This window comes from Mesorhizobium sp. M2A.F.Ca.ET.043.02.1.1, assembly GCF_003952405.1.
Taxonomy (GTDB): Bacteria; Pseudomonadota; Alphaproteobacteria; order Rhizobiales; family Rhizobiaceae; genus Mesorhizobium.
This window is the reverse complement of the sequence record NZ_CP034445.1, coordinates 3,438,643-3,494,092: the sequence shown is the minus strand read 5'-3', so window position 1 is coordinate 3,494,092 and position 55,450 is coordinate 3,438,643. Positions and strand designations below refer to the sequence as shown.

56 protein-coding genes and 1 pseudogene (2 of these 57 running past the window's edge) are annotated in these 55,450 nt (G+C 64.2%); 31 read left to right on the top strand and 26 right to left on the bottom strand.

What is annotated here, in order from left to right:
- Positions 1-1,423 carry the 3' portion of an adenylate/guanylate cyclase domain-containing protein gene (locus tag EJ068_RS16680; protein WP_127252342.1) on the top strand. 23 nt of this gene lie to the left of the window's left edge, so 1,423 of the gene's 1,446 nt are visible here — the last part of the coding sequence; its start codon lies beyond the left edge, outside the window; its stop codon occupies positions 1,421-1,423.
- A 422-nt stretch (positions 1,424-1,845) separates the two neighbouring features.
- On the opposite strand, the gene EJ068_RS16675 is transcribed toward EJ068_RS16680, so the two are convergent.
- The 3 genes and pseudogenes from EJ068_RS16675 to EJ068_RS33315 all read right to left on the bottom strand — a co-directional run.
- Entirely contained in the window at positions 1,846-2,763 is a 918-nt protein-coding gene (locus EJ068_RS16675; protein WP_127252344.1) for an NADP-dependent oxidoreductase, read from the bottom strand.
- 268 nt (positions 2,764-3,031) lie between these two features.
- Complete coding sequence (locus tag EJ068_RS16670) at positions 3,032-3,988, bottom strand: AraC family transcriptional regulator (RefSeq protein WP_127252346.1); 957 nt, start codon at positions 3,986-3,988, stop codon at positions 3,032-3,034.
- Between the two features lie 188 nt (positions 3,989-4,176).
- A pseudogene (locus EJ068_RS33315) lies at positions 4,177-4,411 on the bottom strand (Arm DNA-binding domain-containing protein); the annotation flags it as partial.
- Between the two features lie 496 nt (positions 4,412-4,907).
- Here EJ068_RS33315 and EJ068_RS16660 point away from each other — a divergent pair.
- Positions 4,908-5,753 (top strand): methyltransferase domain-containing protein, encoded by an 846-nt coding sequence (locus EJ068_RS16660; RefSeq protein WP_126080054.1) that lies wholly within the window; start codon positions 4,908-4,910, stop codon positions 5,751-5,753.
- An 87-nt stretch (positions 5,754-5,840) separates the two neighbouring features.
- Here the strand turns inward: EJ068_RS16660 and EJ068_RS16655 are convergent, their stop codons facing one another.
- Complete coding sequence (locus EJ068_RS16655) at positions 5,841-6,056, bottom strand: hypothetical protein (protein ID WP_129554622.1); 216 nt, start codon at positions 6,054-6,056, stop codon at positions 5,841-5,843.
- Between the two features lie 197 nt (positions 6,057-6,253).
- The gene (locus EJ068_RS16650; protein ID WP_127252347.1) at positions 6,254-7,726 is read right to left on the bottom strand and encodes a PLP-dependent aminotransferase family protein; all 1,473 of its coding nucleotides are present in this window, start codon (positions 7,724-7,726) and stop codon (positions 6,254-6,256) included.
- A gap of 547 nt (positions 7,727-8,273) precedes the next feature.
- Between EJ068_RS16650 and iolE (EJ068_RS16640) the strand changes: the two genes are divergently transcribed.
- The 6 genes from iolE (EJ068_RS16640) (at position 8,274) to iolG (EJ068_RS16615) (ending at position 14,214) form a co-directional block, all read left to right on the top strand.
- Positions 8,274-9,203, top strand: a complete 930-nt coding sequence (gene iolE / locus EJ068_RS16640; RefSeq protein ID WP_127249773.1) for a myo-inosose-2 dehydratase — start codon at positions 8,274-8,276, stop codon at positions 9,201-9,203.
- Positions 9,193-10,035, top strand: a complete 843-nt coding sequence (locus tag EJ068_RS16635; RefSeq protein WP_245463131.1) for a polysaccharide deacetylase family protein — start codon at positions 9,193-9,195, stop codon at positions 10,033-10,035. Before iolE (EJ068_RS16640) ends, EJ068_RS16635 begins: the two co-directional genes overlap by 11 nt.
- A 172-nt stretch (positions 10,036-10,207) precedes the next feature.
- Positions 10,208-11,197 (top strand): sugar ABC transporter substrate-binding protein, encoded by a 990-nt coding sequence (locus EJ068_RS16630; protein WP_245463130.1) that lies wholly within the window; start codon positions 10,208-10,210, stop codon positions 11,195-11,197.
- Between the two features lie 76 nt (positions 11,198-11,273).
- Positions 11,274-12,383 carry an ABC transporter permease gene (locus EJ068_RS16625; protein ID WP_245463129.1) on the top strand — a complete coding sequence of 370 codons (1,110 nt, stop codon included), beginning with the start codon at positions 11,274-11,276 and terminating at the stop codon, positions 12,381-12,383.
- On the top strand, positions 12,383-13,201 hold the full coding sequence (locus EJ068_RS16620; RefSeq protein WP_127249770.1) for an ATP-binding cassette domain-containing protein: 819 nt from the start codon (positions 12,383-12,385) through the stop codon (positions 13,199-13,201). The genes EJ068_RS16625 and EJ068_RS16620 overlap by 1 nt, the downstream gene beginning before the upstream one ends.
- 20 nt (positions 13,202-13,221) lie before the next feature.
- A complete protein-coding gene (gene iolG, locus EJ068_RS16615) occupies positions 13,222-14,214 on the top strand; it encodes an inositol 2-dehydrogenase (protein ID WP_127249769.1) in 993 nt (330 codons plus the stop codon).
- Positions 14,215-14,228: 14 nt separating this feature from the next.
- On the opposite strand, the gene EJ068_RS16610 is transcribed toward iolG (EJ068_RS16615), so the two are convergent.
- Complete coding sequence (locus tag EJ068_RS16610; RefSeq protein WP_127249768.1) at positions 14,229-15,338, bottom strand: Gfo/Idh/MocA family oxidoreductase; 1,110 nt, start codon at positions 15,336-15,338, stop codon at positions 14,229-14,231.
- A 158-nt stretch (positions 15,339-15,496) separates the two neighbouring features.
- Here EJ068_RS16610 and EJ068_RS16605 point away from each other — a divergent pair, with 158 nt between their 5' ends.
- From EJ068_RS16605 to phnN, 9 genes are all read left to right on the top strand, one after another.
- The gene (locus EJ068_RS16605) at positions 15,497-16,342 is read left to right on the top strand and encodes a MurR/RpiR family transcriptional regulator (protein WP_050070688.1); all 846 of its coding nucleotides are present in this window, start codon (positions 15,497-15,499) and stop codon (positions 16,340-16,342) included.
- A 154-nt stretch (positions 16,343-16,496) separates the two neighbouring features.
- The gene (iolC, locus tag EJ068_RS16600) at positions 16,497-18,431 is read left to right on the top strand and encodes a 5-dehydro-2-deoxygluconokinase (protein ID WP_127249766.1); all 1,935 of its coding nucleotides are present in this window, start codon (positions 16,497-16,499) and stop codon (positions 18,429-18,431) included.
- Between the two features lie 35 nt (positions 18,432-18,466).
- Positions 18,467-20,317: a 3D-(3,5/4)-trihydroxycyclohexane-1,2-dione acylhydrolase (decyclizing) gene (gene iolD / locus EJ068_RS16595; protein WP_127249765.1), complete on the top strand. Its 1,851-nt coding sequence runs from the start codon at positions 18,467-18,469 to the stop codon at positions 20,315-20,317.
- Between the two features lie 149 nt (positions 20,318-20,466).
- Positions 20,467-21,381 carry a myo-inosose-2 dehydratase gene (iolE, locus tag EJ068_RS16590; protein WP_127249764.1) on the top strand — a complete coding sequence of 305 codons (915 nt, stop codon included), beginning with the start codon at positions 20,467-20,469 and terminating at the stop codon, positions 21,379-21,381.
- A gap of 64 nt (positions 21,382-21,445) precedes the next feature.
- Entirely contained in the window at positions 21,446-21,658 is a 213-nt protein-coding gene (locus tag EJ068_RS16585; RefSeq protein ID WP_127249763.1) for a DUF3329 domain-containing protein, read from the top strand.
- A 16-nt stretch (positions 21,659-21,674) separates the two neighbouring features.
- Positions 21,675-22,487 carry a 5-deoxy-glucuronate isomerase gene (iolB, locus tag EJ068_RS16580; protein ID WP_127249762.1) on the top strand — a complete coding sequence of 271 codons (813 nt, stop codon included), beginning with the start codon at positions 21,675-21,677 and terminating at the stop codon, positions 22,485-22,487.
- Positions 22,488-22,720: 233 nt separating this feature from the next.
- Positions 22,721-23,428 (top strand): DUF1045 domain-containing protein, encoded by a 708-nt coding sequence (locus EJ068_RS16575; RefSeq protein WP_126080068.1) that lies wholly within the window; start codon positions 22,721-22,723, stop codon positions 23,426-23,428.
- A gap of 36 nt (positions 23,429-23,464) precedes the next feature.
- Positions 23,465-24,604 (top strand): alpha-D-ribose 1-methylphosphonate 5-triphosphate diphosphatase, encoded by a 1,140-nt coding sequence (locus tag EJ068_RS16570; protein ID WP_127249761.1) that lies wholly within the window; start codon positions 23,465-23,467, stop codon positions 24,602-24,604.
- Positions 24,601-25,227: a phosphonate metabolism protein/1,5-bisphosphokinase (PRPP-forming) PhnN gene (gene phnN / locus EJ068_RS16565; RefSeq protein ID WP_189341982.1), complete on the top strand. Its 627-nt coding sequence runs from the start codon at positions 24,601-24,603 to the stop codon at positions 25,225-25,227. Before EJ068_RS16570 ends, phnN begins: the two co-directional genes overlap by 4 nt.
- Before the next feature lie 200 nt (positions 25,228-25,427).
- Here the strand turns inward: phnN and EJ068_RS16560 are convergent, their stop codons facing one another.
- The 7 genes from EJ068_RS16560 to EJ068_RS16530 all read right to left on the bottom strand — a co-directional run bounded on the left by EJ068_RS16560 (position 25,428) and on the right by EJ068_RS16530 (position 32,458).
- The gene (locus EJ068_RS16560; RefSeq protein ID WP_127249759.1) at positions 25,428-26,243 is read right to left on the bottom strand and encodes an ATP-binding cassette domain-containing protein; all 816 of its coding nucleotides are present in this window, start codon (positions 26,241-26,243) and stop codon (positions 25,428-25,430) included.
- Complete coding sequence (locus EJ068_RS16555; RefSeq protein ID WP_127249758.1) at positions 26,243-26,980, bottom strand: ABC transporter permease; 738 nt, start codon at positions 26,978-26,980, stop codon at positions 26,243-26,245. Before EJ068_RS16555 ends, EJ068_RS16560 begins: the two co-directional genes overlap by 1 nt.
- Positions 26,981-26,983: 3 nt before the next feature.
- A complete protein-coding gene (locus tag EJ068_RS16550) occupies positions 26,984-27,730 on the bottom strand; it encodes an ABC transporter permease subunit (RefSeq protein WP_245463128.1) in 747 nt (248 codons plus the stop codon).
- A 76-nt stretch (positions 27,731-27,806) separates the two neighbouring features.
- Positions 27,807-28,649: a transporter substrate-binding domain-containing protein gene (locus EJ068_RS16545; protein ID WP_245463127.1), complete on the bottom strand. Its 843-nt coding sequence runs from the start codon at positions 28,647-28,649 to the stop codon at positions 27,807-27,809.
- Between the two features lie 182 nt (positions 28,650-28,831).
- Positions 28,832-29,827: an ABC transporter permease gene (locus EJ068_RS16540; RefSeq protein ID WP_126080072.1), complete on the bottom strand. Its 996-nt coding sequence runs from the start codon at positions 29,825-29,827 to the stop codon at positions 28,832-28,834.
- Positions 29,824-31,389, bottom strand: a complete 1,566-nt coding sequence (locus EJ068_RS16535) for a sugar ABC transporter ATP-binding protein (protein ID WP_127249755.1) — start codon at positions 31,387-31,389, stop codon at positions 29,824-29,826. The genes EJ068_RS16540 and EJ068_RS16535 overlap by 4 nt, the downstream gene beginning before the upstream one ends.
- Positions 31,390-31,495: 106 nt before the next feature.
- On the bottom strand, positions 31,496-32,458 hold the full coding sequence (locus tag EJ068_RS16530; protein ID WP_127249754.1) for a sugar-binding protein: 963 nt from the start codon (positions 32,456-32,458) through the stop codon (positions 31,496-31,498).
- 623 nt (positions 32,459-33,081) lie between these two features.
- On the opposite strand from EJ068_RS16530, the gene EJ068_RS16525 reads away from it, so the two are divergent.
- The gene (locus EJ068_RS16525; protein ID WP_189341992.1) at positions 33,082-34,194 is read left to right on the top strand and encodes a LacI family DNA-binding transcriptional regulator; all 1,113 of its coding nucleotides are present in this window, start codon (positions 33,082-33,084) and stop codon (positions 34,192-34,194) included.
- A 103-nt stretch (positions 34,195-34,297) separates the two neighbouring features.
- On the top strand, positions 34,298-35,098 hold the full coding sequence (locus tag EJ068_RS16520; RefSeq protein ID WP_126080075.1) for a class I SAM-dependent methyltransferase: 801 nt from the start codon (positions 34,298-34,300) through the stop codon (positions 35,096-35,098).
- A gap of 14 nt (positions 35,099-35,112) precedes the next feature.
- On the opposite strand, the gene EJ068_RS16515 is transcribed toward EJ068_RS16520, so the two are convergent.
- Complete coding sequence (locus tag EJ068_RS16515) at positions 35,113-35,817, bottom strand: YafY family protein (protein ID WP_126080076.1); 705 nt, start codon at positions 35,815-35,817, stop codon at positions 35,113-35,115.
- Between the two features lie 127 nt (positions 35,818-35,944).
- Here EJ068_RS16515 and EJ068_RS16510 point away from each other — a divergent pair, with 127 nt between their 5' ends.
- Complete coding sequence (locus tag EJ068_RS16510) at positions 35,945-36,580, top strand: LysE family translocator (RefSeq protein WP_127249753.1); 636 nt, start codon at positions 35,945-35,947, stop codon at positions 36,578-36,580.
- A 21-nt stretch (positions 36,581-36,601) separates the two neighbouring features.
- On the opposite strand, the gene EJ068_RS16505 is transcribed toward EJ068_RS16510, so the two are convergent.
- From EJ068_RS16505 to EJ068_RS16480, 6 genes are all read right to left on the bottom strand, one after another.
- Complete coding sequence (locus EJ068_RS16505) at positions 36,602-37,693, bottom strand: 3-deoxy-7-phosphoheptulonate synthase (protein ID WP_127249752.1); 1,092 nt, start codon at positions 37,691-37,693, stop codon at positions 36,602-36,604.
- Positions 37,694-38,144: 451 nt separating this feature from the next.
- Positions 38,145-38,939 carry an SDR family oxidoreductase gene (locus EJ068_RS16500; protein WP_126080079.1) on the bottom strand — a complete coding sequence of 265 codons (795 nt, stop codon included), beginning with the start codon at positions 38,937-38,939 and terminating at the stop codon, positions 38,145-38,147.
- A 31-nt stretch (positions 38,940-38,970) separates the two neighbouring features.
- Complete coding sequence (gene iolG / locus EJ068_RS16495; protein ID WP_127249751.1) at positions 38,971-39,963, bottom strand: inositol 2-dehydrogenase; 993 nt, start codon at positions 39,961-39,963, stop codon at positions 38,971-38,973.
- Between the two features lie 75 nt (positions 39,964-40,038).
- Positions 40,039-40,809 carry an ATP-binding cassette domain-containing protein gene (locus tag EJ068_RS16490; RefSeq protein WP_127249750.1) on the bottom strand — a complete coding sequence of 257 codons (771 nt, stop codon included), beginning with the start codon at positions 40,807-40,809 and terminating at the stop codon, positions 40,039-40,041.
- 2 nt (positions 40,810-40,811) lie between these two features.
- Entirely contained in the window at positions 40,812-41,888 is a 1,077-nt protein-coding gene (locus EJ068_RS16485) for an ABC transporter permease (protein ID WP_127249749.1), read from the bottom strand.
- Positions 41,889-41,996: 108 nt separating this feature from the next.
- Positions 41,997-42,938, bottom strand: a complete 942-nt coding sequence (locus EJ068_RS16480; protein WP_126080081.1) for a sugar ABC transporter substrate-binding protein — start codon at positions 42,936-42,938, stop codon at positions 41,997-41,999.
- Positions 42,939-43,016: 78 nt separating this feature from the next.
- Between EJ068_RS16480 and EJ068_RS16475 the strand changes: the two genes are divergently transcribed.
- A complete protein-coding gene (locus tag EJ068_RS16475) occupies positions 43,017-43,295 on the top strand; it encodes a hypothetical protein (protein ID WP_127249748.1) in 279 nt (92 codons plus the stop codon).
- Here the strand turns inward: EJ068_RS16475 and EJ068_RS16470 are convergent.
- Positions 43,292-44,323: a LacI family DNA-binding transcriptional regulator gene (locus EJ068_RS16470; protein WP_127249747.1), complete on the bottom strand. Its 1,032-nt coding sequence runs from the start codon at positions 44,321-44,323 to the stop codon at positions 43,292-43,294. The genes EJ068_RS16475 and EJ068_RS16470 overlap by 4 nt on opposite strands.
- A gap of 189 nt (positions 44,324-44,512) precedes the next feature.
- Between EJ068_RS16470 and EJ068_RS16465 the strand changes: the two genes are divergently transcribed.
- The 3 genes from EJ068_RS16465 to EJ068_RS16455 are packed head-to-tail and all read left to right on the top strand — an operon-like array spanning position 44,513 to position 47,203.
- On the top strand, positions 44,513-45,619 hold the full coding sequence (locus EJ068_RS16465) for a fatty acid desaturase family protein (RefSeq protein ID WP_127249746.1): 1,107 nt from the start codon (positions 44,513-44,515) through the stop codon (positions 45,617-45,619).
- Between the two features lie 37 nt (positions 45,620-45,656).
- Positions 45,657-45,971, top strand: a complete 315-nt coding sequence (locus EJ068_RS16460; protein WP_126063309.1) for a MocE family 2Fe-2S type ferredoxin — start codon at positions 45,657-45,659, stop codon at positions 45,969-45,971.
- Positions 45,968-47,203 (top strand): FAD-dependent oxidoreductase, encoded by a 1,236-nt coding sequence (locus EJ068_RS16455; RefSeq protein WP_127249745.1) that lies wholly within the window; start codon positions 45,968-45,970, stop codon positions 47,201-47,203. The genes EJ068_RS16460 and EJ068_RS16455 overlap by 4 nt, the downstream gene beginning before the upstream one ends.
- A gap of 7 nt (positions 47,204-47,210) precedes the next feature.
- Here the strand turns inward: EJ068_RS16455 and EJ068_RS16450 are convergent, their stop codons facing one another.
- The 5 genes from EJ068_RS16450 to hslV all read right to left on the bottom strand — a co-directional run bounded on the left by EJ068_RS16450 (position 47,211) and on the right by hslV (position 51,483).
- The gene (locus tag EJ068_RS16450) at positions 47,211-48,170 is read right to left on the bottom strand and encodes a DUF1402 family protein (protein WP_127249744.1); all 960 of its coding nucleotides are present in this window, start codon (positions 48,168-48,170) and stop codon (positions 47,211-47,213) included.
- Positions 48,171-48,433: 263 nt separating this feature from the next.
- Positions 48,434-49,744, bottom strand: a complete 1,311-nt coding sequence (hslU, locus tag EJ068_RS16445) for an ATP-dependent protease ATPase subunit HslU (RefSeq protein ID WP_127249743.1) — start codon at positions 49,742-49,744, stop codon at positions 48,434-48,436.
- A 5-nt stretch (positions 49,745-49,749) separates the two neighbouring features.
- Positions 49,750-50,349 carry a DUF2585 domain-containing protein gene (locus EJ068_RS16440; RefSeq protein ID WP_127249742.1) on the bottom strand — a complete coding sequence of 200 codons (600 nt, stop codon included), beginning with the start codon at positions 50,347-50,349 and terminating at the stop codon, positions 49,750-49,752.
- Positions 50,350-50,353: 4 nt separating this feature from the next.
- On the bottom strand, positions 50,354-50,881 hold the full coding sequence (locus EJ068_RS16435) for a GNAT family N-acetyltransferase (protein WP_127249741.1): 528 nt from the start codon (positions 50,879-50,881) through the stop codon (positions 50,354-50,356).
- A 50-nt stretch (positions 50,882-50,931) separates the two neighbouring features.
- Entirely contained in the window at positions 50,932-51,483 is a 552-nt protein-coding gene (hslV, locus tag EJ068_RS16430) for an ATP-dependent protease subunit HslV (protein ID WP_040986886.1), read from the bottom strand.
- 215 nt (positions 51,484-51,698) lie between these two features.
- Between hslV and hisB the strand changes: the two genes are divergently transcribed.
- The 7 genes in view from hisB to hisF are tightly spaced (at most 3 nt apart) and all read left to right on the top strand, a layout consistent with a single transcriptional unit that may run on beyond the window.
- Complete coding sequence (gene hisB, locus EJ068_RS16425; protein WP_127249740.1) at positions 51,699-52,295, top strand: imidazoleglycerol-phosphate dehydratase HisB; 597 nt, start codon at positions 51,699-51,701, stop codon at positions 52,293-52,295.
- 3 nt (positions 52,296-52,298) lie between these two features.
- Positions 52,299-52,772 (top strand): DUF2628 domain-containing protein, encoded by a 474-nt coding sequence (locus EJ068_RS16420; RefSeq protein ID WP_127249739.1) that lies wholly within the window; start codon positions 52,299-52,301, stop codon positions 52,770-52,772.
- A gap of 1 nt (position 52,773) precedes the next feature.
- Entirely contained in the window at positions 52,774-53,424 is a 651-nt protein-coding gene (hisH, locus tag EJ068_RS16415; protein ID WP_127249738.1) for an imidazole glycerol phosphate synthase subunit HisH, read from the top strand.
- A 2-nt stretch (positions 53,425-53,426) separates the two neighbouring features.
- Positions 53,427-53,717 carry a DUF1330 domain-containing protein gene (locus tag EJ068_RS16410; RefSeq protein WP_126063320.1) on the top strand — a complete coding sequence of 97 codons (291 nt, stop codon included), beginning with the start codon at positions 53,427-53,429 and terminating at the stop codon, positions 53,715-53,717.
- Positions 53,718-53,720: 3 nt separating this feature from the next.
- Positions 53,721-54,464, top strand: coding sequence for a 1-(5-phosphoribosyl)-5-[(5-phosphoribosylamino)methylideneamino]imidazole-4-carboxamide isomerase (gene hisA, locus EJ068_RS16405; protein ID WP_127249737.1), 744 nt, complete (start codon positions 53,721-53,723; stop codon positions 54,462-54,464).
- On the top strand, positions 54,464-55,303 hold the full coding sequence (locus tag EJ068_RS16400) for an arginase family protein (protein WP_127249736.1): 840 nt from the start codon (positions 54,464-54,466) through the stop codon (positions 55,301-55,303). The genes hisA and EJ068_RS16400 overlap by 1 nt, the downstream gene beginning before the upstream one ends.
- Positions 55,300-55,450, top strand: partial view of an imidazole glycerol phosphate synthase subunit HisF gene (gene hisF / locus EJ068_RS16395; RefSeq protein ID WP_189341946.1) — the beginning only. 644 nt of this gene lie beyond the right edge of the window; the window shows 151 of its 795 coding nt (coding positions 1-151); it begins with the start codon at positions 55,300-55,302; its stop codon lies beyond the right edge, outside the window. The genes EJ068_RS16400 and hisF overlap by 4 nt, the downstream gene beginning before the upstream one ends.

Below are 55,450 nucleotides of genomic sequence, written 5' to 3'. Positions count from 1 at the left end.
TCTCGAAAGCAAAATGACCAAGGTGGAGCAGGCGCGCGCCTGGAGCCCTCGCGTCATCTCGAAATTCGAGACGCTGATCAGGAGTGCCGACGACCACTCGCTCTATCGTGTCAATCCGCTGGCCTTTGCTCGCGACCGCGCAATCGCCGAGCCTGAAGCAATCGACCTCTTCCTTCACGCCGCCCGCTGTGGTTTGTTCGACATGAGCTGGGATGTGCTCTGTCCCCAGTCCGGCATGGTGCTCGACAGTTTCGGCGCCCTTCGCACGCTCAAGACCCACTACGTCTGCGGCCTGTGCGACGTGTCGGGCGACACCGACCTCGACGACTTCATCGAGGTCACCTTCTCGATATCGCCAAAGCTGCGGCGCCTGCCGCACCACGATCCCGAGACGCTGCCTGTCGAGGATTTTCACTGGAAGCTCCACTTCGGACATGACGGGCGGCTACCCGGGCAACACGTTCGCTTTCTTGACGTTCTGCGCGGCTTCGTTCGGGGTATGACGTTTCTGCCGCCAGGCACCACCACAGTGCTCCGCGCCGACCTGGGACCGGGCGTCCTTGCGGGCGTCAACGTGCAGACGCAGGCCGCATTCGCCGTTCCTATATCAGGCGATCCGGTTTCGGCGCCGACGCTTCTGAAGATCGACTATGACGGCAAACGCTTCTTGCCGGCGTTACCAGCCGTGCCGGCTGGTCCGATTGTCATTGAGGTGGCGAACAGGGGGGCGGTGCGCGGTTCGCTGCTTGCCATCAACTGGCCGCCCGAGCTTGTCGCGCTGACCACCAAGCCGGCGCTCGAGTTCGACCCTTATGTCTCCGGCGGAGCGCTGCTTGCGCGGCAAACCTTCCGCCAGCTCTTCCGGTCCGAACGTGTCGATGAGAAGGAGGGGCTCGGCATCCGCCAGATCACCTTCCTGTTCACCGACCTCAAGGGTTCGACCGCCATGTATGAGCGCCTGGGTGACCTCAACGCCTATGCATTGGTTCGCGAGCATTTCGCTCTGGTCAACGCGGCGGTTCGGCAACATTCCGGAGCGGTGGTCAAGACGATTGGCGATGCAGTGATGGCTGTATTCTCACAGCCGTCGGATGCGATTTCGGCCGCACTCCACATCTTTGAAGAAATCGATCGTTTCAACAGCGACCATGACGGGCCGGGCATCATCCTCAAGATCGGCGCCCACTGTGGACCATCGATCGCCGTGACGCTCAACGACAACCTCGACTATTTCGGCCAGACCGTGAATGTCGCCGCGCGCGTGCAGTCCCTGGCGGAAGCCGGACAGATCTGCATTTCCGAGGCACTCCATTCCGCGCCCGGTGTCAGCGAGATCCTTGCCGGCCATCGTGTGGTGGCTTTCGACGCGCCTCTTCGAGGTGTGGAAGGCGATGCAACTGTCTATCGCATTATGCGGGGATAGAAGCGACAGCGAGCCAACCCTTCGACCTGCCTGGAATCGGGAGCTCATGACGTCCGTCTGGTGAGCGCAGTCAAGTTCGATTGCCCTCCGGCACCGCGTCTCGCGTGAGGAGAATTGAGTCTGCGTCAGACCTCTGAAATCACATTCGGAAGCAGCGCAGCTGTTCAGCCGGCGTCGGTAGGGCACCGCAGAAGGCAGCCGGGACGATCGGAGAGTGCCGAGACCGGGCCGTTACCGTCGGGCCTGGGTCCGGAATGAGCTGCAAGCTGCCGTATCAGCCGTGCCCTCGGCCATGCCCGGTCTTCTGGTGGATCACGCCGCATCCGATCTTCGAAAGGCCGTCGGAATCGCGTCGTCATATCGCTCAGCGCGGCTTGGCGAAGACCAGGAGGAGAGAGGAACCGCCCTCTCTCTTAACCTTCTTACGGACGAACGCGGATGACCGTCTTCCCGTTGCGTCGCCCGCTCGCGTTGAAGGTTGCAACGGCCTCGTCGAGAGCCGAAACTTTGCCGATGTTAGTCTGCAGTCGTCCGTCCCGCACCCGCTGGACGATCTCCCTCAGTTGGGCGCGATCGGACTCAACAACGAAATCAACCGCCAGGCCGTCTGTGGGCCGCGCCTCGGCCGGGCCGACGACGGTCACCAGCGTTCCTCCGGTCCGGATCAGTGCTGCGGACTGCTTCTGAATATCACCGCCGATGACATCGAACACCAGATCGACGCCGCCGACGTCCTTCAGGGTATCGTTCCCTAGGTCGACGAATTCATTTGCACCGAAGTCGAGCGCCTTCTGGCGGTCGGCGGCGCGTCCGGTGCCGATGACATAGGCGCCGGCTTCCCGCGCAAGCTGCGTCACGACCGAACCGACGGCGCCGGCCGCGCCATGCGCCAGCACGCTCTGTCCTGCCTGAAGGCGGCCATGCTGAAACATGCCCTGCCATGCGGTCAGCCCCGAGATCGGCAGACTCGCGCCCACAGCGAAGTCGACATCGCCGGGCAATGGCGCGAGATTGCGTGCTTCCATCGCGACGTATTCGGCAAGTGTGCCGTCGCGATGCCAGTCCGACAGGCCGAACACCCGCTGACCGATCGACAGCCCCGTGGTGCCGTAGCCCAGCGCGGTGACCACGCCAGCCAATTCATGCCCGAGGATCGATGGCGTCCGGTCACGGAAGGCCCGATCCGCCCAAGTCGAAGGCCACTCTAACTCAGTGTTGACGAATCCCGCCGCATGAACCTGAACGACGACATCGTTTATCGCTGGCTGTGGCTCGGGCCGCTCTGCCAGTGTCATGCCGGCGGTTCCCGCGGTCTGGTCCGTTACAACGATTGCTTTCATGGGAATTGTCTCCTCAGTGATTTGTTGGTTCGAGGTAAGTTGCAGACGTGGAAGGTCTTCGCGACCTCTCGCGCAGTTGGCTATCGGTTCGGCGCCTTCCGCGCCCAACCGTGAGACAGGGTGATGGCAATACTGATACAGTTCATTGGATGGCTCCCTCATCGATGTTTATGGGAACCAATTTACGGGCGGGCCTAATAATTTCGAGACCCAATCAGCTCAATATGATGCGCGAAAGGATCAATTTAGCCTTTCGAGTCTGCGCGTCTTACTCGCCCTTGTGCGCCAGTCGTCGCCACTCTCCCGGCGTCATCCCTATCCTTTCGGCGAAGACATGCCGGAATGCCGAAACGGAATGATACCCAACGGTCTCGGCCACAGCCTCGGTACTGATCGCCGGCTTCTTCAACTCGTTGGCGGCCAGGCTCATGCGAAGGTCAGTCAAAAAGTCGAGTGCAGAGCGACCCAACTTGTCCTGAAACTGGCGCATGAACGTGGCGCGTGACATGCGGCACAAATCGGCCAGTTCGGGCAGTTTCCAAGGCCGTGCCGGATTGGCGAACATCGCGGCTATGGCCGGAGCAAGGCGCGGATGGCCGGCCAAGGCCAACAGACCCTCTGGGGCTTTCCCCGATTGGCTCGCGGCGCGCAGTACCAATGTGAACAGGGCCGACGAAAGCGCGTTAAGAATGGCACGTCCTCCGGCTCGGTCGGTCGCTGACTCCATTCGCATCAGCCCGACAAGACCGGCAAGTTCGTTGGAAGCGGACCCGATGCCTTCTTCCGCCTGGCCGTTCAAGGCCCGTGCCACCAGATTTGCCGGCATGTAGTTGCGGATCAGCCGGTCATGCGGCGGCGCGATGAAAAAGCGACCGCACAACAGATCCGTTTGCTCGCCTTGGCTGTCGTTCTCGCTCAGCGTCCATCCGGCAGAGCCGAGGCTTTCGTGCGTCCGGATGGGCCTTTGCCCGCTACCATCGTGCAGCACATGCGCCGCACCGTGAGGCAGCAGCACGATATCTCCGCTCACCAGTTCCCGCGCCGTTTTCGACTCTGGATCCTCGAGAATGGCGCGACCCTTGACTATGACGTGAAAGGGGATCTCGTTCGCCGCCGCTTGGCCCCAGGCGACACGCCATGGCGCACCGTAAGCGCAGCGGACCTCGAGTTGGCCGCTAACGGTGATGATTTGCAAGAGATGGCTAAGCCAGTCCATTTCAGACATTGGTTCTCGAAACCGGAAATGGTGAAATCTTACCGCAATGGTGCATTGGTTCTACTAGTCGCACTCATTCCAAAACCTAGCTCCGAAGCGTGCCTGGATTGTGAGCGAGCCACGATCCGAACAAGTGGCTTGGATCAGACGCCGCCACAACGTCCGGCGCTCGACTTAACAAGCGCGCCTTAACCTCATGCGACCTGGCCAGGCAGGACCTTGGCCTCGCGCCTGGCTTCCTCGGGAGCCCAAACGCCATGCAGTCCGATCGTGTAGCGGCGCGACCGGCCTGCGGCACGGTATTGCACGACGTAGCTTGGCTTCCCCGAGGCGAAGACGCAACCCGAAACCGGGCAACTCCTCGTCCCAAATGACATAGTCCGCGAAACGAATTTCAGTGGTATCAACAGTTCGTTTGGTCAGCTTCGCCATGCCCGGGCGCCTCCGTCAAAGATCCGCGCGTAAGCAAAGCGTAGGCACGGCAGGGCAGGGTTTCGGCCGCCCTGTCGTAGCCCTGATGCTATCGAATTCAAATTTGTTTTGTGACTCCGTGGCATAGCGCGCAATCGGATAGAAGCGGATAGGTTCGGCGAAACCGACTATCCATTCTCCGAAGGCAGAGGTCACAAGTTCGAATCTTGTCGGGTGCGCCATTCCTCCCTGTCCTAGCTTATGATGTGATGGCTTTTCAGTCCTGGTCAGGGATTAGTCATTTTGGTGCTGGGTTTGATACACAGTTGGACGAGCGCCCAATTTTTGTTGAATCATTGCTTTGGGTTGCGTCGGTGGCGCGTTCTCGAGGGATCAAGAGCTAAGGAATTCTAGGAGCTTATTCCAGGGTAAATTGATGTACCTCGCGGTAGGTGTCATCATTGATGCCGCATTCGGGGAAACTGTCGCTATCCGGAGCTAGGGCTCGATTGGCAAAATGAGGAACGTCTCGAATTCCGAGCAAATCACATCGGCTGGGCACAAGCTCAGCGGTAGTGGACATCTTGATGTTCATTACCTTGCACTGAAGGACGAGTATGATGCCACCCTCCGCGCCACCGGTATCCAACCCGGTTGGTCAGTGCTGGACGCAGGCGCAGGGAATGGGGTCTTCCTGCCTTTAATGGCGGACTTGCTGGGTGCCGAGGGGCGCGTCGAGGCTCTCGATCTGGCGCCAGAAAATGTTGAGGCAATCGAAGATTTGATCGCAAGCCGGCAGTTCGCCTGTCCGATAAGCGCGCGAACCGGTGACATGACCGATCTGCCGTATGGGACGGGCGCGTTCGACGCGCTTTGGAGCGCAAACGCTACCCAATATCTAAGCGACGAAGAACTTACCAAGGCAATCGAGGAGTTCCGCCGCGTCGTGAAACCGGGTGGGCTTGTTGCTGTGAAGGAAGTCGATATCTCGGTTTGGCAGTTTCAGCCGCACGATCCCAAACTGACTTGGCGTCTGCTCGACGCGTTGTCCGATGATGTACAGCTTTCCGGCGCCATGAGGGGAACTCGCTTGGCGGCCTGGTTTCGGTCGACGGGGCTCGAGAACGTCTCCGCCATCACAACGCTGGCAGAGCGCCGCCAGCCGCTCAGGCCAGTAGAGCGTGACTACATTCGGAACAATCTCAAGTTCCTATCTGGGCTCGCCCGGACGTGCGATTTGCCAGAAGCGGATCATCTTCAATGGAAGGCAATAGGCGACGAGCCGGAGCGCCTGATTGCCGACCCCAACTTCTGCTATCGTGAAATGTGGGTGCTCAACTTAGGCATCGTGCCGCAGAGCTAAACCAACTTTCGCTGCTCACCGCTATTGCGCAAGCTCTGGCACACGCCGCTTCTTGTCGGGTGCGCCAATAAAGCCGGGCATCCCACCTTATTGCCTGCGACGCCTGCCCGATGAAGCAAGATAACGCAGCGCAAGCATCATAGCGGCCACCGCGATTCCGGCGCTGATCACGCCTGCGGGCGTTATCCTGGCACTGCCTTGCAAGGTCACATGCTTACCCAAACGCAGGTCAAAAACCGACTTGATTTCCTCAGGATGTGAGTGAGCGGCGGCCGAAGGTTCTTCTTCCTGGACAACTGGCATTTGAGCCTCCGGTTCGAATGTTCCGCCGCTGCACAATGCCCGGCGGCGACGGTGACATTTGTGCCCGACCGAACGTGCGGTCAGTGGTGAGCGTTTAGAATTGATAGTCACCAAAGTAACATAGCAACGCCCAGTTTCATCTCCTCCTGCGTGCCCAATGTCAGGCGGTTCAATATAGTTTTCTGGACTGCCAAGCCTCACCCCAGCACCTCCCCTATCGCCTGTGCCAGTCTCTCCACCCCCTCCCTCATCTGCGTCGCGTCGCACGCGGCATAGCCCAGCACCAGGCCTTGGGTCGGCGCGGTGTTCTGGAAATATTTCGACAGCGGCGAGACGTTGATGGCCCTTTTGGCCGCGGCCTGGCTGACCTTGATGTCGTCGATGCCGTCCCTCAGATAGCCCACCACCTGGATACCGGCCTCGGCGGGGGAGAGCGTGATCTCGTCGCGCAGGCGCTCGGTGACGATGTCGCGGAAAAGCTGGCGGCGCTGGGCGTAGATGCGGCGCATGCGCTTCAGGTGCCGGCTCATATGGCCTTCGGTGATGAAATCGGCGAGCGCGGCCTGCAACAGCAGCGGCGCGAACTGGCCGGTGGTGGAGAGCGCGTTGACGATGCGGCCGGCAAGCTCTTGCGGCAGCACCATGAAGCCCAGGCGCAGCGCCGGGAACAGCAGCTTGGCGAAGGTGCCGACATAGATGACGCGGCCGGAGCGGTCCATGCTCTGGATCGCCGGCACGGGGCGGCCCTGAAAACGGTATTCGCCGTCGAAATCGTCCTCGATCACCCATGAATTGGCGGTCTCGGCGATATCGAGCAGGCGCAGCCGCTCCTCCATGCGCATGGTGATGCCGAGCGGATGCTGGCAGGCCGGCGTCACATAGATGAGGCGGGGCAACGGGTCCGGCGGCTCGAGATACCAGCCGCGCTCCTGGTCGACCGGGATCGGCAAGACCCTTGCGCCGGCCACGGTGAAGGCGGCCTTGGCGCCGTAATAGCCGGGCTCCTCCATCCACACCGTGTCGTCGGGGTCGAGCAGCAGGCGCGCCAGAAGATCGAAGGCGGCCTGCGCGCCGGTGGTGACGACGATCTGCTCGGGCCGGCAGCGCACGCCGCGCGCGGAATAAAGATAGCCGGCGATCGCCTCCTTCAGCGCCGGGTGGCCGGTGACGTCATAGGTGCCGAACAGCGTCTCGCCGCCATGGCTGGCGCGGCGCGCCACCAGCCGGCCCCAGACGCCGAAGGGAAAGCTCCCCGCATCCGGCATGCCGGGGTGGAAGGCGACATGCCCTGGCCTGCCGTGATGGTAGGGCTGGCTGAGCAGCTGCTGGCCGCGCAGCGAGGGCGATCGCAGCGGCACCGGCGGCTCCTCGCGCGGCGACTCGCGCGGGCCTTCGGGCAGGTCGACGATGACGGGCCGCGCGCCCTGGCGGTTGGCGAGATAGCCTTCGGTGACGAGCTGGTCGTAGGCGGCGACGATCGTGTTGCGGCCAAGGCCGAGCTCGGCGGCCAAGGCGCGGGTGGAAGGCAGCTCCGAGCCGGGGGGAAGCGCGCGGCTGCGGATGGTGGCAACGAGGCCGTGATAGAGCTGGCGCGACAGATGCTCGGGGCCGGCGCGGTTCACGGTGAGCGTGTCGAGGGGGAAGGGTTGGGGTTTGGGGTGCGGGCGCATGGGTTACGCCCGCCCATAGGTGCATTGGTGTGCCGCGGCGGGCTTGGCTTCCGACGTCGAGTTCCTTCGCCCCCCTCTCTGTCCTGCCGGACATCTCCCCCTCAAGGGGGGAGATTGGATGTCGCGCCGGCTTTCGCCAATCGCCAACGTTGCAAGGGGAACGCCAGGGCTGAAGCTGCCAATCTCCCCCCTTGAGGGGGAGATGTCCGGCAGGGCAGAGAGGGGGGCCTCGCGCCGACGCTCGATCATTTCCAGATTTCCCATCCCCCATCCTGCCACAGCGACCCTGCCGTCACAAACTGGTTCCTTCATTTTCCGGAAAACTGGCCCTCGCGATGGAGACAGAGCGGCGTAGACTTCACTCATAGACGTTGGGGATAAGACGTCGGCGCAAAACGGGGAACACAAGTCCGGGCAAGGCAACTGGGAGGCTGCCGGCCGGACGGGCAAGGCAGGGCGATGCATCGCCCGCCGCAGGCATGAAGCCATTTCCCTCCCGAGACCATGAACCCCGCAGCCATCCTGGCCGCGGGGCGGAAAGCGAGCAATGACGACAGTTCGACTTGGCATCAACCCGATCACCTGGACCAATGACGATGTGCCGGAACTGGGCGGCGACACGCCGCTCGAGACCTGCCTCGCCGAGACCGCCGAGGCCGGCTATGCCGGCACCGAGCTTGGCGGCAAGTTCCCGCGCGACAGCCGCGCGCTTCGGCCAATCCTCGACCATTACGGGCTGGCGCTGGTCTCCGGCTGGTATGACGGGCGCATCTGCGAGAAGGAGGTCGACGAGGAGTTCGAGGCGATCCGGCCGCATCTGACTTTATTGCGCGATCTCGGCGCCAGGCGCGTCGTCTATGCCGACACCTCGCGCGGCCGGCATGGCGCGATCCATGACCCGATCTCGCAGCGGCCGAAGCTGATGGACGGCGAATGGAAGGCCTATGGCGCCAAGATCACCAGGCTCGCCGAGCGGTTCTCCGATTTCGGCGTCGGCATGGCCTTCCACCATCACATGGGCACGATCGTCGAGACCGACACGGAGATCGACCGGCTGATGCACAGCACCGGCGAGGCGGTCGGCCTTCTCTACGACACCGGGCACTGCGCCTTTTCGGGCGGCGACCCGGAGCAATTGCTGCGCCGGCATGTCGAGCGCGTCGTGCATGTCCATTGCAAGGATGTGCGCCCGGCGATGCTGAAGAAGGCGCGCGAGGCCGACATGAGCTTCATGGGCGCGGTGATGGAAGGCATCTTCACCGTGCCGGGCGACGGCGCGATCGACTATGCGACGCTGCTCAAGATCCTCGCCGGCCAGGGCTATTCCGGCTGGCTGGTGGTGGAGGCCGAGCAGGACCCGGCCAAGGCGCACCCCTTGACCTATGCCACGATGGGGTATCGCAATTTGAAGAAGCTGGCGCAGGGCGCGGGCTTCTATGTCCACGAGCGCGCAAAGGAGGTCCGCCATGCCGGCTGAACGCAAGGTCGTCATCAACATCGACGATGTCGGCATGTGCCATGGCGCCAATGTCGCGTACCTGAAGCTGAAGCGCGCCGGCGCGGTCGACAGCGGCTCGGTGATGGTGCCCTGCCCGTGGTTCCTCGAGATCGCCGAGGAAGGCGCGAAAGACGCCTCGCTCAATCTCGGCGTCCACATCACGCTCACCTCGGAGAAGAAGTACTACCGCTGGCGGCCGCTGACCAAGGCGAGCCAGGCCTCCGGCATCGTCGATGGCGACGGCTACCTGTTCCGCTCGGTGCCGGAATTGCGCGCCAAGGGCGAGCCGGAAGCGGTGGAGGCCGAGATGCGGGCGCAGATCGACGCGGCCAAGGCCGCGGGGCTGTCGCTCACCCATATGGACGGGCATATGGGCGCGGTGTTCTCGCCGGAATTCGTCGACCGCTACGCGGCTGTCGGCATCGACTACGGCCTGCCGACGCTGTTCCCGAAAAGCATCTCGGTCTATGGGCCGATCCACAATCTGGGTCCGCTGGACGACAGCGTCTTCTCCGCGCCGGGCAAGCGGCTGGAGCAAGCCGGCGAGACGCTGGTAAGCGCGGTGCTGGAGACGCCATGGCACCGCAACCAGCCAGCCCGGGCGCGCTACGAGGCGCTGTTTGGCCAGATCGGCGACGGGCTCAACTTCCTTTGCCTGCATGCCAACGCGCCGGGCGAGATCGAGGTGATCGAGCCCAGCTCGGCACAGATCCGCATCGACGAATTCGACCTGCTTCCAGACCCGGATTTCATGGCCTTCGTGGAGGGACTGTCCATCCGCCGCGGCACGCTCCGGGACTTTCGAGCATGACGAAAGCGGCCTGACCGGGAGGGTCGAGGCCGAGACTAATGCATGTCGCCCAAAAGTGCGAAGCGGTTTTGGGAGAACGACATGCATCAAATCAAAGACTTAAAGTGTCGCCTGAATCCGTTTCAGCGCGAAACGCTTTAAGGACGACAACGATAACTTGAGGAGAACCACTATGAGTGCCTTATTCTCGATGTCCGGACTGCGAAATGCGCTGAGCGCGGCGGCGCTCTCGCTCGCCTTTGCCGGCGCCGGCATTCTGCCCGCGCCGGCCCAGGTGAAGAAGGAAAGCGATGTGCGCATCGTCTTCGTCACCCACGGCCAGGCCAACGACGTCTATTGGAGCGTGGTGAAGAACGGCATGCAGGCCGCCGCTCAGCAGCTCGGCGTCAAGGTCGAGTACCAGGCGCCGGAAACCTTCGACGTGGTGCGCATGGCGCGCATGATCGAGGCCGCCACGGCCTCGAAGCCGGACGGGCTGGTCGTCTCCATTCCCGACATGGACGCGCTGAAGGCGCCGGTGGAAGCGGCCAAGGCCGCCGGCATTCCGGTGGTGGTCATCGACAGCGGCGAGGAAGCGGTGGAGCCCTGGGGCCTCGACCTCTTCGTCGGCGGCGGCTCGGAATATGACAACGGCGTCAAGGCCGGCGAGATCATGGCCAAGGCCGGCGTCAAGAAGGGCGTCTGCATCAATCACGAGGTCGGCAATGTCAGCCTCGACAAGCGCTGCGAAGGCTACAATGACGGGCTGAAGAAGAGCGGCGGCTCCTCCGACGTGGTGGCGGCCACGATGGACCCGACCGACGTGACGCGCCGCGTCGAGGGCTATCTCACCGCGCATCCGGACGTCACCGGCGTGCTGACGCTGGGCCCGACGGTCGCCGCGCCGCTGCTCAAGATGTTCGAGGACGCCGGCACGATCGGCAATTACAAGATCGGCACGTTCGACCTGTCGCCCGAGATCCTCGATGCCGTCGCCAAGGGCACGATGATGTTCGGCATCGACAACCAGCAATATATGATGGGCTACTATCCTGTCGTCTTCCTCACCAACAAGGCGATGTACAAGACCTTCCCGACATCGGCCGTGCGCACCGGTCCGTCCTTCATCATGAAGGACGACGCGGCCGCCGTGCGCGATCTCAGCAAGGCCGGCATCCGCTGATGCTATAATGGCCCGCCGGCGAAAGGCGCTGGCGGGCCCTTGTTGGATGCCCTGGACGCTTATTGGGAAGACGATCGTGACCGAAGCTCTGAACCCGGCTCACCCGCCCGAGCCGAAGCCCGTTTCGCGACGCCTGGTCCGCCTGATGCGGCGGCCGGAGCTCGGCGCCATCACCGGCACCATCATCGTGTTCCTCGCCTTCGGCATCACCGCCGGCAACAGCGGCCTGTTCTCGATGGCCGGCATCGCCAATTTCCTGCAGGTGTCGGCGCAGCTCGGCATCCTCGCCGCAGCGGTGGCGCTGCTGATGATCGGCGGCGAGTTCGATCTTTCCCTCGGCTCGATGATCGGCTTTGCCAGCGTCACCATCGGGCTCTGCGTCACCCAGTTCGGGCTTTCCATCCCCGCGGCGGTGGCGATCGCCTTCGTCATCGCCATCATCGTCGGCGCCTTGAACGGCATCCTTGTCGTGCGCACCAGGCTGCCCTCCTTCATCGTGACGCTGGCCGGCCTGTTCATCCTGCGCGGGCTGACGCTGGCTATCACCCGCACCGTCACCGGGCGCACGCAGATCCCCTATATCACCGACGGCCAGGAAGGCAGCTTCGTGGTCTGGCTGTTCGGCGGCAAGTTCGGCGGGCCGGTCTTCGCCTGGCTCGCCGCGCATGGCGTGATCGCGGCGCGGCCCGACGGCTCGGCGATGGTGCAGGGCCTGTCGATGTCGATCCTGTGGTGGGTGGCGGTGACCGCCTTCGCCACCTGGCTGCTCATCAAGACGCGCTTCGGCAACTGGGTGTTCGCCGTCGGCGGCGACGACCGCGCGGCGCGCAATGTCGGCGTGCCGGTCGACCGGGTGAAGATCCTGCTGTTCATCGGCACGGCGCTGTCGGCGACGCTGTTCGCCGTCATCCAGGTGCTGGAAGCCGGCTCGGCCGATACGCTGCGCGGCACGCAGAAGGAATTCCAGGCGATCATCGCGGCGGTGATCGGCGGCTGCCTGCTCACCGGCGGCTACGGCTCGGCGATCGGCGCCATGTTCGGCGCGCTGATCTTCGGCACGGTGGAGATGGGCATCTTCTACACAGGCATCGACACCGACTGGTTCCAGGTCTTCCTCGGCTCGATGCTTTTGATCGCGGTGCTGGTCAACAATTACGTACGCCGCAAGGCGACGGAGGCGCGCTGATGACTGACGCCGTTCCGCTCATCGAACTGCGCAACGTCACCCGCCGCTTCGGCTCGGTGACGGCGCTGCGCGACATGTCGTTCGCCGCGCATGCCAGCGAGGTGCACTGCCTGCTCGGCGACAATGGCGCCGGCAAGTCGACGCTGATCAAGACGCTGTCGGGCGTGCACACGCCGAGCGAAGGCCAGATGTATGTCGACGGCAAGCCGGTGACCTTCACCTCGCCGCGCCAGGCGCTCGACGCCGGCATCGCCACGGTCTTCCAAGACCTGTCGATGATCCCGCTGATGAGCATCACGCGCAATTTCTTCCTTGGCCGCGAGCCGGTGAAGGGCTGGGGGCCGGCCAGGCGTATCGACATGAAGACGGCCGACGCGATCGTCTATGACCAGCTCGGCAAGATCGGCATCAATGTGCGCGACCCGCAGCAGGCTGTCGGCACGCTTTCCGGCGGCGAGCGGCAATGCGTGGCGATCGCGCGCGCCGTCTATCACGGCGCCAGGGTGCTGATCCTCGACGAGCCGACCTCGGCGCTCGGGGTGCACCAGGCCTCGATCGTGCTGCGCTATGTGGCGCAGGCGCGCCAGCGCGGGCTCGCCGTCATCTTCATCACCCACAACATCCATCACGCCTATCCGATCGGCGATGTCTTCACCATGCTCAACCGCGGCCGCTCGCTCGGCACGTTCCGCAAGGGCGACATCAGCGAGAAGGAGGTGCTGGACATGATGGCCGGCGGCCGCGAGATCCGCGAATTGCAGCAGGAGCTGGAGCGCTTCACCAAGCCGGGATCCGGCGCGGAAGCGGTCACCTCCTGAAAGACTGAAAAGAGAGAAAAATGATCGACGCCGCATTGTTCGGCGCCGGGCTGATCGGCTCGGTGCATGCGAAAAATCTTGCCCGCCATCCGGATGTGCGCCTGCGCACCATCGTGGACCCGCGCCGCGACGCGGCCGAGCGGATCGCGGCCGGCACAGGCGCCGAGATCGCCGATACCGCGACGGTGATGAACGACCCGTCGATCAAGGCTGTGGTGATCGCGTCGGCCACCCGCACGCATGCCGAGCTGATCATCGAAGCCGCCGCCAAGGGCAAGGCGATCTTCTGCGAGAAGCCGATCGACCTCGACATCGCCAGCACGGACCAGTGCCTGGCTGCCGTGGAGAAGGCCGGCGTGCCGCTGCAGATCGGTTTCAACCGGCGCTTCGATCCGTCCTTCGCCGCTGTCAAGAAAAGGATCGACGCCGGCGAGATTGGCGCGGTCGAGCAGGTGATCATCACCAGCCGCGACCCTGAGCCGGAAACCGAGGAAGCGCTGGCCGGCGGCGGCGGCGTGTTCCGCGAGATGACCATCCATGATTTCGACATGGCGCGCTTTCTGCTCGGCGAGGAGCCGGTGGAGCTCTTCGCCACCGGCTCCTCGCTGGTCGAGTCCTACTACGCCAGGCTCGGCGACTACGACACGGCGATGTTCATCCTGCGCACGGCGTCCGGCCGGCAGTGCCACATCAACAACAGCGTGCGCGCCGTCTATGGCTACGACCAGCGCATCGAGGTGCATGGCGCGAAGGGCATGCTGCAGGCCGGCAACCGCACGCCGACCTCGGTCAGCCTCAGCGGCGAGAGCGGGATCGCGGCCGACCGGCCGCTCTATTTCTTCGTCGAGCGCTATGCCGAATCCTACGAGGCCGAGCTCGACCATTTCATCCAGTCGGTCGCCGCGGGCCGGACGCCGGCGGTCGGCGCGGCGGACGGACGCAAGGCGATGATCCTATGCGAAGCCGCCCTTGCCTCGGCGAAATCCGGCCGATTCGAGCCTGTCCGGTTCTGACGCGTTTGCCTGGCCTACCTCACATCGACCCAGCGCTGCTCCTGGAAGGAGCGCGCCATGGCATGCACGGAGCGCTCGATCTCCAGCCCCTCGTCGAAGTCGATGATGCGGGCCGGCCTGCCGGCGATGCGCATCAAAAGCTCGCGGCATTCGATCATCTTGAGGTCGTTGAAGCCGAGGCCGTGGCCGGGCGCGGGCAGGAAAGAATCATAGGGCTTGTGATGCGGCGCGACCAGGATGGTGCGATAGCCCTGCTCGGTCGGCCGGTCGGCGGTGAGATAGAGCTGGAATTCGTTCATCCGCTCCTGGTCATAGAGGATCGAACCCTTGGAGCCGAAGATCTGGATGGCGATGCGGCCCTTGCGGCCCCAGGCCGAGCGGTTGACCAGCAGCGTGCCGGCGACACCGTTTTCGAGATGCATGAGCACGCTGGCGATGTCATAGGTCTCGACCGCGCGGCGGGCGCCCGAAGCGGTCTTGCGGTCGGCATAGGGTTTGGCCATGTCGCACATGACGCGCGAAACGCGGCCGAACAGCACCTTGATCAGCGACAGCGGATGGACGGCGAAATCGTCGAGCGCGCCGTAACCGGACGAAGCCTCGTGCTTCCAGAAGAACAGCGCTTCCGGGTCGGCCATGAAGTCCTCGTCCATCTCGATGCGCAGGAGGTTGACGTCGCCGATTATCTTCTCCTCGAGCAGCGCGCCGATATGGCGGATGGCGGGGTTCTGGATGTAGTTGTAGCCGAGCCCGGCGACCTTGCCGGATTTCCTGGCCGCGGCCGCCATGGTCTCGGCCTCGGTGAAACTCGGCGCCATCGGCTTCTCGCACCACAGATGCTTGCCGGCTTCGAGGATGGCAATTGCCATCTCGGGATGGAACTGGTTGGGCGTGGTCAGCGAGACGACATCGACCTCCGGATCGTTGACCACGGCGCGCCAGTCGCCGGAACCCTTGGCGAAGCCGAACTCGCTGGCCTTGCGCCGGGCCAGCTCGTCATTCACCTCGCCCAGATGCACCAGCTTGGGCTTCTCGACATCGGGAAAGACGGTGCCCACCGCGTTCCAGGCGATGGCGTGGCACTTGCCCATGAAGCCCGTGCCGATGAGGCCCACTCCGACCATGTCGATTGTCTCCGAGATGAAGGAAATACTGGTGTGGACTGATTAGTCCATTTTGCCTTCGAATGGAACATCCAAATCATTTTTTATGGTGTTCTTGCGCGAACTCGCTATGATGAGGCAGGAGAGGGACAACCATTATGGGCGCGGACGGAGCGACGATGGACGAACGGGTGCCTCGCGATTTCGAAACGCTGCGCGCGACGATCCTGGACAGGCGCGCGAGCCTGCCCAAGCGCATCGCGCAGATCGCCGCCTATGCGCTCGACAACCCCGACGATATCGCCTTCGGCACGGCGGCGAGCATCGCCGCCTCGGCCGGCGTCCAGCCCTCGACGCTGATCCGTTTTGCCCAGCAGCTCGGCTTCGACGGCTTCACCAGCCTGCAGCAGGTTTTCCGCGAGCGGCTGCGCGAGCGCAACTCCTCCTATGACGAAAGGCTGGCGGCGCTGCGTGCCAAGGCGGAGGAAGGCGCCGGCCACCGGGCAATCTTCGACGGCTTCGTCGCCGCCGCCAGCACCTCACTCAGCGACATTTCGCGTGCGTTGAACGACGCGCATTTCGAAGAGGCGATCGCACTCCTGGCGAAAGCCGAGACCATCTATGTGCTGGCCAAGCGCCGCTCCTATCCGGTCGCCTCCTACATCGCCTATGCGCTCGGCAAGCTCAAGATCCGCAACCAGCTGGTGGAATCGGCCGCCGGGCTGAACGCCGAGATGATCGGCTTCGCCACGCCGCGCGACGCCGTCATCGCCATCAGCTTCTCGCCTTACGCCCCCGCGACCATCGAGGAGACGCGCGCGATCGCGGAACAGGGCGTGCCGATCGTGGCCATCACCGACTCGTCCTTCTCGCCGCTGGCGCAGTTCGCCAAGGTCTGGTTCGAGGTCGCCGAGGCCGATTTCGGCGGCTTCCGCTCGATCTCGGCGACGATGGCTTTAGCGATGGCGCTGACAGTCGCCGTCGGCGAAAAGCGCCGCGAAACCGGGCGCCGGCGCAAGGGCTGAGCCTCGCGGAGGCGCGCTTTTCGGCTCGGGAACACTCATTCCATATTGACTAAGGATTGGAATTAATATTTCATATTGGCAACATCGCGCCGTCGCCGGCGCGTGCTGTCCAAAACGACGCTGCTCTGCATAACAAGGCCGATGGGAGGTTCGAATGGGCGAAGCCGTGGAAGGGAAATACCCGCCGCTCGACGTCATCACCATCGGCCGCGCATCGGTCGATCTCTATGGCCAGCAGATCGGCTCGCGGCTGGAGGACATCACCTCCTTCGCCAAGTCGGTCGGCGGCTGCCCGGCCAACATTTCCGTCGGCACGGCAAGGCTCGGCCTGCGCTCGGCGCTGCTGACGCGCGTCGGCGACGAGCAGATGGGCCGCTTCATCCGCGAGCAGCTCCGGCGCGAGGGCGTCTCCGTCGATGGCCTGAAGACCGACAAGGAGCGGCTGACGGCGCTGGTGCTGCTCTCGGTCGAGAGCGAAGGCGTCTCGCCGATGATTTTCTACCGCTCCGACTGCGCCGACATGGCGCTGGCCGAAGAGGATATCGACGAGGCCTTCATCGCCTCGGCGCGCTCAGTGGTCGTCACCGGCACGCATTTTTCGCGGCCGAATTCCGATGCCGCGCAGCGCAAGGCGATCCGGCTGATGAAGGCCCGAGGCGGCAAGGTAGTCTTCGACATCGACTATCGCCCGAACCTCTGGGGCCTTGCCGGCCATGCCGAAGGTTTCGAGCGTTATGTCAAATCCGACCGTGTCTCAGCGCAGCTGAAGACGGTGCTTCCGGACTGCGATCTCATTGTCGGCACCGAGGAGGAGATCATGATCGCTTCCGGAGCCGACGACTGTCTGAGCGCGCTGAAGACGATCCGTGCGCTTTCCTCGGCCACCATCGTGCTGAAGCGCGGCGCCAAGGGCTGCATCGTCTATGACGGCCCGATCAGCGACGACCTCGAGGACGGCATCGTCGGCAAGGGTTTCCCGATCGAGATCTACAATGTGCTGGGCGCCGGCGACGCCTTCATGTCCGGCTTCCTGCGCGGCTGGCTGGGCGGCGAAAGCTTTGCCACCGCAGCCACCTGGGCCAATGCCTGCGGCGCCTTTGCGGTGTCGCGCCTGCTCTGCGCGCCGGAATATCCGACCTTCGAGGAGCTGCAGTTCTTCCTGAAGAACGGCAGCAAGCACCTGGCGCTGCGCAAGGACGAGGCGATCAACCATATCCATTGGGCGACGACGCGCAGGCGCGACATTCCCTCGCTGATGGCTTTGGCCTGCGACCATCGCGTGCAGCTGGAGGATGTCGCGGCCAGGGTCGGCGCCGACGTTTCGCGTATCCCCGATTTCAAGGTCCTGACCGTCAAGGCGGCGGCAAAAGTCGTAGCCGGTCGCGACGGGTACGGCATGCTGATCGACGAGAAATACGGCCGCGACGCCATGTTCGAATTCGCCCGCCATTCCTTCTCCTGGCTCGGACGTCCGGTCGAGTTGCCGGGATCGCGGCCGCTGCGCTTCGAATTCTCGCAGGATATCGGCTCGCAGCTCACCGAATGGCCGGTCGACCATTGCATCAAATGCCTGTGCTTCTACCACCCGGACGACCCGGAAGCGCTGAAAGTCGAGCAGCAGCAGAAGCTGCGCGCTTTGTTCGAGGCGGCGCGGAAAGTCGGCCGCGAACTGCTGGTCGAGATCATCGCCGGCAAGCATGGCAAGCTCGACGACACCACCATTCCGCGTGCGCTGGAGGAACTCTATGCGCTGGGCATCAAGCCCGACTGGTGGAAGCTCGAGCCGCAAGCTTCCGCAGGCGCCTGGGCGAAGATCGAACAGGTGATCGTCAGGAACGACCCATGGTGCCGCGGCGTCGTGCTGCTCGGTCTCGAAGCGCCGCAGGACGAGCTGGTCGCAGCCTTCGCCGCGACGGCCAATGCGCCGATCGTCAAGGGATTCGCGGTCGGTCGCACCATCTTCATCAACGCCGCCGAACAATGGCTGGCCGGCCGGATGTCGGATGACGAGGCCATCGCCGACATGGCGTCCCGCTTCGAACAGTTGACCGAAGCGTGGCTTGCCGCGCGCGGCCGTAAAGCAGCATAAGAAAACGGCGTCAACGAAAGCCGGAGGAAACGACAATGACGAAGACCGTTCGCCTGACGATGGCGCAGGCGCTGACCCGCTTTCTCAGCCGCCAAATGACCGAGATCGACGGCAAGACGGTGCCGATCTTCGGCGGCGTGTGGGCAATCTTCGGCCATGGCAATGTCGCCGGCATCGGCGAGGCGCTCTACCAGGTCCGCGACGAGCTGCCGACCTTCCGCGCCCATAACGAGCAGGCGATGGCGCATGCGGCGATCGCCTATGGCAAGGCGAATTTCCGCCGCCGCTTCATGGCCGCGACCTCTTCGATCGGCCCCGGCGCGCTGAACATGGTGACCGCGGCGGCGCTGGCGCATGTGAACCGGCTGCCCGTCCTGTTCCTGCCCGGCGATGTGTTCGCCAACCGTCTGCCCGACCCGGTGCTGCAGCAGGCGGAGGATTTCTCCGACGGCACCGCGAGCGTCAACGACTGCTTCCGGCCCGTGTCGCGCTATTTCGATCGCATCACGCGGCCGGAGCAGATCATCCCGGCGCTCAACCGCGCGATGCAGGTGCTGACCGATCCCGCCGAATGCGGCCCGGTGACGCTGTCGCTCTGCCAGGACGTGCAGGCCGAGGCCTATGATTATCCCGAAAGCCTGTTCGCCGAGCGCGTCTGGGCGCCGCGCAGGCTGCGCCCGGACCGCAATGAATTGGCGGCGGCCGTCGCAGCGCTGAAAGGAGCGAAGAAGCCGCTGGTGATCGCCGGCGGCGGCGTGCTCTATTCGCAGGCTTCCGGTGAACTGGTGAAGCTGGTGCAGGGCGCGGGCATTCCGGTCTGCGAAACGCAGGGCGGCAAGTCTTCGCTGCCCGACGATCATCCGCTCAACATGGCGGCGGTCGGCGTGACCGGCACATCGGCCGCCAACCGTCTGGCCGAGGAGGCCGATGTCGTGCTCGCCGTCGGCACCAGGCTGCAGGATTTCACCACCGGCTCCTGGGCGTTGTTCAAGAATGCCGGCCGGACCATCATTGGCCTCAATACCCAGGTTTTCGATGCCGGCAAGCATTGGGCGCTGCCGCTGGTTTGCGACGCCGCCGAGGGCCTGGCAGAACTCGGCGCGGCGCTGAATGGCTGGAAGGCCCCTAGCGCCTGGACCGACAATGCGCTGAAGGGCAAGATGGAGTGGCAGGCCGCCGCCGCCAAGGTGACGGCTTCGACCAACGCCGCCTACCCTTCCGATGCGCAGGTGATCGGCGCCGTGCAGCGCGCCATGGGCTCGGGCGTGACGCTGCTGAATGCGTCCGGCGGCCTGCCGGGAGAACTGCACAAACTCTGGCAGGCGGGCGCTCCCGGCTCGTATCATGGGGAATACGGCTTCTCGACCATGGGCTATGAGATTGCCGGGGGGCTCGGCGCCAAGATGGCGAAACCCGATCAGGAGGTCGTCGTCATGGTCGGCGACGGCTCCTATCTGATGATGAATTCCGAGATCGCCACCTCGGTGATGCTTGGCCTGAAGCTCACCATCGTGCTGCTTGACAACCGCGGCTATGGCTGCATCAACCGGCTGCAGATGGCGACCGGCGGCGCCAACTTCAACAATCTCTTGAAGGACGCGCGCCACGAAGTGCTGCCCGAGGTCGATTTCGCCGCGCATGCGGCAAGCATGGGCGCCATCGCCGAGAAGGCGGCGTCGATCGCCGAGCTGGAGACGGCGTTGGCCAAGGCGAAGAAGAACGACAGGACGACGGTTCTGGTCATAGACACCGATCCGCTGATCTCGACCGACGCCGGCGGCCACTGGTGGGACGTCGCCGTGCCGGAAGTCTCGGCGCGACGCGAAGTGAACGCCGCGCGCAAAGTCTACGAAGAAAAGCGTCAGATGCAGAAGATCGGAGATTGAAGCTGACAGCGCAGATCCCCTACCTCCCCTTGTGGGGAGGTCGGACCGAAGGTCCGGGTGGGGTCGGCGCTGCCCCCTCCCCGCTGCTTCGCGGCGACCCTCCCCACAAAGGCTGATGGTAGGAACGAACCGACATTTGGAGTGACGACTTGAAAGCCAAACTGGGCATGTCTCCCATCGCATGGTGGAACGACGATCTCGTGGAACTGAGCGACGACGTGTCGCTGGAGGAGTGCCTGCGCCAGTCGCGCTCGGCCGGCTTCACCGGCATGGAAAAGGGCCGCCGTTTTCCCGATGATCCTTCGGTGATGCTGCCGATCCTGAAAGCTGCCGACGTCACCCTTTGCGGCGGCTGGTTCTCCGGCACGCTGGTCAACGAGGACCTGGCGAAGAACAAGGACCGCATCCAGCCTATGATCGACCTATTCAAGGCGGTCGACGCGCCCTGCATCGTTTATGGCGAGGTCGGCCGTTCGATCCAGGGCGACCGCTCAAAGCCTTTGGCCACCAAGCCGAAACTTTCGGACGACGAGATGAAGGCCTATGGCCGGCGCGTCACCGAATTCGGCGAATGGTGCGCGGAGCAGGGCATGCCGCTTTCCTACCACCATCACATGGCCGCTGTGGTCGAGACCGAGCCGGAGCTCGATGCCTTCATGCGCAACTCCGGCGAAGGCATCCCGCTTTTGCTCGACGCCGGCCATCTCGCCTTTGCCGGCGGCGATGTGCTGCGCGCCATCGACAACCATCACAAGCGCATCAACCATGTCCATGTGAAGGATGTGCGCATGGGTGTGATCGAGGGGCTCGACCGCTCCAAACAGTCCTTCCTCGATGCCGTGGCGCTCGGCGCCTTCACCGTGCCGGGCGACGGCTCGCTCGATTTCGGCGCCATTGTGCAGCGTTTCGCAGATTATGGCTATGAAGGCTGGTTCGTCGTGGAAGCCGAACAGGATCCTAAGAAGAACCCGCCGCTCAAGATGGCCCAGGTCGGCCACAAGGAGCTGATGCGAGTGATGACAGCCGCCGGCTACACGGTGGAGACGCAAGGGTTTCCGGCCTGAACGGTGGATTAGACAGGGCATCCGATCTATCTGATGCGCTTTGGGCAAATCCTGGATTGGCGCGATGAAAGACTATGAGCACCCCTTTTTCAGGCCGCTGTGGCGGCGCATCGCCGTCGTCGTGGTCTGCCTGATCTGGTCGGCGATCGAGTTCGCCTCCGGTACGCCGTTCTGGGGCGTCATCGCGCTCGGCTTCGCCGGCTATGCGGTGTGGCAGTTTTTCTATCTCTACAAGCCGGTTGAGGAGGCGAAGCCTCCGGCCGAGCCGAAGGAATAATCCAAAGGAGCCCCGCATGTCGAAACTCATCGTCAAGGCCGACAGGGGCCACGGCCATGTCGCGCATGTCACGCCGCAAAGCGCCGGCTGGACCTATGTCGGGTTCGACCTGCATCGGCTGAAGGCGGGCGAGACGGCGTCCGGCAAGACGGGCGACCGCGAGGTTTGCCTGGTCTTCGTCACCGGCAAGGGCAAGGCGACCGCCGGCGGCAAGGATCTCGGCCTGCTCGGCGAGCGCATGTCGCCTTTCGAAGGCAAGCCGTGGTCGGTCTATGTGCCGCAAGGCACCGAATGGTCGGTGACCGCCGACACCGAGCTGGAACTCGCCGTCTGCTCGGCGCCGGGCCTCGGCGGCGGCCTGCCGGCGCGCGTCATCGGGCCGGACGATCTCGGCCAGGAGGTACGTGGCAAGGGCACCAACACGCGCTACGTCACCAATATCCTGCCCGAGGGCAAGCCGGCGGATTCGCTGCTGGTGGTCGAGGTCATCACGCCCGGCGGCCACACGTCCAGCTACCCGCCGCACAAGCACGACCAGGACAATCTGCCGGCCGAGTCCTACCTGGAAGAGACCTACTATCACCGCCTCAACCCGCCGCAGGGTTTTGCCTTCCAGCGCGTCTACACCGACGCCGACCGCAACGGCGTGCGCGAGCTGGACGAGGCGATGGCGATCGAGGACGGCGATGTCGTGCTGGTGCCGAAGGGCTATCACCCCTGCGCGGCCTGCCACGGCTACGACCTCTATTATCTCAACGTCATGGCCGGACCGAAGCGGACGTGGAAATTCCACAACGCGGCCGAGCACGAATGGCTGATGAAGGCCTGACTGCGCATTGGTCCAGCCGGGAGAAAATCGTCGGCTAACGAGCTTGCGGCTGGACTTGCCTTCGAAAACCCATGAAAGCTTCGTCAATCCGTCATGGAAATCACCTATGGCAGCGGTTCCGGTGCATGTCGCCGCAAACGCCTTGGCGTTTTGGGACCCACGACTTGCCAAGACAATGACTTGAAGCGCGTCGCATGATCCTTCGGGCGCGGCGCGCTTGACGAGGAACGCCAATGCGCTACGCCATCTACTACACACCGGAACAGGACGAGAAGCTGGCGCGCATTGCCGCCAACTGGCTGGGCCGCGACCCATTCGGGGCGGCGACGCGGCCGGTGGAGGCCGTGGGCGATCTGTCTGCCGCGGAAGTCGCCTTCCACACGGCGTCGGCCAGGCGCTACGGGTTCCATGCGACGCTGAAGGCGCCATTCCGGCTGGCGCCGAACGAGACCGAAGCCTCGCTGCGGGCCGCGCTCGACGCTTTCGCCGAGGCGACGCCGCCTGTCGTCATCCCGCGTCTGGTCGTCGGGCAGATCGACGGCTTCTTCGCGCTGGTGCCGGAAACGCGGTTCGCGCCGCTCAACGACTTCGCCGGCGAGGTGGTGCGCGCCTTCGACAGTTTCCGCGCGCCGCTCACCGAGGCCGAGATCGAGCGCCGCAGCCCCGATGCGCTGAAGCCGGACGAGTTCCGCAACCTCTGCCAATGGGGCTATCCTTACGTCTTCGACACATTCCGCTTCCACATGACGCTGTCGGGGCGCGTCGGGCCCGAGGAGAGCCCGCGTCTTCGCGCGGCGATCGACGGCCTGTTCGCCGACGTGCTGCGGCAGCCGGTGCCGGTGGATGCGCTGACCCTGTTCGTCGAAAGCGAGCCCGGCGCCCCGTTCATGGTGCTTTCGCACCACGCGCTTGGCCGTGGCCAGGCCCGCAAGACAGCTTGATTTGATTGCCGACCGCTCGAGATAGGACCGCCTGAGATGACCGCCGAAACCGTTCTCACCAATACCCGCATCGTGCTGCCCGACGAGATCGTCGAGGGCTCGCTTCTGTTGCGCGACGGCCTGATCGCCGCCGTCGAGCCGGGCGCTGCCCGCACCGGCGAGGATATGGGCGGCGACTACATCATCCCGGGCCTCGTCGAGCTGCACACCGATCACCTCGAAGGGCATTACGCGCCACGCCCGAAAGTGCGCTGGAACCCGATCGCCGCCGTGCTTGCCCATGATGCCCAGGTGGCGACCGCCGGCATCACCACCGTGCTCGACGCCCTGCGCGTCGGCATGGACGAGGACGCCGACCTGAAATCCGACGATGTGCGCAAGCTGGCCGATGCGATCGAGGACAGCGTGCGCCAGGATCGGCTCAGGGCCGACCATTTCATCCATTTGCGCTGCGAGGTCTCGGCGCCCGATTGCCTCGAGGCTTTCGCCAATTTCGAGACCGACGACAGGGTGAAGCTCGCCTCGCTGATGGACCATGCGCCCGGACAGCGCCAGTTCGTCAATCTTGAAACCTATGCCTATTACTACCAGCGCAAGCTGAAGCTGACCGACCGCGACTTCCAGAAATTCTGCGAGAAGCGGATGGCGGAATCGGCCCGCAATTCCGGCCCGAACCGGGTCTTCATCTCGGCCGCCTGCCGCGAGCGCGGCATCGTGCTAGCCAGCCATGACGATGCGACCGCCGGCCATGTCGACGAGGCGATCGAGCAGGGCGTGCGCGTCGCCGAGTTCCCGACGACGGAAGAAGCGGCCAAGGCCTCCAAGGCGGCGGGTCTCGGCGTGCTGATGGGTGCGCCGAACGTCATGCGCGGCGCCTCGCATTCCGGCAATGTCTCGGCGCGCACGCTTGCCGCCGACGGCCTGCTCGACATCCTGTCGTCCGACTACATCCCCTTCAGCCTGATCCAGTCGGCCTTCTTCCTCGGCGATGTTGTCGAAGGGATTTCGCTGCCGCAGGCGGTGGCGATGGTCTCGAAGAACCCGGCCGAAGTGGTCGGCCTCGCCGATCGCGGCGTCATCGAGCCGGGCCGCCGGGCCGACCTGGTGCGCGTGCGCGTCGACGACCATGTGCCGGTCGTGCGCACCGTGTGGCGCCAGGGCCGCCGGGTCGCATGATGGCGTCGGCCCTCATCGAGCGCGAGCTGACCGATAGCCTGCCGATCCGCAACGGCGTCTTCGTCGCGGTGGTCGGTCCGAGCGGCGCCGGCAAGGACACGGTGATCGGCTACGCCAAGCAGCGCTTTGCCGGTGAGACGCGGCTGGAATTCGTGCGCCGCGTCATCACCAGGCCGAGCGACACGGCAAGCGAGGACCACGACACGCTGGCGGACGCCGCCTTCGCGGAAGCCGAGGCAGACGGCGCCTTCTCGCTGTGCTGGGACGCGCACGGCCTGCGCTACGGCCTGCCGGCCGATGTCGACTGGGCCGTGGCGAACGGCCATGTCGCCGTGGCGAATGTCTCCCGCGCGGTCATCCCGGCGCTGCGCGAACGCTACGCCAACCTGGCCGTGGTCGAGATCACCGCCACGCCGGAGATCCTCGCCGAGCGGCTGGCGGCGCGCGGCCGCGAATCGCGCGGCGAAGTGCTTGCCCGCCTGGCGCGCAGCGCCAGCGTCAAGCTGACCGGGCCGGACGTCACCTCGATCGACAACAGCGGCGACAAGGAGCTCGCCGGCGAACGCTTCGCCGAGGTGCTGCGCAAGGCGATGGCGTTCTCCGATCTGTCGGACATGATCTAAGCGCCTTCCCCTTCTCCCCTTGTGGGAGAAGGTGGCCGCGAAGCGGCCGGGTGAGGGGTGCTGGAAGGAATGAAGCGCTGGCGGTTGGCACAACGGTGCTGCCAGGCGAACGCCATTGCCCAGCTGGAACACCCCTCATCCGTCTCGGCGCTTCGCGCCGATCCACCTTCTCCCACAAGGGGAGAAGGGAAGTCTGCGCTTCACTTGTTGAAGTTGGCGATGAACTGCTTGAACTGCGGCGTCGGCGGCCTGGCGAACATCTCCTTCGGCTCGCCGACCGAATCCACCTCGCCCTTGTGCAGGAACATCACCTTGCTCGATACGTCGCGGGCAAAACTCATCTCATGCGTGACCACCAGCATGGTGCGCCCTTCCTCGGCAAGCGAGCGCATGACGCGCAGCACCTCGCCGACCAGTTCCGGATCCAGCGCCGATGTCGGCTCGTCGAACAGCATCACCTTGGGGTTCATCGCCAGGGCGCGGGCAATTGCCGCGCGCTGCTGCTGGCCGCCCGACATATGCGGCGGATAGTAGTTGCGGCGCTCCCATATGCCGACGCGCTTCAGCAAGGCCTCGGCCTGCTCCAGGCACTCGGCGCGCGGCCGCTTCAAAACATGCGTCGGCGCTGCGACGAGGTTTTCCAGCACGGTCATGTGCGACCAGAGATTGAAGCTCTGGAAGACCATGGCGAGGTTGGCGCGAATCCGTTCCACCTGGCGGATGTCGGCCGGCATCTGATGGCCGTCGCGGCTTCGCTTCATCTTGATCAGCTCGCCGTCGACCCGCACCTCGCCGGAGTCAGGGGTCTCCAGCAGGTTGATGCAGCGAAGCATCGTGCTCTTGCCGGACCCGGAGGAGCCGAGGATGGAAATCACGTCGCCCTTGTGGGCTTCCAGCGAAATGCCCTTGAGCACCTCGTGATCGCCAAAGCATTTGCGCAGGTCCTTGACGCTGATGGCAGGCGTCTCTCCGGAGGACGGTGCTGCTTTCGCGGCAGCGGCGACATTTGCCGACATCACAACACCTCCGGTACGGGTTTGATTTGCTGACTCTGCTCGGGCGGCGGCCGCAGATGCGGCGACAGCCGGTATTCGACCCAGGCGAACAGCCGGGCGATCGACAGGTTGAGCAGCAGGTAGATCACGCCGGCGCAGGTCAGCACCTCGATCGGCCGGAACGTGTCGTGCTGGATCTTCTGCGCCGTTCCCATCATCTCCATGATCGTGACCACCGAGGCGAGCGCGGTCGCCTTGGTCATCAGGATGATTTCGGTCGAATAGGCCGGCAGAGCGAGCCGCAGCGCGATCGGGAGCGTGACGAGGCGGAAACGGGTGAAGGCCGACATGCCGAACGCCTTGGCCGCCTCGATCTGTCCGACCGGCACCGCCCGCAGCGCGCCGCGGAATATCTCGCTCTCATAGGCGGCCGTGTTCAAGGCCATGGCGACGATCGTGCAATACATCGGATCGCGCAGGATCGGCCACAGGATCGAGCTGTGGCGGACGAAGTCGAACTGGGAGAGGCCGAAATAGATCAAATAGAGCTGCACCAGAAGCGGCGAGCCACGGAAGATGAAGACATAGGCGCGGGTGAAATATTCGCCCAATCTGTAGCCGGAAGCCCGCAGCCAGGTCAGGCCGGTGGCGATGACGAGCCCGAAGGCGATGCCGAAGAACCAGATCTCGAGCGTCAGCGGTAGCGCCTTGAGCACGCTCCACATGGTGGAAAGATAGAAATCAAAATCCACCGCCATCTCTCACTTCGGCCGCGTGAAACTGCGTGAGGTGTAACGCTCGGCCTTTTCGAAGATCGGCGTCGAGATCGAGGTCATCACCAGGTAAAGGATGCCGGCGACCGTGTAGAAAAGCAGCGAATGATGCGTCGAACGCGCGGCCTTGTTCGCGGTGAGCATCAGCTCCGCGACGCCGGTGACCGAGATCAGCGCCGAATCCTTGATGGTCAATTGCCAGACATTGCCCAGCCCCGGCACGGCGAGGCGCAGCACCTGGGGCACGATCACGAGGCGAAACCGCAGCCAGGCCGACATGCCGTAGGCGCGCGCCGCCTCCAGCTCGCCGCGGTGGATCGCCAGGAACGAGCCGCGAAAAACCTCGGCCTGGTAGGCGCCGGAAATGATGCCGACCGCAAGCACGCCGCCGAGGAAGCTCGGCATGTTCAGGATGTCGGTCGAGCCGATCGATCCGGTCGACCGCGCCACACCGGTCAGCACCTGCGTGCCGCCATAGTAGAACAGGTAGATGATCAGAAGTTCCGGTTCGCCGCGGAAGACGGTGGTGTAGCTCTCGCCGATGAACCTCAATCCGCCGCGATGCGAGAGCTTGGCCGCAGCCACCAGTGAGCCCAGCGCAGCACCAATCAGCATCGAGACGACGGTGACGGCGAGCGTCCAGGCGATGCCCCAGAGCAGTTGCACGCCCCAGCCGGCGGCCAGCAGCTCATAGGCCGTCGAAAACTGCGCCTGCAGATCGTTGAGAAACTCCACGTACGCCTTCCTTCCCGGCGACGGTTCCTTGTCTCAATGCAAAACGGGAGCAGCCTTGGCTGCTCCCGTTGCGACATCACTTGGTAATGTCGATCTTGAACCACTGCATGGAGTATTTTGACACCGAGCCGTCGTCGAGCGCGGCCTTGAGTGCCTTGTTGTAAATGTCCTGCAGGTCCTTGTCGCTCTTGCGGAAGGCGGCGCCGATGCCCGGCCCGAGGATCGGACCACCCTTGAATTGCGGCCCGACGAATTCCAGGTCCTTGGCGTCGGGCTTGGCCAGCGTGCCGAGGAAATAGGTGGTGTCGGCGAAGGCCACGTCGATGCGGCCCGCCATCAGGTCGAGGTCGTGCTCGTCGGTGGTCTTGTATTCATGGACGTTGGCGACGTCCTTCAGATATTTGTCGGCGAAGGTCGCCTCGGTGGTCGAGACCTGCAGGCCGACATTCTTGCCGGTGAGCTCCTTGCGCAGCGTGTCGAGCGCCGCCTTGGATTCGGCGTCGTCCTTCGACAGATCGATCATCTTGCCTCTGTTGGACAGGTTGGCCAGCGGGCCGTTCTTGTCGGCCAGGAAGGCCACCGGCGACGAGGCATAAGGGATCGAGAAGTCGATCGTTTTCATGCGCTCCTCGGTGATCGACATGCCGTCCATGACGATGTCGAACTTGCCTGCGGTGAGGCCCGGAATGACGCCGTCCCAATCCTGCGCGACGATGTTGCATTCGAGCTTGGCGCGGGCGCAGACATCGTTGAGGATATCCACCTCGAAGCCGACGATCTTGCCGCTGGCATCGGTCTGGTTCCAGGGGGCATAGGAGCCCTCCATGGCGACGGAGACGGTCTTCCAGTCCTTGGCCAGTGCCGGGGTCGAGCAGGTCAACGCCAGCGCCGCGAGCGCGATCCAACGTGATGATGTCACTGTAGTTACTCCCATTTTTGTTCTTGGAATGCTCAGATACCAACTGCTTAGCCCAGCCCCGATTCGCCGACAAGGGCTGTTTTCCGGTTCACGGGTTGTTGCAATTCGTCGACGAATCCGCACGCGCCCGGCGTCTCATCCGCGAGCATCGATCCAATCAGGCCGTTGTCCGAAGAGCGAGATTACTCCGCCGGCGCGCCGGCAACGTTCTGGCGCGTCGCTTCGATCATGCGGCGCCGGGCGCGGAAGACGCCCCATTGCTGGTCGACCAGCACGCCGATCAGGATGACGCCGCCCATTACCGCGAAATTGAGGGATGAGGGGATGCCGAGCAGGTTGACGAGGTTCTGCAGTTCCTGCAGCAGCACAGTTCCGAGCAGGACTCCGACCAGCGAGCCCTCGCCGCCGCGCAGCGAGAAGCCGCCGAGCACCGCCGCGGCGATGGCGTAGAGCTCATAGAACTGGCCGTGGCTCGCCGGCGAGATCGAGCGCGTGTACATGGCGAAATAGATCGCCGACAGCGCCGTCAGCACGCCGCAGATGACATAGGCCGCGATGATGATCCGGCCGGTGCGGATGCCGGAATATTTCGCCGCCTCCTCGTTCTTGCCGATGGCGTAGAGATAGCGGCCGAACACCGAGCGGTGCAGCACCACCCACATGACAATGGCAATGACGATCAGCGCGATGAAGGAGTTCGGCAAGCCGTAGGAGCGGCCCGCGGTCAGGAATTCGAGCGTCGGGAAATTCTGCCCGAAGGCAAAGCCCGCCGTACCATCGGCGGTGTAGAAACGCGCCACGCCGCGATAGATCAAGAGGCCGCACAGCGTCACCACGAAGGGCTGCAATTTCAGCCTTGTGATCAGCCAGCCATGCACGAAGCCGATGACGGCGCCGAGCACGATGATCACCACGAAGGCCAGCGGCCAGTCCAGTTCGCGGACAGCGATGAAGTCGATGAACAGGGTGCCGAGCAGCGCGATCAGCGAGCCGACCGACAATTCGATGCCGCCGGTGATGATGACGAAGGCCTGACCGATCGACAGGATGCCGAACAGCGCGACGAGGTTGGAGGTGTTGGCGAGATTGATCGCTGACAGGAAGCGCGGATTAATGGCCGTCACCACCGCGCCGACCACCAGGATCAGGATCAGCAGGCCGAGATCTTTCTTGCTCATTCAACTCCTCCCGCCGCTTGCAGCAGTTTCGGCTTCTTGCCGACCGCCAGCAAGAGCACGTTCTCCTGGCTGAAATCGTCCTTGTCGAGGATGCCGGAGATCTGCCCCTCATGCATGACCGCGATGCGGTCCGAGACGCCGATCACCTCTTCCATGTCGCTGGAGATCATCAGCACCGCGACGCCGGCATCTGCCAGCGCCCGCATCAGTCCGTAGATTTCGGCCTTGGCGCCGATATCGATGCCACGCGTCGGCTCGTCCAGGATCATAACCTTGGGGTTCATCGCCAGCCATTTGGCGAGGACCACCTTCTGCTGGTTGCCGCCCGAAAGCGTGCCGGTGCGGGTGAGCACCGACGGCGCCTTGATGCCGAGGTTCTTCTTCTGTTTTTCCGCCGTCGCGAGCTCGGCACTGGCCGAAACCAGCGAGCGCGTCGCATGCGCCGGCAGGTTGGGCAGCGAGATGTTCTGGGCGATCGAGAGATCGAGCAATATGCCGGTGAGCTTGCGGTCTTCCGGCACGAGGAAGATGCCGTTCGCTACCGCGTCGGCGGCCGAGCCGACATTGAGCGGCTTGCCGTCGAGCGTGACGCTGCCGCCCAGCCGCTCGTCAATGCCGAACAGCACGCGCGCGAGCTCGGTGCGGCCGGAGCCGACCAGGCCCGCGAGGCCGAGGATCTCCGCGCGCCTCAGCTCGAGGCTGACCGGCCGGTCCGGATAGGTGCTGGTGCGGATCGCGTCGGCCGACAGCGCCACACTGCCCGGCGCGCGCGTGGCTTCGCCCGCCTTCTCGCGCTCCTTCAGCATGCGGCCGATCATCAGCCTGACCATCTCGTCGTGATTGATCCGGTCCTTCGCCAGCGTGCCGGCCAGCGTCCCGTCGCGCAGCACCACGACGCGGTCGGCGACGCGCTCGATCTCGTGCAGCCGATGCGAAATGAAGATGACGCTGATGCCTTGCGCCTTCAGCCCCTTGATGACGTCGAGCAGTTTTTCGGTTTCCGCCATCGGCAGGCTGGAGGTCGGCTCGTCGAGGATCACAAGGCGGGCCCTGATCGACAGCGCCTTGGCGATCTCGACCATCTGCTGCTGGGCGAGCGACAGCGACGCGACCGGCGCGTCGGCCGAGAAATTGGCGCCGACACGCTTCAACAGCGGCGCCACCATTTCGCGCAGCTTGGCGCGGTCGACCAGCCTCAACGGCCCGGCGCGCAGTGGCTCGCGGCCGAAGAAGATGTTGGCGGCGACGTCGAGATTTTCGAAGAGATTCAATTCCTGGTGCACGAAAGCGATGCCGGAGCCGATGCTCTGCTCGACGGTCAGCCCGTCATGCGCGACGCCATCGACGGTGATGGTGCCGCTGTCCGGCCGCGTCACGCCGCCGAGGATCTTCATCAGCGTCGATTTGCCGGCGCCGTTTTCGCCGACAAGGCCGATGACCTCGCCGGGCCGTACCTCCATCGAGAACCGGTCCAGGGCGACAACGCCCGGATAGGTCCTGCGCACGGCCTCGAGGCTCAGGAACGGAGCGGTGTCTGGGTGAGTGGTGTCGGTAGAGGTCATCGCGCCTGACAGCAGCCGGTGGGCCACAGACTGACCGGCCTTGGCGGGTCCGTCAATACGAACGCCGGCTCAAGGAACCCCTTGAGCCGGCGCACCTGTCTTGGGCTTACTTGCCCTGCATCGCCTTGAGGTTGGCGGCGTAGGCATCGACGTCATCCTTGCCGATGATCTTGGTCGGGATGATGATCAAGCCGTTGGCCGGGATGCCCGACTTGTCGCCCTTGAGGTAGGAAGCCATCAGCTTCATGCCCTGATAGGCCCATTCGAAGGGCTGCTGCACCACGGTCGCGGCAACGGTGCCTTCCTTGACGCCGCCCAGCGTGATCGGATCGTCGTCGAAGCCGACGACGGTGATCTGGCCGAGCTTGCCGGCGTCGCGCAGCGCTTCATAGATGCGCGGCGTGTTGTAGGAGTAGAAGCCGACCATGCAGGTGATGTCTGGGCTGGCAACCAGCGCGTCCTCGACATTCTTCTTGGCGCGCGCCTGGTCGATATCGTCGCCGCGCACGTCGACCAGCTCGATCTTGCTGCCGGCGAGCCCGTCCTTCATGCCCTGGATGCGTTCCTTAGCGTTGTCGGCGCCGAGCAGGCCGACGAAGCCGAGGCACTTGCCGCCGTCCGGCATCGCCTTCTTGGCGATCTCGGCCGCCTGCTTGCCGGCATCGACGTTGGACGAGCCGATATAGGCGACGCGCTTGGTCTGCGGCGCGTCGGAGTCGGTGGTGAACAGCGCGGTTTCGGACGCGATCTTGTTCAGCCCGTCGGTCGAGGTCTTGGGATCGACGGCCGAGACCATGATGCCCTTGACGCCAGCCGTCACCAAGTCATCCATCAGCCGCTGCTGGATGGCCACCGAGGACTGTTCGGGATACTTCAGCTCGAGATTATAGTCGGGCAGTTCGCCCTGCGCCTTCTTAACGCCGGCTTCCGCCGCCTTCCAGAAGTCTGACGCGCCGTTGACGACGAAGGCCAGCGTCGGCTTGTCGTCCGCGCGGGTAACCGCCGTGGCCGCAAGTCCGATGAGCACGGCCGCCGCGGCGACAGATGCGTTACGGATCATGGATTTCATAGTTCAACCTCCCTTGTAGAACCTGACTGTAGAACTCGTCGCCGATGTCTCGGCCGCGGTCCGGACAACCCTCCTCCTCAAGGGTCTGGCGCAAAGGTCCGCCGACTTAAGAACGGTGCCGATCGGGCCGCGGTCGAGACACTAGACACTCATGTGGCGTTCGTAAATAGTCCGATTTGTCCGACATTTCGTGGGAACGGATGCAGGCCCAGACCGGCGATAAAAGCCGGGTTTCGAGCGAGCGTCCCTCGCACCTGCCGGGCCGAACGGATGCCCGGACAGCCACGGCGAGTTGACAGTAGAACGCTTGCCGCTATTAGTAAAGACTATTAGTTATGAAGCCGCGAGGCGCGTTTTCGACGCGGAGGAGACGCTGGTCGAAGGACGTGCCGGGATTGAGGAGGCGAGCGCTGCAAAGTCTGCAGCCGCGCGGAAAATGACCGAATTGTCAGCATTGCTGACCTTGTCTGACCGGTTTCGTCGCAAAGCGGCGTAGCCGGCGATTTGTATGTCATGCCTGCTAATACATATTAGTTGGCGCATCTCGGTAAACGCAGCGGCCTCGACCATCTTGCCGTTGCCGCCGCCTTTGATTTAGAGCCGGCTGGGTTGGGGAAACGACCATGAGCGAACCGACGGACCTGCGCGATCCTCCCGGGGCTTCCAGGCGCCGCAAGCCGGCGGCCAAGCCGAAGGGGCGCGTGACCATGACCGACATTGCGCGCGCCGCCGGCTGCTCGCAGGCGACGGTCTCGTTCGTGCTCAACAATTCGCCGGGCATCAGGCTGTCGCAGCAGACACGCGACCGGGTGATCGAGGCGGCGCGGGCGCTGGGCTATTCGCCGCCGGTCTTCTCGGCGCTCAGGCCGCCGGTGACGCCGTTCGAGGGCCTGGACGGCGTCATCGGCTTCGCGGTCGACCAGCTCGCCACCAGCCCCGAGGCGGTGGTCGCCATCGAGGGCGCGCGGCAGGCCTCGTGGAACGCCGGCAACGTGCTCTTGGTTGCGCAGACCATGGGCGACGCGGTGATGGAGCCGCGCGCGATTTCAGCGCTGACGCGGCGGGGCATCTCGGCGCTGATCTATATGACCATCTTCACGCGCGAGATCACGGCGCCGGATTTCCTCTACAGCCTCGACATCCCGGTCGTCCTGCTCAACTGCTACACCGCCGACTATGCCTTCCCGGCCGTGGTTCCCTCCGAGATCGCCGGCGGCCAGAGCGCGACAAGGCACCTGATCGCGCATGGCCATCGCCGCATCGCCACCATCACCGGCGAACCGTGGATGCAAGCCGCGCAGGATCGGCTCAAGGGCTACCGTCGTGCCCTCGCTACCGCCGACATCCCCTTCGATCCCGAACTGGTGGTCGAGGGCGACTGGTCGGCCAGCGCCGGCTACGCCGCGACGGTGAAACTGCTTGGACTCAAGGAGCGGCCCACCGCGATCTTCTGCCAGAACGACCGCACCGCGATCGGCTGCTACGAGGCGCTGAAGGAAGCCGGCCTGCATATCCCGCGGGACATCTCCGTGGTCGGCTATGACGACGAGGAGATCGCCCGTCATCTCTTCCCGCCGCTGACCACTTCGATCCTGCCGCATCTGGCGATGGGCCAATGGGCGATCGAGCAGTTGGAAACCCCGCCGACGCCCGGCCGCGGCCGCTATCCCATCACCAAACTGGAGTGCCCGCTGGTGGAGCGGGAGAGCGTGGCGGGCGTGAAATCACCTACATAACCGCCGATCCGGTCGGCTACCTTGCTGCCGATGTTGCAGATTGCCGGCGACTATGCAGCAGTTGCGCCGTCGTTTAGCTTAAGCTGATGAAAGGGAGGTTCCGATGACGTCCACCTTCACCGTCCATGCAGCATCCGGTTATGAGCAACTCATGGGGCGCTGGAGCCAAAGGCTCGCGCCCAAATTCATCGATTTCGCCGGGCTTGCCCCCGGCGAGACAATCCTGGATGTCGGCTGCGGCACCGGGAGCCTGACCTTCGAGCTGGCGAAATCGGCCGATCTTGCCGAGATCCAGGCCATCGATTTTTCCCCGGTCTTCGTGGCGGCGACGAAGGAGAAAAACACCGATCCGCGCATCACCATCAGCCAGGCCGATGCCACGGCGCTGCCTTTCGCGGACAATGCATTCGACCGCGCGCTGGCGCTGCTGGTGCTGCATTTCGTGCCGGAGGCCGGCAAGGCGGTGGCCGAGATGCGCCGCGTGGTGCGACCAGGCGGCATAGTCGCGGCAGTGGTCTGGGACCATTACGGCGGCATGACCGGGATGCGCATGATGATCGACACTATGGCGGCGCTCAGCGAAAGCGGACGCCAGATGCGCAGCCGCTACTGCTTCCAGCCGATGATGCAGCCGGGCGAGATGAAGCGGACCTTTGTCGAGCAGGGTCTCGTCGAAGTCACCGAGGCCGAGCTGATGATCCGCATGGACTACGCGGATTTCGACGACCTCTGGGCGCCGATCGGCGCCGGAGAAGGCCCGCTCGGCAAATACATCACCACACTGGATACGGCCGAGCGGCAGCGCGTCGAGGCCGCCATGCGCGATGCCTATCAGGCCGGCCGGCCCGACGGCCCGCGATCCTTCGCCAATGTCGCCTGGGCCTGTCGCGGCATCGTGCCCTGAAGCCAAGGCGCGCGTCAGTTGCCGCCGGTGGCCGCGGCATTGATCTCCCAGCCGTCGACCCAGACCTGCCGCAGCCGGTCGCCCTCGCCCTTGAACCACAGGTTCGTTGGCCGGCAGTCCTCGATGCGGTCGCTGCGGAAATTGCGGATCGCCTGGCGCAACTCGCACCAGGCGACGATGTTGGCGGTCTCGGCATAATAGATCAGCGCGACCGGACGGATGATGCGCTCGCTCGCCCGTCCCGCCTCGTCGCGGTAGGAGAGAGCGAGCTTCTCCTCGTCGCGGATGGCGCGGCGGACCTGCGCAAGGTCGACGGCGGAAGCTGAAGGCGCCGCAAAACCCCAGGCATGAAGCGCATTGGCGTCGAGCGTCTGCCGCAAGGGCGACGGCACGGCGCCGGCGATCTTGGCGCCGACGCGTTTTGCCGCCTGCTTCAGCTCGTCGTCACCGGTGCGTTCGAGCAGCGCCAGCGACAGCACGATCGCTTCCATCTCCTCGATGGAAAACATCAGCGGCGGCAGGTCGAAGCCGGGGCGCAATATGTAGCCGATGCCCCGTCCGCCCTCGATCGGCACGCGCATCGCCTGCAGGGCGGCGATGTCGCGATAGACCGAGCGCACCGTCACCTCCAGTTGTCCGGCCATCGCAGCTGCGGTCACCGGTTTTCTGGCCAGACGCAGGATCTGGATGATCTCGAACAGGCGCGAGGCCTTGCGCATTTTTCCACCCGACCGAAACGCAACTGACACATCCCCGTCAGTTGGCGTGACCTATAGGGCCGCCTACGCACTTCAAAAATCAACAGATTCCTTTTTGCCCCGGCGGGCGAAGCGACAGGCAACTGACATGAGCTATGGCGAAAACCTCTGGCTGTTCTTCGTGCTTCTGTTCGGCATCATCGCCGTTCCGGGCATGGATATGCTGTTCGTGCTGGCCAATGCGCTGACCGGCGGCAGCAATCGAGGCCTGTCGGCCACCGCCGGCATCATGCTCGGCGGCGCGGTGCACACGCTGAACGGGGCGATCGGGGTCGGCCTGCTCATGCATTTCGTGCCGGTGCTGTTCACGCCGCTGCTTATCGTCGGCGCCGCCTATATGGCCTATATCGGCATTTCGCTGATGCGCAGCTCGATCACCGTCGGCGATGACGGGCCAGCCGGCAGCCGCTCGGCCTGGAAGGCGTTCCGCCAGGGCCTGGTCACCTGCCTGATCAATCCGAAGGCCTATCTCTTCATCCTTGCCGTCTATCCGCAATTCCTGAAGCCGGCTTACGGTCCGATCTGGATGCAGGCGACGATCATGGGATTGCTGACGGTCGCCACACAGGCGGCGATCTATGGCGGGCTCGCCGTTACAGCGGGCCGCAGCCGGGGGCTGCTGGTCGACAATCCGCGAGCGACCATATTCGCAGGCCGCGCAGCAGGGTTGTTGCTGTTCGGGGTATCGATCTTCACCGCCTGGGAAGGGTTGAGGGCGGCCTGACCGCCGCCCTCTGCATTCGGCTTATGCCGCGCCCTGGCGGCTGGCGAGCAACTCGCGCTTCACGGACCGGCGCCATTCGACGGCGCCGGCAAGGCCGTGAAGCACGGTCTCGGTGGTCGCCCAGTCGATGCAGCCGTCGGTGATGCTCTGGCCGTAGGTAAGCGGCTTGCCGGGCACGACGTCCTGGCGGCCGGCGACGAGATTGCTCTCGATCATGACGCCGATGATGCGCTCGTCGCCGGCTGCGACCTGACCGGCAACGTCATGCGCCACCTTCGGCTGGTTCTCCGGCTTCTTAGCGCTGTTGGCGTGGCTGACATCGATCATCAGCCGCGGAGCGACGCCGATGCGGCCGAGCTCGGCGGCGGCGGCATCGACGCTTGCGGCATCGTAGTTCGGCTGAATGCCGCCGCGCAGGATCACATGGCAATCCTCATTGCCCGTGGTGGCCGCGATCGCACTGCGGCCGCCCTTGGTCACCGCCATGAAATGATGCGGCTGGGCTGCCGACTTCACCGCTTCGCCGGCGATCCTGAGATTGCCGTCGGTGCCATTCTTGAAGCCAACCGGGCAGGACAGGCCCGAGGCCAGCTCGCGATGGATCTGGCTTTCGGTCGTGCGCGCGCCGATGGCGCCCCAGGCGACGAGGTCGGCGATATATTGCGGGATGGTCATGTCGAGGAACTCGGTCGCCGCCGGCAGGCCGAGATTGTTGACGGCCGACAGCACGTTGCGCGCCATGCGCAAGCCCTTCTCGATGTTGAAGCTGCCGTCGAGATCGGGATCGTTGATCAGCCCCTTCCAGCCGACCGTGGTGCGCGGCTTCTCGAAATAGACGCGCATGACGATCTCGAGCCGGTCGGCCAGGGTCTCGCGCAGCGCCGCCAGACGGCTGGCATAGTCAACGGCCGCGACCGGATCGTGGATGGAGCAAGGGCCGACGATGACAAGCAGTCGATCGTCGGCCCCGGTCAGGATCGAATGAATGGTGTTGCGCGAGGCGGCAACGGTGCGCGTCGCGGTGAGCGAGCGCGGTATCTCGCGCATCACCTCGTCCGGCGTGCTCAAGGCTCTGATTTCGGTGACCCGAAGGTCGTCTGTGGTGGTCAACACGGCTTTCTGCTCCTGATTTAGGAGACCTGCCGGCTTGAAACAAAAAAGCCGCCAGGTCTGGCGGCTTGTCGGATTTTGATCTGGAGTTTTTCAGATCGAGCGCAATCCTCCCGCCGCCAGCGAGCTACCGTAGCTAAAGTACCAAAACGAGGCGGTCAGGTGGATCATGCGGCTCATATAGTCGATGCGAGGGCGGTTGTCACGAGTCTTTGTTTTAGCGGGCTAATTGGCGAAACAGTCGGCGACAGCGCCCTCTCCCCGTCACTATACGGGGAGAGGATGCCGGCAGGCAGGTGAGGGGCGGCGCCGACGCTGGAGGGCGAGGCAGACTTCCGCCTTCAACCTGAGCTTGGACCGGTAACTGTCAAAGTCGATGCTGCCCCTCATTGCCCTGCCGGGCATTTCTCCCCGTATAGTGACGGGGAGAAAGGGCTTGCCGCGGCGTCGGCTCTTACTCTCCAATAACGCCGGCAATGTTCTGGTCATAATCCACCAGCGAGCCGGTCATGACGCCAGCCTGCGGGCTCAGCATATAGGTGATCAGCCGGGCGAGCTGCGCCGGCTTGACCAGTTGGCCCATCGGCTGCGCTGCCTCTGCCTTCTCCAGCCAGTCATCCGACGCTCCGTGCCATTTCTTCTGCACGATCGCCTCGCCCTCGGTGTCCATCCATCCCGGCAGCACGGCGTTGCAGCGGATGCGGTTCTTCCGGTAGGCGCTGGCGACATTCTTGGTCAGCGTCATCAGCGCACCTTTGCTGGTCGAATAGGGCGTGAGGAAGGACTGGCCGGCATGCGCCGACATCGACAGCACGTTGACGATCGAGCCGGGCGCCTTGCGCTCCAGCAGATGCGCGACAAGGCCCTGCATCAGGAAGAAGGGGCCGCGGACATTGGTGTCGAAGATCTGGTTGAAGAGTTCTTCGGTGGTCTCCACTAACGACCCCCGCGCGGACGTGGCGGCGGCGTTGACCAGCGCGTTCAAGGTTCCGAAATGCTCAAGCGCCGTCGCGACGGCGCGCTTGCAGTCGGCGACCTTGGCGACATCGGCGCTGATGAAGATGGCGTCGACGCCGTTTTTCTTCAGCACTGCCACCGCCTTGTCGCCCTTTTCCTGCGAGCGGCCGATCAGCGCGAGCGCGCGGCAGCCCTCGTCTGCAAGCGCTTCCGCGACGGCGAAGCCGATGCCCTGCGCGCCGCCGGTGACGATGGCGCGTGTTTCTGAATTGCGACCGGCCAAACCGCTCATCGCTGTGCTCCTGTAATCTACGTTCAAACAGTCAGTCGACGCGGACGGTCTTGCCCGTCTTCGCCGACTCCAAAGCCGCGTCGGCCAGCTTCAGCGCAACCAACCCGTCCTTGCCGCTCGGCGCCGCTTTCTTGCCGGCAGTCGCCGCAGCGATGAAGGAGGAGATCTCGTTGGCATAGGCTTCGATGTAGCGGGTCATGAAGAAGTCGTGCAGCGGCGGGCGGGTGTAGCCCTTGTCGTTGGCGAGCTCGATCGAGACCGGCCGCTGGTTCTCGGCGGCGACCATGCCTTTCGAGCCGTGCACCTCGATGCGCTGGTCATAGCCATAGGTGGCGCGGCGTGAGTTGGAAATGACGGCCTGCCTGCCGGACGCGGTTTCGAGGATGACGCTGACCGAATCGAAATCGCCCGCTTCGCCGATCTTCTTGTCGACCAGCACCGAGGCGTGGGCGCTGACGGCGACCGGCTCCTCGCCGAGCAGGAAGCGCGCCATGTCGAAATCGTGGATGGTCATGTCGCGGAAAATGCCGCCGGAGCGGGCGATGTAATCGAGCGGCGGAGCGCCCGGATCGCGGGACGTGATGGTGACCATCTCGACCGTGCCAATGGCGCCGTCGTCGATCGCCTTGCGCACGGCGGCGAAATGCGGGTCGAAGCGGCGGTTGAAGCCGACCATCAGCGTGGCGCCGGTCTTCTCGACCACCGCCAGGCATTTTTCGACTCGCTCGACGGAGAGGTCGATCGGCTTCTCGCAGAAGATCGCCTTGCCGGCCTTGGCGAAGCGCTCGATCAGGTCGGCATGGGTGTCGGTCGGCGTGCAGATGATGACGGCATCGATGTCCTTGGCCTTTTCGATGGCATCGATGCTGCGCACTTCGGCGCCATAGGCGGAGGCCAGCTCCGTCGCCGCTTTCTCGAAGGCATCGGCCACGGCGACGAGTTTTGCCTGCGGGTTGGAAGCGACGGCGCGGGCATGCACCTTGCCGATGCGGCCGGCGCCGAGGAGAGCGAAGCGGAGTGTCATGGAATGTCCTTCGAGGGTGGGTTTGTAGGCCTATCCGCGCCTTGCGGCGCGGATGATTGGTTCGTCGCGACGCCGTCAGGCGGACTGCAGTTCCGCCTGGCCGGTCTTGGCGCCGGTGATGTAGGCGACGATGTCGTTGCCATCGGTGTCCTGCTTGCGCAAATTGGCGACGATACGCCCGCGGCGGAAGACGACGATGCGGTCGACCAGGTCGAACACCTGGCGCATGTTGTGGCTGACCAGGATCAACGGCTCGCCGTTCTCCTTCAGCGTGCGGATGATGTTTTCGACCTGCGCGGTTTCCTGCACGCCGAGCGCCGCGGTCGGCTCGTCCATGATGATCAGCTTGGAGGCGAAGGTCGCCGTCCTGGCGATCGCCACGCACTGGCGCTGGCCGCCCGACATATGGCGGATGGTGCTGGAGAGGTTCGGGATCTTCACCGCCGTGCGGACAAGCGCTGCCTCGGTCGCCTTGCGCATCGCCTTGCGATCGAGGATGGAGAAGGGGCCGAGGTTGAACAACACCTTCTCGCGGCCGAGGAACAAGTTCGACGGCACGTCGAGATCGTCGGCCAAAGCGAGGTTCTGGAAGACTGTCTCGATGCCTGCCTCGCGCGCCTCGATCGGGCCGGCGAAGTTCACCTCCTTGCCGTCGAACCAGATCTTGCCACTGGTGCGCTGCTCGACGCCGGTGATCTGGCGCACGAAGGTCGACTTGCCGGCGCCGTTGTCGCCCATGATGGCGACATGCTCGCCCTTGCGCAGCTCGAAATTCGCCTCCTGCAGCGCGTGCACGCCGCCATAATGCTTGGTGAGGTTTTCGGTCTTAAGAACGATATCGGACATGGTCAAGCTCCTATCGCGCGGCGGCGCTGGCGCCATTGATCGAGAACGACCGCGCCGACGATGATCACGCCCTTGACCATCTCCTGATAGTAGGCGTCGAGGCGCAGGAAGGTGAAGCCGGAAATGATGACGCCGAAGATCAGCGAGCCGATCACGGTGCCGATGATCGAGCCGCGGCCACCCGACAGCGAAACGCCGCCGATGACCGCCATGGCGATGGCGTCGAGCTCGTACATGACGCCCATGCCGGCCTGGGCGGTGAGGTTCTTGGACGACAGCACCACCGCGGCGATCGCGGCCAAGATGCCGGCGATCGCGTAGACCAGCACCTTGTGATTCGCGATCTTGATGCCCGACATGCGCGCGGCGTCCTCGTTCGAGCCGATGGCGTAACAGTGCTTGCCGTATTTCGTGTAGGTCAGGATGAGCTGGAACAGGATCGCCAACGAGATGAAGATGACGACCGGCATCAGCCCCTTGCCGATGGCCGCGAAGCTGTCGGTCGGAAACGAGATCGGCTGGCCCTTCGACCACCATTTGGCGATGCCGCGGGCGGTGACCATCATGCCCAGCGTGGCAATGAAGGGTGGGATGCGGGTGTAGGCGATCAAGAGGCCGTTGATCAGGCCGGCGATCAGGCCGCAGCCGACAGCAACCAGCAGCGGCACGATGACCGGCAGGTCGGTCCAGCCATAATCGATGAACATCGCCTTGGGATTGGGATTGCCGTTGACGGTCGCGACCTGGGCGAAACTCATGGCGATCATGGCGGTGGCGCCGACGATCGAGCCCGAGGACAGGTCGATGCCGCCGCAGATGATGACCTGGGTGACGCCGATGGCGATGATGCCGACGATCGAGACCTGCAGGATGATGATCTGCAGGCGCTGCTCGTTGAAGAGCCCGGAGACGTTCTCGCGGGTGTTGAACAGGAAGCTGTCGCCAAGGAAGACGCGGCCGACCAGCTCGAAAGCGGCGACCAGGATGACAAGCGCCAGGAACACGTTGAACTCGGCCGGCCACGGGCGCTTCTTGGCGTCGTAGCTCAGCCCGCCAATGCCATGCGATGTCTGTGACACGTCTTCTTCCTCCGTCGGGCGCAGCTGTCCGGCCTCCCGCGCGGGCGGGAGGAAAGGCGGAGCGGCGCGCTTGTTCCGATTGGACGCGCCGCCCCGTATCGAGGCGCCTCAGTTCTTCTTCAAGAACTTGTCGATGTTCGCCGGTGTCACGAGCTGGAACGGGATGTAGACCTTCTTGTCCACCTTCTCGCCCTTGGCGAGCTTGAGCGCGGCGTCGAGCGCGCCGGCGCCCTGGCCGGCGGCGTCCTGGAAGACCGTCGCATCGAGATCGCCGGCCTGCATGGCCACCAGCGCGTCCTGGGTGGCGTCGACTCCGCCGACCACGACCGACTTCATGTCGATATTGGCGGCCTTCATCGCCTGGATGGCGCCGATGGCGCTTTCGTCGTTGTTGGCGATGACGCCGTCGAAGGCCTTGCCGGACGACAGCCAGTTGGTCATCAGGTTCTGCGCCTCGTCACGCTTCCAGTTCGAGGTCTGCTTGTCGATGATCTTGATGAAGCTGCAGTCCGGCGTGGCGATGACCTCGTCGATGTCCTTGGTGCGCTGCACCGCGGCTTGGTTGGAAAGCTCGCCCATGATCACATAGACATTGGCTTCCTTCTTGCCGGCTTCCTTGAACAGGCGGCAGACCTCCTTGGTCTCGAGCGTGCCGGAATCGGCTTCGTTCGATGCGACGAAGGCCTGGTTGTCGGGAAGCTTGTCGACATTGACCGGCTCGCGGTTGACATAGACCAGCGGGATCTTGGCCGCGGCGGCAGCGTCCGACATCGCCTGCGTGGCCGAGGTGTCGACCGGGTTGACGATGATGGCGTCGACGCCCGAGGCGGCGAAGTTCTTGATCTGGTCGAGCTGCTTGGCCACGTCGTTCTGCGCGTCCTCGACCTGCAGCTCGACGCCATCCATGCCCTTGGCCTGCGCGATCATGCCGTTGCGCAGCACGGTGAGGAAGTTGTCGTCGAAAAGAGCCATCGAAACGCCGATCTTGGCGGCGAAGGCGGATGAACACATCAGCGCCGAAAGCGCGACGCCCAAAAGAAGTTTCTTCATTTTCTCCTCCACTTGGTGTCCGGCTGCACCTATTGAACCGGAATCCCCGGTTTGCCCGGGGAATCTCTCCCTGCGGCCATGCGGCGTCGCCAGTTCGACTGGAACGCCTCTTCCTCCGTTCGAACAGGCGCTCCGGAACGAAAGAACCAAAAGGCCTATTTGGTGAAATATTTATTCCATTTCGTTTCGGAAACGTCAAGGGCGATTCCGACCGGGGCGGCCGGTTTTTCGATCACCATGGGCGTGACAACGACCAAATTCGTCGAAATTTGCGCCCGAGGCCGGGTGAACCACGATGAAAGAATCCATCAGGCTGATGGATTCTTTCACATCGGCTACATCGCGCTCAGCGCCTAGATGTTTTCGGGCAGATAGACGTCGAAGGGCAGGAAGGTCTGTCCCGGCGCATTGGCTGCGCCGCTTTCGATGGCATGGGCCATCAGCCCGACGAGTTCGCGGCAGAGCGCCGCGAGCGGTGTCGAGATCACCATGGTGAGGATGTTGTCGGCAAGCGCGGCGCGCGAGACGGCGTTGATCTCGTTGCAGATGACGACCGGCATCTCGGCCGGCTTTGCCGTTCTCAGAGCCGAGACCGCGCCCTCCATACCGCCGCCGGCGACATAGCAGCCGGCGAGATCGGGATGGCGGGCCAGGAGATCGAGCATGGCGTCATGCGTCACGTCATTGGCCTCGAGATTGACCAGCGTCTCCATCACGGTGAAGTCGGGCGCGTGCTCGCGGAAGAAAGAGCGGAAGCCGATCTCGCGCAATTCATGGCCGTGGAAGCGGTGGCTGCCGACGAAGAGCGCGACCTTGCCCGGCTTCCTTGCGGCCTTGGCGATCATCCAGGCGGCACTGCGCCCGACCTTGCGGTTGTCGAGCCCGACATAGCCCTCGCGGATGCCGGCGGCAAAATCCGACAGCAGCGAGAAGACCGGCTGTCCCCTCGCCTTCATTGTCTCCACGACCGCCGTCAGCGTCGGATGGTCCGGGCCGACGACGGCGATGGCCCTGGATTTCGCCGCCAGCCCACGCATCTGGGCGGCGATCTCATCGGGCGCCAGCGAAGCGGCGAAATCGATGGTTGCAACGCCACGAAAACGCTGCGACTGCGCGACCGCCAGCTCGAGCTCCTTGGCGAAATCGCCATAGAAGACGTCATTGCCCCTGAGCAGCAGGAAGCCGAGCCGATATTCCGGCAATTCCTGGCGCATGCGCTGCTTGATCAGCCCAGCGGCGTGATAGCCGATCTCGGTGGCAGCGTCATAGACCCGGCGCGCCGTCTCCTCGCGCACCGGCAGGCGGCTGTTTAGCACCCTGTCGACGGTGGCGACGCTGACGCCGGAGACGCGCGCGAGATCGGTAATGGTCGGGCGCTTTGCCATGAATGCTTCCTCACTTGTCCCACTCCGGCTAGCCGGCTCACCCATATCTCTTTCTGATGGGAAATGATAGAAACTATCTTTGTGATGTTGAGACTATCAGACCTTGCGGCTATGCTGAAGTCGAAAGTCAGCGATGGCGCGACCCCCGCACGGTCGAGCGGTTCGCCAAGGGCTGGCGGAGGAACCCCAATGACGGCAATCACGTCTTCCGCGGCGTCGCCGCGCGACTACAGCCTGACCGGGCGAGACGCCAGGCTCGCGGTCGAGAACGGGCTCGCGGCGGCCGAGTGGTACCACACCGAGATCCCGCGCAAGCAGATGAAGGAGCTGATGCAGCGCTCCGACCAGCCGGCGATCCGCGACACCGTCATCTGGCTGGCCGCATTCGTCATCGGCGCCGTGGGCGGCATCTCGTTCTGGGGCAGCTGGTGGTGCGTGCCGTTCTTCTTCGTCTACGGCACGCTCTACGGCTCCTCGACCGATTCCCGCTGGCACGAATGCGGCCACGGCACGGCCTTCCGCACGCAGTGGATGAACGACGCCGTCTACCAGCTCGCCTGCTTCATGATCATGCGCAACCCGGTGACCTGGCGCTGGAGTCATACGCGCCACCACACCGACACCATCATTGTCGGACGCGATCCCGAGATCGCCGTCATGCGCCCGCCGGACCTGTTGCGCGTGGTGCTGAACTTCTTCGGCATCCTCGACGCCTGGCATGCGATGACCGACATGCTGCGCAATGCCGCCGGCATCATCAGCCCCGCGGAAAAGACCTTCATTCCCGAACAGGAGCAGCCGAAGGCGATCCGCGTGGCGCGTATCTGGCTCGCCATCTACATCGCGACCATCGCGCTGGCGCTCTACCTGCATTCATGGCTGCCGCTGATGCTCGTCGGCCTGCCCCGCCTCTACGGCGCCTGGCATCACGTGATGACCGGCCTGCTGCAGCATGGCGGACTCGCCGAAAATGTCATCGATCACCGCCTGAACAGCCGGACGGTGCTGATGAACCCGATCAGCCGCTTCATCTACTGGAACATGAACTACCATGTGGAGCACCACATGTTCCCGATGGTGCCCTATCACGCGCTGCCCAAGCTGCACGAGATGATCAAGCACGACCTGCCGCCACCGACGCCGTCGATCCTGGCCGGCTACCGCGAGATGATCCCTGCCTTCCTGCGCCAGCTGCGCAACGAGGATTACTTCCTCAAGCGCGCGCTGCCGTCGACGGCAAAGCCCTACCGGGAAGAATTGCACAACGACAGCCCGGTGGCGGCAGCGGCCGAGTGAGCTGCCGAAGGCTGACCAGGAATTTCACGAGGACGAGATGAGCGACTGGGTCGAGGCCTGCGCGGCCGGGGATATCGACGAAGAGGACGTGATGCGGTTCGACCATGCCGGACGCACCTTCGCCATCTACCGCAGCCCGGACGACGAATATTTCGCCACCGACGGCCTGTGCACGCATGAAAAGGTGCACCTGGCGGACGGGCTGGTGATGGACGACATCATCGAATGCCCCAAGCACAATGGTCGCTTCAACTACAAGACCGGCGACGCGCGCGGCGCGCCGGTCTGCGTCAACCTCAGGACTTATCCGGTCAAGGTCGATGCCGGAAAGGTCCTGATCCAGGTCGGATGACGGCGATGGCCGGGATGGTGATCATCGGTGCGGGCGAGTGCGGCGGGCGCGCCGCGCTTGCGCTCCGCGATCTCGGCTATGACGGGCCGGTGACATTGGTCGGCGACGAGCCGCATCCGCCCTATGAGCGGCCGCCGCTCTCGAAGGACGCGATGACCGGAGAGGCTCCCTCCATCAAGGCGATCGCCAGCGACGCGCTCTTCGCCGAACGCGCGATCCGGCACATCCATTCCGTCCGGGCGGTCGCGATCGACCGTGCAGCGCATGTCGTGCACCTTTCCGACGGCTCTTCCCTTCCCTACAACAAGCTGCTGCTGGCGACCGGGTCCGTGCCGCGCCAGCTGCCGATGACGGGCCTCGGCTCGCGCTGCGTCTATTTGAGGACCTTCAACGACGCACTCGCTATACGTGCCCATCTCAGCGCCGGAAATCGCGTCGCCATCATCGGCGGCGGCTTCATCGGGCTGGAGCTTGCCGCCTCGGCGCGCAAGCTCGGCGCCACGGTCACCGTCATCGAGGCGCAGCCGCGTATCCTGATGCGCGGCGTGCCGGCCGAGATCGCCGAAATCATCCACAAGGCGCATGAGGCCGAGGGCGTCCCGATCCGCACCGGCCAGGGGATCGCCGCGATTGCCGATGACGGCAAGGACGTCGCCATCACGCTGGCCGACGGGCAGAAGATCGTCGCCGATCTCGCGGTGATCGGCATCGGCGCCGTGCCGGTGACGGCGCTTGCCGCCGAAGCGGGGCTCGCGATCGACAACGGCATCGCCGTCGACGAGCGTTTGCGCACCGCCGACCCGGATATCTTCGCCGCCGGCGATTGCTGCTCGTTTCCGCTGGGGATCTATGGCGGCCGGCGCGTGCGGCTGGAAGCCTGGCGCAATGCGCAGGAACAGGGCGCGCTGGCGGCGAAGAACATGCTGGGCGCCGACGAGGCCCATGCCGCCGTGCCGTGGTTCTGGTCGGATCAGTATGGCCTGACCCTGCAGATCGCCGGACTTTCCGACGAGGGCAAGAGCGTCGTGCGGCGCGACCTCGACGACGGCGCCTTCATTCTGTTCCATTTGGCGCAGGACGGCAGGCTGATCGCCGCCAGCGGCATCGGCCCCGGCAATGCGGTGGCGCGTGATATCCGGCTGGCGGAGATGCTGATCGCCAAGCGGGGGAAGCCGGCGCCGGAAGCGCTCGGCTCGCAAGCGGTCAAGCTGAAGTCGCTGCTGGCAGCTTGAGGTCTGGTTAGAAAAGCGCCTTCAGCTCGTCCAGCTTGTCGTTGACCACCCAGCCGTAATAGTTCTCCTCGGGCAGCTTTTCCGGTTCGCCGGCGGCGCGGCGTCTGTCGTTCTCGGCCTTCAGCGCATAGGCGCGCTGCTCGGGGTTGCCGACATTGTAGAGCGTGGCGGTAAGCCCCGGATTGTGGGAGATGTCGAAGCCGGCGATGCTGCGATAGGCGTCGATCGACTTCCTGATGGTCGCTGCAACGTAAGGCAGCGTCAGGTCCGGGTCCATGATGGTCTTGTAGACCGCATTGGGATCCTCGACATTAAGCTTCGGCAGGCCGGAGACCTTGTGCACGAGATCGCTCATCTGCAGCGCGGTCAGCGGGTTCAACTGGCCGAGACCGAAGGTCTGGCCGGCATAATAGGGCTGGAAGAAGGTTGCGCCGAAGCGGTCGTTGGGGAAGCTTGTGCCGCCGACGGTCTTGCCGCGAAAGGCATGGTTCCACACCTGCTCGCGGCATTCCCACAGATCGTAGCTGTCGTCCATGCCGGCGCATTTCTTGAATTCCGGCCGCTGAACGAAATCGCCGACATCCTCGCCCACATAGGCGAAGGTCAGCTTGCTCGACAGATAGGACATCGCCTTGACGTAGTAGGTCTGCAGGCGGTCATAGGCGTCGACATTGTAGGTGTGCTCGCCGACGATGGCGCCGACGATATGCATCGGATCGATACCGTAGGCAGCCGCCACCTTCCTGATCTTGCCGCGCAGCTCGGCATCGTTCTGCAGCAACGCGTAGACTTTACGGTACTTGGCCTGGAAGGTGGTGTTGGTTGCCTGGGTGCGCCGGCTGGACGCGCCCGGAATGTCCGGCTGCACGGCATTGCGATTGCCCGGAGGCACCATGGTCGCGGCATCGGCGATCGTCACCGCCGCCGCCAGTGCAAGACACACAAAAAGAAACAGATACTTCTTCATCCGCCGCCGCTTTGGGGCGGCTCGGCTATCGCCGATCAACCCCCAACCATTTGATTGAACGCAAGTTCAGACGGAAAACCGCTGGATGGTTTTCCCGAAATTGCTTCCAGAACGCGCGGCAACCTAGGTAAAGCGTCCGACAGAGTCGAGAGAAGGCTACCGACTGCCCCCAAAAATGGTGGCGGGATGCTTCCATTTGGCCACACCCAAAGCGGTCGGCCGGACAAGTCGGGCCGGCGCTGAGGCCGGCCCGACTTCAAAAATCAAAGAATGAAGCGCGACAGGTCGGTGTTGCGCGACAGGTCGCCGACATGCTTCTCAACATAGGCGGCGTCGATGGTGACCGCCGTGCCGTTGCGGTCCGGCGCATCGTAGGAAATCTCGTCCAGCACGCGTTCCATCACCGTCTGCAGGCGCCTTGCGCCTATGTTCTCGACGCTGGCGTTAAGATCGACCGCGATGCCGGCGAGCGAATCGATGGCGTCGTCGGTGAAGGTCAGCTCGACGCCCTCGGTCTTCATCAGCGCCACATACTGCTTGATGAGGCTCGCCTCGGTCTCGGTTAGGATGCGGACGAAATCCGACTTCTCCAGCGCGCGCAGCTCGACGCGAATCGGCAGGCGGCCCTGCAGTTCGGGCAGCAGGTCGGACGGCTTGGAGACGTGGAAGGCGCCGGAAGCAATGAACAGGATGTGGTCGGTCTTGATCGGCCCGTATTTGGTCGCGACCGTGGTGCCCTCGACCAGCGGCAGCAGGTCGCGCTGCACGCCCTCGCGGGACGGACCGCCCGAAATGTCGCTCCTGGCCGCGATCTTGTCGATCTCGTCGAGGAAGACGATGCCGTCATTCTCGGCCGATTCCAGCGCGCGACGCACGACCTCGTCCTGGTCGAGCAGCTTGTCGGATTCGTCGTTGACGAGCAGCGCATAGGAATCGCGGACCGTGGTCTTGCGGGTCTTGGTCCTGCGGCCGCCCATCGCCTTCGACAGCATGTCGTTGATGTTGAGCACGCCGACATTGCCGCCGGGCATGCCGGGGATCTCGAAGCCTGGCATGCCGCCATTGCCGGTGTCGGCCACCTCGATCTCGATCTCCTTGTCGTCAAGCTCGCCGTCGCGCAGCTTCTTGCGGAAGCTATCGCGCGTGGCCGGGCTCGCCGTCTTGCCGACCAGGGCCTCCAGCACGCGTTCCTCGGCGTTGATCTGGGCGCGCGCCGCAACGTCCTCGCGCATCTTCTCGCGGGTCAGGCCGATGGCGACCTCGACGAGGTCGCGCACGATCTGCTCGACATCGCGGCCGACATAGCCGACCTCGGTGAACTTGGTAGCCTCGACCTTGACGAAGGGCGCGCCGGCGAGCCGCGCCAGGCGGCGCGAGATCTCGGTCTTGCCGACGCCGGTCGGGCCGATCATCAGGATGTTCTTCGGCATCACCTCTTCGCGCATCTGGCCTTCCAGCTGCTGGCGGCGCCAGCGGTTGCGCAAGGCGATGGCCACGGCGCGCTTGGCGTCCTTCTGGCCGATGATGAAGCGGTCGAGTTCCGAAACGATTTCGCGGGGAGAAAAGGTGCTCATTTTACTCAAATTCCACTTTGCCACTGCCTGATGGACTCGAACGGATGCAGCAGCATGATCACGTTGAGCGTCAGATTGTCCCGGATGATGTAGCCCGTGCCGAGCTCGAAGATGAGCGCCAGGGCCACGATCACCCATATAGGTAGCTTTCGCGCCATCACAAATCCCAGCGCCATGAACAGCGTGTCGGACACCGAGTTGATGATCGAATCGCCGTAATAGTTGAGCGAGATGGTGCCGGCGCGGTAGCGCTCGATGATGAAGGGGCTGTTTTCCAGGATTTCCCAGCCGCCTTCGATGAGGACGGCGAAGGCGAGCCTTAAGCCAACCGGCGAGCGCGGAAACAGCGCCCAGGCCAGCGCATAGAACAGGAAGCCGTGGATGATGTGCGAGAAGGTGTACCAGTCGGCGATGTGCTGGGAATTCTCCGAGCTATTGACCACGCCGTGCCAGAGCTTGACGTAGCCGCAGGTGCAGATCGGCGGATGGCCCATGCCGTACAAGGTGCCCGCCTGGAACACGATCAAGGCGAGCACGAGCAGCAGGCCCATGCGCCAGCTGTCTTCATAAGCGGAAAGCGTTTTGTCCCCTCCGGGCGCGATCATTGCCTCAGTCCCCCAGATTTTCATCGTCGTCTTCGTCCGCATCGACGGCCATCAGCACGACGTCCTCATATTGCGAATGCCTGCGGCCGATCGGCCTGAAGCCGGCCTTCTCATAGGCGCGGATGGCGCGGGCATTGTCGGGATGCGGGTCGATGATGACGCGCGGCGCGCCTTCCTCGAACAGCTCCTCGACGAACTGGCGCAGGATTGCCGAGCCATGGCCGACACCAACCAGCTCCGGCGGGCCGATCGACAGATCGACGCCCAGCGTGCCGAAGGGCTGGTCGGCGTAAGGATGGTCGTCCTCCAGATGCGGGTCATAGCTCTGCAGATAGGCGATCGGCCTGCCGTCCAATTCGACGATCAGCGGCTCCACCGAGACCGAATCCATATGCTCGCGGATATCGGCGATTTCCTTTTCCGGATCGTCCCACCACTCAGCGACATGCGGCTCGCTCAGCCACCTGGCGATCAACGGCAGATCCTTCTCGGTGACCGGCCGAAAGTCGTAGCTATGCTGCTGAGTGACCATGATCTTATCCAAAAACCGGCTCCCACTTTTTGGGATCATGGTCGGCAGGCTCAAGCGGCATCGAGCGTTTCGACGACGAAATTGTTGTTGGTGTAGACGCAGATGTCGGACGCGATCTGCATGGCCTTGCGGGCGATCTCCTCGGCGTCCTTGTCGGTGTCGATCAGCGCGCGGGCCGCGGCCAGGGCGTAATTGCCGCCGGAGCCGATGGCCATCACGCCGTGTTCGGGCTCGAGCACATCGCCATTGCCGGTCAGCGCCAGCGAGACCGACTTGTCGGCGACCAGCATCATGGCTTCCAGGCGGCGCAGGTAACGGTCGGTGCGCCAGTCCTTGGCGAGCTCGACGCAGGCGCGCGTCAGCTGATCGGGATATTGCTCGAGCTTGGCTTCGAGCCGCTCGAGCAGGGTGAAGGCGTCGGCAGTGGCGCCTGCGAAGCCGGCAATGACGCTGCCGCCCTTGCCGATGCGGCGCACCTTGCGGGCGTTGCCCTTCATGATGGTCTGGCCGAGGCTGACCTGGCCGTCGCCGGCGATCACGACCTTGTTGCCCTTGCGCACGCTGATGATGGTCGTGGCGTGCATGGTGAGTTCATTCGACATTTTGAGCTCCGATTCGCGCTATCCCTTGAAGGCGATTGGCGCGGTACGAGTGAGTTGGATCGGCCATATGTATGCATAAGGCCAACGATTGCAAACCGCCCCGCGGCGAAGGCCGATAGTGGCCGGAATGGCAACTGGCAATCGCCGGATCATGCTGATAGAAGGCTTTCGTTTTCAAGCCCGAGGGCCCCGACCAGGGCAATAAGGACACGACGATGACGCGTTCGGCCGAAGTCAGCCGCAAGACCAAGGAAACCGAGATTTCGGTCTCGCTCCATGTCGACGGCAAGGGCAAGGCCGACATTTCGACCGGCGTCGGCTTCTTCGACCATATGCTCGATCAGCTGTCGCGGCATTCGCTGATCGACATGACGATCAAGGCCAAGGGCGACCTGCATATCGACGACCACCACACGGCCGAGGACACCGGCATCGCGATCGGCCAGGCTTTGAGCAAGGCGCTGGGCGAGCGGCGCGGCATCATGCGCTACGCCTCGATCGACCTCGCCATGGACGAGACGCTGACCAGGGCGGCGGTCGATGTTTCCGGCCGGCCCTTCCTGGTCTGGAACGTCGCCTTCTCGTCGCCGAAGATCGGCACCTTTGACACCGAGCTGGTGCGCGAGTTCTTCCAGGCCCTGGCGCAGAATGCCGGCATCACGCTGCATGTGACCAATCATTACGGCGCCAACAACCATCACATCGCCGAGACCTGCTTCAAGGCCGTGGCCAGGGCGCTGCGCGCAGCGCTCGAGCCCGATCCGCGCCAGCCCGACGCGGTGCCGTCCACCAAGGGATCGCTGAAAGGATAGGCTATGGCGGTCTATGTCGTGATGACGCCGCCGGCCGGCAACAACGCCGAGGACATCCGTTTCGTGCGCGACGGCTTTACCTGGCTCGGCTTCCTGTTCTCGCCGCTCTGGCTGGCCTGGAACCGGCTCTGGATGGCGGCCGTGCTGACCTTCGTCGTCATGGCGCTCCTGTCGGCGACCGGTGAGAAGCTGGGGCTCGGATGGGCCGGATCGATGCTGTCGCTGCTGGTCTCGCTTTACATCGGCTTCGAAGGACAGAATTTACGCATCGCTTCGCTGCGCCGGCGCGGCTGGCGCGAATGGGGCGTGATCGAGGCCGGCAATCTCGCCGATGCCGAGACGCGCCATGCCCTGGACGCCGGCGAGGAGAGCGAGGAGCAGCCAGCCTTGCCGCGCATCGTACCGGACGCATCGCTGGCGCGCCCGCCGCAAACCGGCATGGCGCTCGGCCTGACCCATACGCCTGGAAGGCCCTGACATGCGGGTAGCCATCATCGACTACGGCTCGGGCAATCTGCGCTCGGCCACCAAGGCTTTCGAGCGCGCGGCGCGCGAAGGAGGCATCGCCGCGACGATCGAGCTGACGGCCGACGCCGAGCGGGTGCGTTCCGCCGACCGCATCGTACTGCCGGGCGTCGGCGCCTATGCCGATTGCGCCGCCGGCCTGCACGCGGTGCCAGGCATGTGGGAGGCGGTGGAGGAAGCGGCGCTTCGTAAAGGGCGGCCGTTCCTCGGCATCTGCGTCGGCATGCAGCTGATGTCGCAACGCGGGTTGGAAAAGACCATCACCAAGGGCCTCGGCTGGATCGCCGGCGACGTCAAGGAGATCCAGCCCTCCGATCCAACGCTGAAGATCCCGCAGATCGGCTGGAACACGATCGAGCTTACGCGCGAGCACCCGCTGTTTTCCGGCATCGAGACCGGCCCGAGGGGGCTGCACGCCTATTTCGTGCATTCCTACCACCTGGAAGCGAAGTATCCGGACGAGGTGCTGGCGGTTGCCGACTATGGCGGCCCGGTAACGGCCGCGGTGGCCCGCGACAACCTCGCCGGCACGCAGTTCCATCCCGAGAAGAGCCAGGCGCTCGGCCTGGCGCTGATCACCAATTTCCTGAAATGGAGGCCCTGAAAATGAGCAGGAAGGGCTATTGGATGGCGATGATCGATGTCCGCGATGCGGACGTCTACAAGCAGTATATCGAAGCGAATGCCGTCGCCTTCGCGAAATACGGGGCGAAATTCGCGGTCCGCGCGGGCCGCTACGAGAGCCCGGAGGGACCGACCGGCAACCGTCACGTGCTTGTGGAGTTCGAGTCCTACGACAAGGCAATCGAATGCTATCATTCGCCTGAATATCAGCACGCCTCGAAATTCCGGCTCGCCGCTTCGACCGGTCATTTCGTCATCGTCGAGGGCGCCTGACCCATGATCCTGTTTCCAGCCATAGACCTCAAGGACGGCAAATGCGTGCGCCTGAAACACGGCGACATGGCCACCGCCACGATCTACAATGACGACCCCGCCGCGCAGGCACGGGCCTTCGAGGACCAGGGCTTCGAGTGGCTGCATGTCGTCGACCTCAACGGCGCCTTCAAGGGCCAGAGCGTCAACAGCGCCGCGGTCGGGGCTATCCTCAGGGCGACGAAGAACCCGGTGCAGCTCGGCGGCGGAATCCGCACCTTGCCGCAGATCGAAGACTGGCTGGACCGCGGCCTGACGCGCGTCATCCTCGGCACGGTGGCCGTGCGCGAACCCGAACTCGTCAAGGAAGCGTGCAAGGCTTTTCCGGGAAAAATCGCAGTCGGCATCGACGCCAAGGGCGGCAAGGTGGCCGTCGAGGGCTGGGCCGAAGCCTCCGAGCTCGGCGTCATCGAGCTGGCCAGGAAATTCGAGGGCGCCGGCGTTGCCGCTATCATCTACACCGACATCGACCGCGACGGCGTGCTGACCGGCATCAACTGGGATTCGACCGTCGACCTCGCGGAAGCGGTTTCCATTCCCGTGATCGCATCCGGCGGCCTCGCCTCGATTGCCGACATCGTGCGCATGACCATGCCCGACGCGCAAAAACTCGAAGGCGCGATCTCGGGCCGCGCCCTATATGACGGACGTATCGACCCGGCCGAGGCACTGGCGATCCTGCGCGGCGAACGGGCGGAGACAGAATAGTGAACATCTCGATCATCCTGGCATCCTATGACAGCGGCCACTTCCACGGTGGCTGCGGCCAGGGCCCGGACGCGCTGATTTCCGGCGGATTGGCCGATGCGCTGAGGCTTGCCGGCCACGACGTCGAGGTGAACGACATCGGCAAGGTGGTCGAGGACGAAGAAGAGCGCGAGATCGGCACCGGCTTTGCCGTCTGCAACGCCGTTTCAGGCGAAGTCCGCATGGCGCTGGACAAGAAGCGGTTTCCGATCGTGCTGGCCGGCAACTGCCTGACCGCCGCCGGCGCCGTGGCAGGCGCCGGCGCCGACGCCATCATCTGGGCCGACCAGCATGGCGACCTCAACACGCCGGAGACCACCACAACGGGCTTCCTCGACGGCATGGCGCTGGCCACCGTGCTTGGCCTCTGCTGGCGGCGAATGGCGAACCAGATCCCCGGCTTCAAGCCAGTCGATCCGTCGCGCAGCGTCCTGGTCAACGCGCGCGACCTCGACGCCGCCGAAAGAGAACTGCTGGAAAAGCTGCCGATCGTCCGGACCGAATGCCCCGACTGGAAGAGCGCTGCGCAGAGACTGAAAGCCGGCGGCGCACGCCAGGTCCACATGCATGTCGATCTCGACGTGCATGACCCCGAGAAGCTGCAGGCCAACCGCTACACCACGCCCGGCGGCCCGGTGCCGGAGCAAGTGCGCATGGCGATGTGCGGCCTTGCCGGTCCGCTTGCCATCGCCGGGCTCACCATTTCCGCCTACGATCCGGCCTTCGACCCCAAGGGCGACGTGCCGCCGCTGGTCGGCGAGCTGGTGGTCGACCTGCTGTCCACCCTGGAAAGCAAGTGATGCTGAAAGCCCGCGTCATCCCCTGCCTGGACGTCAAAAACGGCCGCGTGGTCAAGGGCGTCAATTTCGTCGACCTCATCGACGCCGGCGATCCGGTCGAAGCCGCCAAGGCTTATGATGCCGCGGGCGCCGATGAGCTGTGCTTCC

Excerpts from the sequence above, each read along its gene's own strand:
- EJ068_RS16570 (WP_127249761.1), top strand. The coding sequence starts at position 23,465 with ATGACCGCCGAAACCGTTCTCACCAATACCCGCATCGTGCTGCCCGAC.
- iolB (WP_127249762.1), top strand. The coding sequence starts at position 21,675 with ATGTCGAAACTCATCGTCAAGGCCGACAGGGGCCACGGCCATGTCGCG.
- EJ068_RS16450 (WP_127249744.1), bottom strand. The coding sequence starts at position 48,170 with ATGAAGAAGTATCTGTTTCTTTTTGTGTGTCTTGCACTGGCGGCGGCG.
- EJ068_RS16530 (WP_127249754.1), bottom strand. The coding sequence starts at position 32,458 with ATGAAATCCATGATCCGTAACGCATCTGTCGCCGCGGCGGCCGTGCTC.
- EJ068_RS16650 (WP_127252347.1), bottom strand. The coding sequence starts at position 7,726 with ATGCGCCCGCACCCCAAACCCCAACCCTTCCCCCTCGACACGCTCACC.
- EJ068_RS16440 (WP_127249742.1), bottom strand. The coding sequence starts at position 50,349 with ATGATCGCGCCCGGAGGGGACAAAACGCTTTCCGCTTATGAAGACAGC.
- EJ068_RS16675 (WP_127252344.1), bottom strand. The coding sequence starts at position 2,763 with ATGAAAGCAATCGTTGTAACGGACCAGACCGCGGGAACCGCCGGCATG.
- EJ068_RS16655 (WP_129554622.1), bottom strand. The coding sequence starts at position 6,056 with ATGCCAGTTGTCCAGGAAGAAGAACCTTCGGCCGCCGCTCACTCACAT.
- iolG (WP_127249751.1), bottom strand. The coding sequence starts at position 39,963 with ATGACACTCCGCTTCGCTCTCCTCGGCGCCGGCCGCATCGGCAAGGTG.
- iolG (WP_127249769.1), top strand. The coding sequence starts at position 13,222 with ATGATCGACGCCGCATTGTTCGGCGCCGGGCTGATCGGCTCGGTGCAT.
- phnN (WP_189341982.1), top strand. The coding sequence starts at position 24,601 with ATGATGGCGTCGGCCCTCATCGAGCGCGAGCTGACCGATAGCCTGCCG.
- EJ068_RS16510 (WP_127249753.1), top strand. The coding sequence starts at position 35,945 with ATGAGCTATGGCGAAAACCTCTGGCTGTTCTTCGTGCTTCTGTTCGGC.
- iolE (WP_127249773.1), top strand. The coding sequence starts at position 8,274 with ATGACGACAGTTCGACTTGGCATCAACCCGATCACCTGGACCAATGAC.
- EJ068_RS16630 (WP_245463130.1), top strand. The coding sequence starts at position 10,208 with ATGAGTGCCTTATTCTCGATGTCCGGACTGCGAAATGCGCTGAGCGCG.
- hisA (WP_127249737.1), top strand. The coding sequence starts at position 53,721 with ATGATCCTGTTTCCAGCCATAGACCTCAAGGACGGCAAATGCGTGCGC.
- EJ068_RS16500 (WP_126080079.1), bottom strand. The coding sequence starts at position 38,939 with ATGAGCGGTTTGGCCGGTCGCAATTCAGAAACACGCGCCATCGTCACC.
- EJ068_RS16670 (WP_127252346.1), bottom strand. The coding sequence starts at position 3,988 with ATGTCTGAAATGGACTGGCTTAGCCATCTCTTGCAAATCATCACCGTT.
- EJ068_RS16620 (WP_127249770.1), top strand. The coding sequence starts at position 12,383 with ATGACTGACGCCGTTCCGCTCATCGAACTGCGCAACGTCACCCGCCGC.
- EJ068_RS16575 (WP_126080068.1), top strand. The coding sequence starts at position 22,721 with ATGCGCTACGCCATCTACTACACACCGGAACAGGACGAGAAGCTGGCG.
- EJ068_RS16605 (WP_050070688.1), top strand. The coding sequence starts at position 15,497 with ATGGACGAACGGGTGCCTCGCGATTTCGAAACGCTGCGCGCGACGATC.
- hisH (WP_127249738.1), top strand. The coding sequence starts at position 52,774 with ATGCGGGTAGCCATCATCGACTACGGCTCGGGCAATCTGCGCTCGGCC.
- EJ068_RS16470 (WP_127249747.1), bottom strand. The coding sequence starts at position 44,323 with ATGGCAAAGCGCCCGACCATTACCGATCTCGCGCGCGTCTCCGGCGTC.
- EJ068_RS16520 (WP_126080075.1), top strand. The coding sequence starts at position 34,298 with ATGACGTCCACCTTCACCGTCCATGCAGCATCCGGTTATGAGCAACTC.
- EJ068_RS16540 (WP_126080072.1), bottom strand. The coding sequence starts at position 29,827 with ATGAGCAAGAAAGATCTCGGCCTGCTGATCCTGATCCTGGTGGTCGGC.
- EJ068_RS16460 (WP_126063309.1), top strand. The coding sequence starts at position 45,657 with ATGAGCGACTGGGTCGAGGCCTGCGCGGCCGGGGATATCGACGAAGAG.
- hslU (WP_127249743.1), bottom strand. The coding sequence starts at position 49,744 with ATGAGCACCTTTTCTCCCCGCGAAATCGTTTCGGAACTCGACCGCTTC.
- hslV (WP_040986886.1), bottom strand. The coding sequence starts at position 51,483 with ATGTCGAATGAACTCACCATGCACGCCACGACCATCATCAGCGTGCGC.
- EJ068_RS16490 (WP_127249750.1), bottom strand. The coding sequence starts at position 40,809 with ATGTCCGATATCGTTCTTAAGACCGAAAACCTCACCAAGCATTATGGC.
- EJ068_RS16635 (WP_245463131.1), top strand. The coding sequence starts at position 9,193 with ATGCCGGCTGAACGCAAGGTCGTCATCAACATCGACGATGTCGGCATG.
- EJ068_RS16585 (WP_127249763.1), top strand. The coding sequence starts at position 21,446 with ATGAAAGACTATGAGCACCCCTTTTTCAGGCCGCTGTGGCGGCGCATC.
- EJ068_RS16420 (WP_127249739.1), top strand. The coding sequence starts at position 52,299 with ATGGCGGTCTATGTCGTGATGACGCCGCCGGCCGGCAACAACGCCGAG.
- hisB (WP_127249740.1), top strand. The coding sequence starts at position 51,699 with ATGACGCGTTCGGCCGAAGTCAGCCGCAAGACCAAGGAAACCGAGATT.
- EJ068_RS16435 (WP_127249741.1), bottom strand. The coding sequence starts at position 50,881 with ATGGTCACTCAGCAGCATAGCTACGACTTTCGGCCGGTCACCGAGAAG.
- iolC (WP_127249766.1), top strand. The coding sequence starts at position 16,497 with ATGGGCGAAGCCGTGGAAGGGAAATACCCGCCGCTCGACGTCATCACC.
- EJ068_RS16525 (WP_189341992.1), top strand. The coding sequence starts at position 33,082 with ATGAGCGAACCGACGGACCTGCGCGATCCTCCCGGGGCTTCCAGGCGC.
- EJ068_RS16480 (WP_126080081.1), bottom strand. The coding sequence starts at position 42,938 with ATGAAGAAACTTCTTTTGGGCGTCGCGCTTTCGGCGCTGATGTGTTCA.
- EJ068_RS16535 (WP_127249755.1), bottom strand. The coding sequence starts at position 31,389 with ATGACCTCTACCGACACCACTCACCCAGACACCGCTCCGTTCCTGAGC.
- iolD (WP_127249765.1), top strand. The coding sequence starts at position 18,467 with ATGACGAAGACCGTTCGCCTGACGATGGCGCAGGCGCTGACCCGCTTT.
- EJ068_RS16610 (WP_127249768.1), bottom strand. The coding sequence starts at position 15,338 with ATGGTCGGAGTGGGCCTCATCGGCACGGGCTTCATGGGCAAGTGCCAC.
- EJ068_RS16455 (WP_127249745.1), top strand. The coding sequence starts at position 45,968 with ATGACGGCGATGGCCGGGATGGTGATCATCGGTGCGGGCGAGTGCGGC.
- EJ068_RS16660 (WP_126080054.1), top strand. The coding sequence starts at position 4,908 with ATGAGGAACGTCTCGAATTCCGAGCAAATCACATCGGCTGGGCACAAG.
- EJ068_RS16475 (WP_127249748.1), top strand. The coding sequence starts at position 43,017 with ATGCGGCGTCGCCAGTTCGACTGGAACGCCTCTTCCTCCGTTCGAACA.
- EJ068_RS16410 (WP_126063320.1), top strand. The coding sequence starts at position 53,427 with ATGAGCAGGAAGGGCTATTGGATGGCGATGATCGATGTCCGCGATGCG.
- EJ068_RS16555 (WP_127249758.1), bottom strand. The coding sequence starts at position 26,980 with ATGGCGGTGGATTTTGATTTCTATCTTTCCACCATGTGGAGCGTGCTC.
- EJ068_RS16465 (WP_127249746.1), top strand. The coding sequence starts at position 44,513 with ATGACGGCAATCACGTCTTCCGCGGCGTCGCCGCGCGACTACAGCCTG.
- EJ068_RS16560 (WP_127249759.1), bottom strand. The coding sequence starts at position 26,243 with ATGTCGGCAAATGTCGCCGCTGCCGCGAAAGCAGCACCGTCCTCCGGA.
- EJ068_RS16515 (WP_126080076.1), bottom strand. The coding sequence starts at position 35,817 with ATGCGCAAGGCCTCGCGCCTGTTCGAGATCATCCAGATCCTGCGTCTG.